This window comes from Paenibacillus sp. FSL R5-0636 (assembly GCF_037974255.1).
Classification (GTDB): Bacteria; Bacillota; Bacilli; order Paenibacillales; family Paenibacillaceae; genus Paenibacillus_AQ; species Paenibacillus_AQ odorifer.
This window is the reverse complement of sequence record NZ_CP150232.1, coordinates 2,364,532-2,422,202: the sequence shown is the minus strand read 5'-3', so window position 1 is coordinate 2,422,202 and position 57,671 is coordinate 2,364,532. Positions and strand designations below refer to the sequence as shown.

Here is a 57,671-nt window from a genome sequence, read left to right as displayed (position 1 = left end):
ACTGATACGAGATTCTGAAGACCCATTACAACATGAAGGGAGGAGATAAATATTAAGGATTTACTTGACCGCAACCTGTTAGATTATCAAGACCGAGCTGCCGTAACAAACGTTGCTTCACTTATTATTAATGCTTTGATGGGCATCGGCAAGTTGATCCTCGGTCTCTATCTCCTTTCCGGATGGTTCATCATAAACGCGTTGTATTACTTAATCCTTTGTGCCGCAAGAGGTCAGGCACTGTATAAATATACAGTGGCCAAGAATACCGAGGACCCCGAACAAAGATATAATATAGAATTTCATGTCTATCAGCGAAGTGGTGCTTTCCTTTGTCTTCTAGGAATCACTTATCTGTTAGTCTGTATGAGGATGTACTTTGTCGGTGATGTGATAATATTCAGAGGTTACATTGTTTATCTGGTAGCAACTATTGCTTTCTCCAAGCTTGGGTTTGCCATTTACGGAACTATGGCTAACCGGCATCTGAAAGGTCCTATTGTCTCTACGCTGAAAATAATTAGCTTTATAGATGCAATGGTTTCCATTGTGGTGACTCAATACACTCTGCTTTTGATGGAAAAATCCGCTAATGCAATCAGCTCCAGCGCATTGTTCGGGATGGGATGCAGTGTTTTATTTTTTCTTCTAGGGATTTACATGCTGCTAAAAAAGAAAAAGATTCCACTTCCAGAGGGTGTACAACAAAGTGAAGTAACGTGAAATTGAAACCCCAAAAATGATCAGTGAGACAATGATTAGTGAGACTGAGCCTCACATGAGGAGTGAATAAGGAATGGTTAGAGAGTTTATTGTCCTGTTTGTTGGCTATCTCATCCTCAGAGAGTACTTTAATCATGCCTAGTGTTTGCAACCTTTGTGATTGCTAATAATTAATATCTGTGTAAGAAAAACAACTCGTTTATTAATGAGTTGTTTATTTGTTTACAGTGAAACGGAAGCCTTCACTAAGTGAGGAGGCCTGCAATTTCTGCTGGGAAATCGAGAAAAAACCGTTCCTTGGTAAAATACCGAGAAACGGCCACAGTTTATAGCTACCTTAAATAGTTCTACTTCGACCTATTCTCAATCAGTTGCTGCAACCGAATACTTGAGCTGTTGATACTGCCGATAAATTCGTAAATGATATCGATATTTTTCTCCTGTTCCTGAGTCGTTGCCAGCATCTCTTCCGTTGCCGCAGCATGCTTTTGGGAGATATCAGAGATATTCTCAACTTGTACGCTCACTTGTGAAAAGATTACACTCACATGATCGGTCATATCCAGTTCGTTTGCTATGAATCGATCAATACGCTCAAATGCAGTCTTAATGCTGTCGAAGCTTTCGAGTACTTGCCCGCTGATCGTCTCTCCTTCTTTAACAGCGATAATACCATTATTCGCCTTCTCAACTACAAGCTGCGTCTTACTTTTGATATTGTTAATAATTCCGTCGATTTGCTTAACTGTATTTAAGCATTGCTGAGCTAGTTTTTGGATTTCTTTGGCTACGACAGCAAACCCCGCACCGGCATCTCCAGCCCTTGCGGCTTCAATATTAGCGTTTAAAGCTAGCAGATTAGTTTGATCAGAAATCTGGTTGATCGCACCCAGGAAAGTATTTACATCATCCATGCTTTGGTTTAATTCCTCGACTGTGGTCAATGAGTCCGTTACCGCTGTGTTGATAATGTTCATTTGTTCGCCCATTTGATGAATCCTGTCTGAGCTTTGGCGGACTACTTGACCAGTAGCTTCCGAGGTGCCGGCCAGACTTTGGGACAACTGGTTGATTTCGGACATCTTCCTATCTGCCTCATGCATCATTCCGCTGATATGAGTGATGCTTTCCGACTGGTCTATAATTCCTTCCGCTACTTCCTGGATATTCGCAGTTATCGTATCGCTGATATCCTTTAAAACTCCGATATCGTTATTGCAATGCGCGATATCGACATTTAACCCGGATGTGTTTTCATGAATAACACTGACCATTTTATCCATCGCCGCCAAAAGCTCTTGGGCTTCGGCCTCTTTGCGAAGAGATAACTGGATCAAATCGGAACTTCGTTTACAAACAAAGTATAAAGCCACAATAGTCAGTTCAATAAAACCTATGGTCATAAAGAAGGTTGTATCGAATTGATGATGTTCTGAATAATAGATTACGAAATACGAAAGATTATACATCCCGCCAAAACCATAAAGCAAAGCTTTGTTTAAATACAAGGAAACCACGCAGAGTACAACCACGATCAACATTCCCGCACCGGGCGATTCTATGTATGGAATGGTACATGTCAAAATGGCAACTACTAAAATGACTGTGGTCTGAAGCTGATATTTCTTTTTGAAAATAAAAAATGTGACAAACAGCAGTTCCAGCAAAAGTGAGAAAACCACCTCCACTCTTACCTGATCGCCACCAAGAAAAAAACAAAATCCGATCAAAGCAAACCATAAAATACTTACAATAATTTTGTTGACTTTTGCTGCGTAGGCCTTCAAAAAACTATCATTCATTAACATTCCTCCAAGCATTCTGTGCTGTAGTCTGTTTATCTGATGCTGCTCTATTATCTTTTACAGATGTTAAATAAATGTTAAACAAGTCGTGGTTATTAGAATTAATATCTCATTAACAAGTGCCTAACAACTCAGCAACATTTTAAGTACACACTGAGGATGTTGCTTGAGAAGTTGCGACACAGAATTGGTGGCGTTATGCCTATAAGAGGACCAGCAACTGATTGTAAATAAAGATTTGAAAGGATGTAGTGGAGTGAGTAGAGAGAGAGAAGTAAACATCAGTACCTTAAGAAAAGGACCCATTTTGTTCGTAATGATTTTCGGCGCCTTTCTTGCGACGTTGAATCAGACGGTAATGGGTGTTGCCATGCCAGAATTAATGAATGATTTCAATATTTCTGCTGCAACCGCTCAGTGGCTAACAACTGGTTACATGCTGGTGAACGGTGTGTTGATCCCGATTACAGCTTATTTAATGCAGCGTTTCACTACCCGCCAGCTTTTCCAGACTTCCATGTTCATTTTCCTGACTGGAACGATCGTTGCGGCCATCGCGGCAAGCTTCCCGGTTCTGTTGACAGGACGTTTGATTCAGGCAACCGGCGCAGGGATTATCATGCCACTGCTCATCAATGTCATTTTAACGCTATTCCCTCCTGAAAAAAGAGGTGCTGCCATGGGCACGGTCGGATTGGCCATCATTTTTGCCCCTGCGATCGGACCTACTCTGGCCGGATATGTTTTGGAACATTACAGTTGGGAAACCATGTTCTATGGAATAATTCCACCCACTGTCGTTGTTATTGTCTGCGGATTTATATATTTGAAAAATGTATCGAAACGCTCCTATCCCAAGCTTGATATGATTAGTGTCGCCCTATCCACTATCGGATTTGGATCTTTGCTTTATGGGTTCAGCCGGGCTGGCAGCGCGGGGTGGACGAGTGCGGAGGTGCTCTTGGCTCTTGGTGCGGGCACCCTATCCCTTGGTTTATTTATTTGGCGGCAGCTGGCTTCTCACAACCCGCTTCTTGATCTCCGGGCCTTCAAATACAATATGTTCTCCTTAACCACCGTTATAAGCATCGCAGTTACAATCGTGATGTATGCAGATATGATTTTGCTTCCTCTGTACCTTCAGAGTGCCCGCGGCTATTCGGCTATGGAGTCGGGCTTGCTTCTGCTTCCCGGCTCGCTTGTGATGGGACTACTCATGCCAGTCACCGGAAAGCTGTTCGACCGGTTCGGGGCAAAATGGCTTGCCATCATCGGTCTGCTAATAACAATCTCCACGACTCTAAGCTTTATTAACTTAACGGACTCAACTAGCTACATCTATCTGGTTTTCATGTCAACAGGCCGGCAGATCGGAATGGCAATGTTCCTTATGCCTATACAAACTGCAGGATTAAATCAATTGCCGGCTAAGCTTAATGCACACGGAACCGCCATTTCCAATACCGTAAAACAAGTCGCCGGCGCTATAGGTACTTCTTTGCTTGTAACTATCATGATGAGCCGTACCGCGACTCATATGCAGCAGCTGATGGCGACAAATGTCGCAAAGAGTGCAACACAGGATCACATGATGATGGAAGCTACCATCCAGGGCATCAATGATGCCTACCTCGTTATTGTAGGAATTGGCATCCTTGGTTTACTACTTTCCTTCTTCATCAAACAAGTTGGACCTTCAACCGGGAAGAAGTCCGAAATAAAGTTAAAAAAAATTATCGCCAAAAAAGCCTGAGTTAAAGTATATTACGTAAAAAAAGCATAAAACGGATTCAAGTCCGCTTTATGCTTTCCTTTTACATTTATTTTACAAATCCTAAAAACTTAAGATAAACAATATTTAACCAGCGCATCTCGCACACCATGCTCGTTGTTTGACCCCGTGACAGCATTCGCTGCCGCTTTGACTTCAACCGGAGAATTATCCATCGCAACGCCCATACCCGCGTATGTAAGCATAGAAATATCATTAAAATAATTACCGATCGAAAGAACTTCCTCTTGCGGAATTCCCAGCTTCACAGCCAGATTCTTTAAGGCGTTGCCCTTGGAGGCTTCCGGATGCATCAAGTCAACGAAAAATTCACCACTCCGCAAAATATTGTACTCATGGGTCCAAGTACGCCATTCACGTTCAGCTTCGTCAAGGATTTCTGGTTGTGTAAATACAGTAAACTTAACAATCGGTTCACGGAAATCTTCCCATGCTGGCAGTGTAGCCGGTGCAATACGGAAGTGTTCATACATATAATTAGCTTCTTTGGTGAGGTTTTCTACATTATCTACATACATATCAAAAGCCGTATTCACATCATAATGAATATCATGCTTTCTACAATAATCAATATAAGGGTCAAGACCACGAGCATCCATACCATATTGATGAAGTACTTCCCGATCTTTCACACGAACTGTAGCAGCTCCGTTATGACCCAGCACATAACCAGACAACCCCATTTCCTCCATAAAAGGAATCGAGTTCTGCGGACTGCGGCCGGTACATAACACGATTTGCCCGCCAAGACGCGTAACCTCAGCAATGGCTTCTTTATTCTCAGTGCTCAAGTGGTGATCATCATTCAACAGTGTACCATCCACATCTAGTGCAATCAGTTTGTATCTCATACTCCCACCATCCTTGTCTTTCTTTTTCTATATATATTGAACCTGGCTATTTGAGTTAAGTTTCAGTCGCAACTGCGGTGAATATTTGGACTTCCAGCCGCTGTTGTTTCCAGATTTCTTGATTTATACCGTTTAATAGTGGTTGAAATCCGGAAACAAAGGCGGTCGCTATCGCTCTTACAGTTCCAAATTTCCCCTCCGTCACTCCATTCCCTTATCCCAAGTTTCCAAATTCAATTTATATACCATTTTTTCTATATATTATTGTTCTGGTGCTTCTGTACTTAAGAGTGCCAGTTCCTCTAGCGTAAGTTCCCGGCTAGCTCCCAGTGGCAGACTTTCGTCCAGCCTCAATTCTCCCATAGATACTCGTTTCAGAAAAGTGACTTTTTTGCCGACAGCTTGGAACATTCGCTTCACCTGGTGAAACTTTCCTTCTGTGATGATCAGCGAAATATGTGAGATTACTTTACTGCCACGTTCTCTTCCCAATATAGTTAGCTGTGCAGGTAAAGTAACATATCCATCTTCCAGCTCGACACCTGCCGCAAAAGCCGCTACATCGTCTGCATCTACGTCTCCCTCAACTGTAGCTTCATACGTCTTAGGGACATGCTTGCGTGGCGATAGTAGCTCGTGGGCAAGCTTTCCATCATTGGTGAGCAGAAGCAGCCCTACTGTGTCCTTATCTAACCTTCCTACAGGAAAAGGTTCAAACTGTACATCTTCCTGCTTTAAAAGATCCAGAACGGTCCGATCCCGCTTGTCCTCTGTTGCCGACAGAACTCCCGGTGGCTTATTCATCATAAGATAAATAAATTCACGATAGGTAACAAGCTCGCCGCCAACCACAATTTTATCGTGATAAGGGTCTACATGAAATCCACTATCCTTGACGACTGCACCATTCACGGTAATTAAACCTTGCTTGGCTTGTTTACGAATATCGCTGCGTGATCCTACCCCCATATGGGACAATACTTTATCTAAACGCTGCTTTTTTGCAGTTTTCCCTGATAGGCTCATTCTTACATCCACCTCCAGCCTGCGGGATATTCATTCTTGAGCACACCGTCCTGCCACTTCCCCCAGCCTGCACTATAACCATCTATGCAGACCAGTACGTATCCTTTTTGGGTAGTTCCTATTTTAATAGAGAGACGTTCTTGACTAATCAACAATGTCTCTCCTTTAAGATAGGAAATAGCTTCATTACTCGTACTGGAAAGTGAGACACTTCGGCAGCTCTCTTCAGGGTGTAACGCGGTAGCCATTGGATGTCCTGGGATAAATCTGCCGTTACGGACATGTCCTACATACCATCCTGGACGAATCGCCTTTAATCCATTTAATCTTTCCTTAGGTAGTGGGGAGATGTACAGATGATCACCGAAGAAAATCGGATACCCTTTTGGCTCCCAGCCAAGCTGATCTTTTATAAAATCTCCATATGCAGCCAATGCTTGCTCTTCTCCTGAACCTTGACGGCCACGTTCAGCGCCAGCAGCAGATTTATTAGAGAACTTACCTTCTTTCCCTCGTCTGGCTTCTGGTTTGTTTGCGGATTTAATATGAGCAGTGCCTTTTTTATTCGTATTCCGTGTAACTGCGCTCAACTTAACTTCGGCTTGATCACGTTCCTCCGCAGATACCTTTGGCCCTACATGCTGCAGCACAGCCATGAAATGTCCTTCACCTTTTACTTTATGCGGCCATAGTCTTGCCGTCCCTGATAATTCTCCAAAACCTGGAGCAAACGAGCCAGTACCTCCAACTGTAATCACCGAAAACTGTGGATGTTCAGAAATAAACTCCGCTATAATTTCCTCATTTTCTTCTGTAGCAAATGTACAGGTGGAATAGACAAGTGTACCTCCCGGTGCCAACGCTGTTGCAGCAGAACGTAAAATATCCCGCTGCATGGCAGCATATTTGGCAGGTGTACCTGAATCCCACTGCTTCACCATGTCTTCGTCTTTACGGAACATCCCTTCACCTGAGCATGGAGCATCAATCAAGATTTTGTCAAAATAAAGCGGGAATGCCGCTGCAATATGATCTGGACTTTCGTTTAATACGATACCGTTGCGCACCCCATACAGCTCTAGATTTTTGGCTAAGGCTTTCGTGCGTTCTGGATGAAGATCATTGGTAACCAACAAGCCTTCTCCTGAGAGCTTGGCAGAAATCTGTGTGGATTTGCCCCCAGGTGCAGCGCATAAATCAAGGACACGATCTCCTGGCTGTACATCAAGCAGTTCCACAGGTGCCATAGCGCTTGGCTCTTGAATGTAATACAATCCCGCGTGATAATGTGGATGTTTACCTGGTCTGGCCCCATCCTCTGTATAGAATCCGGTTGGACACCACGGAATGGGTTCCAGCTCTAAAGTGGAAAGAGCTTGCAATTTCTCCACTGAAATTTTCAATGTATTAACACGAACGCCTCCGTTAGGGGTCTCCTTGTACGAATCCGCAAATTGATTATAATCCGTTCCCAGCAAGTCCATCATACGCTCGCTGAAAGAACTGGGCAGTTGTGCCGCCATGATGCCGTCCTCCTGATAGTACTGCTAAAATTTAGGTGTTTAAAGATTCAAGGAACACCCTTACGGGTGTCCCTTTGGCAATACTCATTTATAGAGGTTCATTATTTACGATGAGAAGAGGTCGGTCTTTGAGGACCTCGTCGTTGAGGATTATTCGGTGTGATCGCCATAGCCGCAGAGTTCACTTCGTCCGCCAGACCTTGATCAATGATTTCTATAGTCAGATCATAATAAGAAAATGGCTGCTGCTCACACGACTCCAAGCGGCGAACATAATCCTTCACTTCCACCACTAGCTTAGCCAAATTAATGCCAAGTGTCACTGCTGAATATTCTTCCAGCTTGGCAGCAGCCCCACTTAGCATAATCGTTGCACCACGCATATTATTATTGCGGCAATGGTACAACCCAACAGCTACTTGGAGAAGTGCTTTGTACAATGGGTCGCGTTGCTTGGCAAGCCATAGCTCTTCGAGCACCTCGTGACATTCGAAATAATCCCGGTCACGATTAAAGTACACTAGATAAGCCAAGTACAACGGATCATAAGCCATCCGGCAAACTATCCTTTTTAGCTGCGGAGAGAAGTCCCCGTACATGATCCAGAAGCTCCTTCATCGCTTCCATGTCCTGAGCCTGCCATATTTCGTTAAATCGAGCCTGAGTATCTATAGCCTCATTCACCAAGTGATAGAAATACAATTGATGAATAGATTTGAGAATTTGAGTCGTCATATTCGAGTTTTCCTCGAAGGTCTTTTGTGCTTCCAGGATTTCATCACGAATACTGGACATTTCGCTGTCCAAGATGGAGGCTGCTTCAGCTGCGGTTTTCAGGCGCACTCGCATTTCATCCGGCAAGCTTTCCCGATATTTATAATTCAGAGAGTGCTCTATGGTTGCCCAGAAATTCATAGCTAGTGTACGAATTTGGATCTCTGCGAGCACTATTTTTTGTCCCAGAGCTGTCTGCACAGGATATTTAATAATCATATGAAAGCTGCGATAGCCGCTCTCTTTATAATTGGTAATGTAATCCTTCTCATACAGGACTTCAAGATCCTTACGAGCCCGGATATATTCGGCCACTCTGCGGATATCCTCCACGAACTGGCACATAATCCGGATCCCGGCTATATCTTCAATGCCTGTCTCCAGATCCTCCATCTTCACATTCAGGCGCTTAGCCTTTTCCAAAATGCTTGACAGCCGCTTTACACGGCCAGTTACGAATTCAATCGGCGTGTATTCCTCTCTTTTCTTCAACTCCGAACGCATTGTTTTGAATTTAACTTTCAATTCTTCCACAGTCTGTTCATATGGAAGCAAAAAAGTTCCCCAGTCCCTGCCGTCCATCGCCTTCGTCCTCCTGTCCTTTCGACTCCTTCAATCAGTGATGATCAGCACCCACTGCTTCAGAGATATGACTGAATCCGTCCCGCCGTAAGAGCTGCCGTAATCCGGCATGCAGCCTGCGGTTAACCTCCGGTCCTTCGTAGATGAGTGCTGTATAAATTTCGACCAGACTTGCGCCTGCTCTTATCTTGTCATACGCATCCTGACTGGTGAATATGCCCCCTGAACCTATGATCGGCATCTTCCCTTCAGTCTGGCGATAAATCCTACGAATGATTTCCGTTGACCGGTCACGAAGTGGCTTACCGCTTAATCCACCTGTCTCATTAGCCTTTTCATGACTAAGTCCATCCCGGTTCAACGTAGTATTCGTAGCAATAATACCATCCATACCAGCTTCTGTCAGTGATTGAACCATATACTCCAATTCAGAGTCACTTACATCTGGAGCAATCTTAACCAACAAGCTCTTATTCATGCCTGTGGCTTTACGCTGAATCTCCATTTCTTCCTTTACTTGTGCTAGCAGGAACGCTAATTCGCTGCCATGCTGGAGACTGCGCAGCCCCGGTGTATTTGGTGAGCTGATATTGACCACAAAAAAATCACCGTACGGATAAAGCGTACGGATACACTGACGATAATCTTCATGAGCCGCTTCATTACTAGTTATTTTATTCCGTCCAATATTTACTGCTATTGGAACTCTGCGATTTTTTAATTTTTTTAGACGCTCTGCCATAGCGTCAGCCCCTTCGTTATTGAAGCCCATACGATTGATCAGAGCTTCATCAGAGGGAAGACGGAACAAACGCGGGCTATCATTACCCGGTTGACCCTTAGGGGTAACCGTCCCCACTTCCATAAATCCGAATCCGATCGAAGAGAATCCAGAAACGGCCTCGGCATTCTTATCCAAGCCTGCTGCCAGTCCAACTGGAGTCGGAAAATGTATGCCAAACAGATCAACTGCTAAATCTGCCGTTTCAGGAACGCCATACATTAAACGCAATGCCGCGCTTCCCCCTGGAACTGATGATGATTTATCCAATCCACCTATGACGAGATGGTGAGCCTTCTCAGGGTCCAGCTTAAAGAAAATTGGTTTACCAAAATTACGATACAACACCGTTCTCGCTCCTTAAGGGGTACTTCACTAATCCACGTGTCTACCCGATTCTGTAGGTTTCTTCTTAATTTTAGCCTTTTCTTGAACAAAAGAAAAGCATTTTACCCTGTAAGTGTGCAGAGAGCTTAACCCAAAGTATAGTAATTTTCTTGTAAACGCATTACAATATAGGGGTAATCAGCGATTAAGAGAGAAAGAAGGTATGCTGGATGTCAACTAAACGTAAACCACCAACTTTGCAGCAAAAGAAAGAAGAAGTTAATCGTAAAGCGCTAATGTGGATCGGCGTAAGCTTAACTTTACTAATTCTTCTCATCATCGTTCTGTTTATAGTTGCCGGGAACTAATTCAGCCAGTGGTACACTTTGTGGGGGTTGGTCTGATCATACGGAGCAGCAGGGTTGAAGCGTTTCGCCGGCAGCAGCTGCTTTTCAGGCAGAACCCCTTTACTGATCACCACTTTTGTTCCTTTTGGAATCATAGCGAATAGTTCTTCCACATCTTCTCGACTCATCCGAATACAGCCAAGGGATTCATCCTTGCCGACACTTTCTGGGTCATTGGTGCCATGAATAGCGTAATTACTATCTGAAAGTTGTAGTCCGCGGCTTCCGAACTCCCCATTATCATGACCATTTGGATTGACCACTTTATCTGTAATGATGAAGTTGCCTTCCGGAGTCTTGTCTCCCCCAAGCCCTACTTCATAATTTCGTAGAATGACAGAGCCGCTGACTACTGCCAAGCGGTGTTTTTGTTTATCCACAATCACTCTAAGCGGCTGGTCAAAAAAGGGAACGCCCTTTCCACTACTTCCACTCTCACTTAACGCTGTCGGTATGACCATTCCCGCCTCAGCAGTTGAGCTTGGAGGTTCCTCCGCAACTTCTGGTATCCCAAGTGCCTTAGCAGTTGCTACTTCCTTTAGAGAATTGAAATCACGCTTCATGACTGGTGTCGTCCCGCCAATCCAATTCTCCGGAAAAGGTCTAGTCAATTCCGCCAAGGAAACCGGAAGCTTGCCTTTATGATTCTGATAAGCCCTCATTGCACTCCATAATGTAGCTAGCTCCTCTTGATCCCCCTGCCACTCAGCTGCATCCTCTGCAACTTCCCCTTGCTCTGGCGGTTCGCATGCACATGCCGCTGAATCATAGGATTGGTATACCAACCGTCCATTCCCATTCTTCTGCAATGTGGAATTCAGCGGAAGCTTCTCTTTCCACAGCAGCCACTTCCCTTCCCGCTCCATGCCCAAAATAGCAGCTTGAAACGGTTCCTTGCGCATTAGCATGGTTGCCATCAGCTTCCCTGACGAAGCCGAAGCTCCACTCTCTTGCGCTGTATACATCATTTTTCGTGCCTCTAGAACGGGTTTCTTCTCAATATCTTTTTGATCAAGCGGATCTTTAACTTCAGAAGTAACCGTGTCTTGGACCGTATCCTGATCTCCCGCAATATCTAGACCCGGAGCCACAGCCGATGGCACCATAACCAGTAATAGAAGCATCAGCCCAAGCATAATGTAGCGGAATCTTTGCTGCCTTCGATCCCGCTGGCGGCTTGCCTGAAGCAGCCCTTCCTCATATTCCCGCAGCGTTTCCGCAGGCACCTTACTATGCTCGAAAGCTTCATATACTTCTCCAGCCTGATTGAAGCAATAGTTAGCTTTCCCCTGTTGACCGTTCTTATAGTATTCCTTACCCAGCAAGTACCATGCCATCTTATTGTCTGGATGCATCTGTACATATGCTTTGAGGTGCTGAGAATTTTTCATCGGAACCTCCGAAATTTTATAATTCCTTCCTACATTAATATCGGTCAGACATCGCAAAAAAGACATCCCTAGCTGAACAAAAGTTCGCAGGAGATGTCTTTATGTTGTGCTGGAAGTTACAAAATCCCGGTTAATTAGCCCTCTTTGTTAAAAGGCTCATCCGCAATTTTAATAGAATCGGTTGGGCATCCATCACAAGAATCCTGGAGATCATCAAACAAATCATCCGGAATCGCTGTGATGCCGTGGTTTCCGTCATTTTCATAAATAACTTCTGCCAAACCTTCATCATCGTAATCAAAAATATCAGGAGCCGTTGCGCCACATGCACCGCAAGCGATACAAGTGTCTTTTTCGACCCAAGTGTACTTAGCCATTTTATCTCTGCCTCCCGTTGAGCAATACAGCGCTGTTGTACCAGCGTCTTATTTTTCTCATATTAATATAAAAAGAATACAATTTCAATCGATTTTCAATACGTTTGCATTTCTGACGCATTCTACGACACCTATTTTGACATGTCATAGAATGTTCTTGTCACTCTTTATCAGACTCGACAGATAGAAGATTATCCTTTTGCAGTGAAGTGCCCCGTTCTTTATGATTGCGGAGCCTTGCAGAGTGAGAATCGCTTAACATCCCGGCAGTTAACACTGCATTTTCACCGAATTTATTACGCAGCATATCCATAGTCTTGTTAAGAGACTCTTTCTTAGGCTGACGTTCGTAATCGAACAAATCAAGCTGAATGGCGGAATCCTCTTTAGCAATCAAGCCCTGCAGGGTCACACCCAGCAACCGCACAGGCTTCTCCCCATTCCAATGACGAACATATAGATCGCAGACGGACTTGTAGATATCCTCCCCACTCTCCGAAGGAGCCTCTAGCTGACGCGAGCGGGTTATAGTCTTCATATCGGGCGTCCGAATGGTCAGCTGTACCCCTGAGGCAACAAGACCTTGCTTACGCAATCGCCGAGCTACCTGATCACTTAAATTCAGCAAAATCGGTCGTACCTCAGCAAGACCTACGACATCCCGCGGCAATGTTGTGGTGTGCCCAATCGACTTACTCTGCTCCCGCTCAGGGTTAACGATCCCATGATCAATACCGTTGCCGGCACGCTTTAGCCATGAGCCCATAACTCCGAAATTCTCAACCAGCATATTTTCATCAGCCGCTGCTAATTGACCAATACTGTAAATGCCCAGTTTGCGGAGCTTTTCTGCTGTCTTCCCACCAATGCCGAACATTTCATTACAGGGCTTGTCCCATAAAATCTTAGGCACATCCCGCAGCCGCAGCACCGAAATGCCGTTTGGCTTTTTTAAATCGGAAGCCATCTTCGCAAGCAGCTTATTGGGAGCGATCCCCACTGAGCATGGCAAGCCCAATTCTTCCATTATACGGCGCTGAATCGTCTCCGCTATTTCCATGGGTGTACCGAATTGTCTGGAGCCAGTTATATCAAGGTAACATTCATCGATGGACACTGCTTCCAGTAACGGAGTATAGCTATATGCAATCTGCATAAAAGCATTAGAATATTTGCGGTATAAATGGAAGTCCGGTTTAATAACGATAAGCGATGGACAAATACGAAGCGCCTTCTGAACTTGCATTCCCGTCGAAATCCCCATTCTGCGGGCGACGTAGGAACAAGTCACTATGATCCCTTTCCGCAATTCAACACTACCCGCAACCGCAGTAGCTTTGCCTCTATATTGGTCAGGGTCCTCTGCCTCATGCACAGAGCAGTAAAAAGCATTCATATCGACATGCAGGATAACCCTGCCGCTCGTTGGATAATACTGATCAACATTCTGCACAATATCTACCTTCTTATCCTCAGGTTTTCTATTGTCCAATTTAGAATAACTCTCCGCTGCGGTTAGGTCAACTTAAGAGGCTGTAAAGTTCTTTGTTACATTCCCGCGTAAAAATGCTATAATATATAAATTCATTTCCCTATAAGGAGGACTCTCATGTCTAAGTCCATCTCCATCTTCGATACTACATTACGCGACGGCACCCAAGGTGAAGGCATCAGTCTGTCGGCTGACGACAAACTGAAGATTGCCAAGAAACTCGATGATCTGGGTGTGCACTATATTGAAGGTGGCATCCCGGGAAGCAACAATAAAGACATTGAATTTTTCAAAAGAGTCAAGGAGCTTCATCTGAACGCCAAAATTACAGCGTTCGGCAGCACTCGGCGTAAGAATTCCTTGGCCGAAAACGATGACAATTTAAAACGTATGATTGACGCAGGGGTTCCTGCTGCTACACTCGTCGGAAAATCTTGGGATTTCCATGTACACACTGCATTACAGACTACGCTTGAGGAGAACCTCGCCATGATCGGCGACTCCATATCCTACTTGAAACGCCAAGGCCTTGAAGTGATTTTTGATGCCGAGCATTTCTTCGACGGATACAAGAATAATCCTGAATATGCAGCAGCTGTTCTGTCCAAAGCCCGGGAAGCCGGAGCAGATTGGCTTGTAATGTGCGATACCAACGGTGGAACCTTACCTTATGAAATTCATGAGATTGTTACCGCTCTAAATCAACAATTACCCGGAGCCAATCTCGGAATTCACACTCATAATGACTGTGAGCTGGCGGTTGCCAATGCACTTAGCGCCATCGGAGCTGGAGCACGGCAAGTACAAGGTACCATTAATGGTTACGGTGAACGGTGTGGCAACGCCAACCTATGTTCTATTATTCCTACACTACAGATCAAAATGGGTTATCACTGTATTCCAGGCGATTCATTATCACAGCTTACCAACACTGCCCGCTATATTAGTGAAGTGGCCAATGTTAATCTGCCGGTAAATCAGCCTTATGTCGGAAATGCAGCTTTTGCCCACAAAGGTGGAATCCATGTCTCCGCCATCATGCGTGATTCACGGACCTATGAGCATATCGCTCCTGAGCTTGTCGGGAACAAGCAGCGTGTGCTGGTCTCCGAACTGGCTGGACAGAGCAATGTACTCTCCAAAGCGCAGGATATGGGTTTAAATCTGGATCCAAGCAGCGAGCAGGCTCGCCGGGTGATCGAGAAGATTAAAACGATGGAACATCAAGGTTATCAATTTGAAGGTGCCGATGCCTCACTGGAGCTACTCCTTCGGGAAGCTACCGGCGAGATGAATGAAACCTTTACCTTTGAATCCTTCAAGATGTTAGTTGAGAAAACCGCAGAACATCCAGTAGTATCTGAAGCGTTCGTTAAACTGAAAGTTGGCAGTGAGAATCTTTATACTGCTGCTGAAGGTAACGGTCCAGTCAACGCACTCGATAACGCGCTTCGTAAAGCATTACAGACCTATTTCCCACAATTAAAGGAAATGCATCTATCCGACTATAAAGTCCGTGTAATAGATGAACAGGATCAGACTGCAGCGAAGGTAAGGGTATTGATTGAATCCAAGAACTTCACAGACACCTGGAGTACGGTTGGTGTCTCCAGTAACGTAATTGAAGCCAGCTGGGAGGCACTTGTTGACAGTATGCGCTACGCGCTTCTCAATGAGCTCTCTTTGGAGAATGAGAAGACAACCAGCAATGAACCTAGAGGCCTGGTCAATCATTAATTGATCACTTATAGACTTTTGTAAGACAAAAAAAGAAGCTTCCCAAAAGTAGAATTCTACTTATAGGGCAGCTTCTTTTTTATTAAATAGGCTATATAACGGACTATTACTTTAGCCCATAGACTATGGGTGGTGGGCAGTGTGCAGTGGGCGTTGAGGGATGTACGGGATGCATGGGGTGCGAGTTCGGGTGCGGGATGTGGGGGATGCAAGTGCGGGTTCGTGGCGAGGTAGAGTAATTGGGGAAAAACTCCCTGAAAATAGCCGATATTTGCTATAAATAAACAGAAACAGGGAATTCCTCCCTAAAAATTAGGGTGATTTCATTATTTTTTACCAAAACAGCTAAATTAGAGGGATATTTTCCCTAATTATTCGTTGAATGACCCGAGATCTCAAATTTATGGGGAGAAATTCCCTAATTGTTCTAACGCGGCTTTCTTCGGGGTTCCAGCCATTTCTGCTCCACGGTATAGTGAAATTAATGCTTGTGGTCCACTAAAGCAAATCGCGTATGACCAAAAACGCAGATCAGCGATCCTCCAATAAGAAGAATCGCTGATCTTTAGACTTTTGCTGTTTGGAGAAAAAAGCAGATCTGTCTCTTATATGGACAGCCCGCTTCATGATTCGGTAAGCTTGATTATTTTCTTTTCCAACTCTTCAGGGCTAAGAATACCTAAAATAATCTCGGAGATCACTCCATTCTTATCTATGAGCACATTGGTGGGAAAAACAGCTCCATTATATTTGCTGTACACCTCATCTTTTACATCAAACATAACCGGAAACACAAGACCGTATTTCTTGATAAAACGTTCAGCATTGGGTTTATAATCCTGACTGCTCACATTAATACCGTAAATATCTAGAACATCCTTATACTTAGTGGCCATGGTATTAAGTTCAGGAGCTTCCTGCTGGCAGGGATCACACCATGAAGCCCAGAAATTAAGGATTACCGCTTTATCTCTGGGGCCATCAACAACATAGGTAGTCCCATCTGTTCCCTGAAGTGAAAACGAAGGTGCACGCAGTCCAGCCTTAGGTCCACTCTTCATCGGCAGCTCATTTTGCTGCGCAAGCACAGCTTCTGCTTTTGGCTCACGATTATGCCACACCGCAAACACAGCAACACATACAACTATGAGCAACACTGTTATATTTAATTTGTTACTTGCTTTCATAGTCATCTGTTCCTTTACAATTGGAATAGTTTTCTACTATTGTACCCTCATTAGGTTAAATTTCAAACCATTCATATTTTACACAATAATATATACTTTTATAATAAAAAAGAGGGTTTCGTCTGCGACGAAACCCTAAAGAAGAGAGAGGGGTGAACAAATGGCAGCATTCCAGGGAAATGTCCAGCCAATAAGACTGAAATATTCCGTACAGCAAGCACTGGGGAAGCACCTGCTGTCCTGTTATCCGCATGAAGCATGCGGAATCCTGCTGGGTGCTGCCGCAGCGGGTGGCATGCTCATTGATACTTACGTACCCTTGCGCAACGTAGCGCCAGACCCGCTGCACACCTTCACTCCCCACCCCGAAGAGTGGATTAATGTTCTTTACAACGAACCGACAATCATCGGTCTATTTCATTCCCACCCACATTCAGCACCTATCCCTTCAGTTGCCGATTATAAAGGATTAACAGCACTAGGACCTGAGTTTGCCCTCTATCTTATAGGTTCTCCCAACACCAAAGACAGCGGCAATCCAATTCTGAACGGATTTTATATTGAGCGTTTGCCTGATGACCACGGTAATTTGTCCCGCGGTTTATCCCAAGCCCCGCTTCACGTTCTACTTAAATAAGCATAGAGATCTCCCAAGGTATCCACTTGGCCGCGCTCCGAAATTTCCCGAAGGTAGATCACCCACAGCTGCGCTGTCATCTTTGCGTCTTCCAAGGCATGATGACGGCCATGAATCGGAATTTCGTGCACATATAGCAGCTCATCCAGCGAATAATTACTTCGTTGTGGCTCAAGCCAACGCGCTAACATCATCGTGTCCAGCACACGGTGTGTAAGCTGAACTTTAGAGGTTTTCCATAAAGCAGCATTAAGAAAAGCCTTATCATGTGAGCTTGCATGTGCCACCAGCACATTCTGACCTACAAAGGACATAAAATTATGAAGACCATCCATTAAGGAGGGAGCGGATTGTGTCATTTCTTCCGTAATCCCAGTCAGCCTTGTAATATCCTCCGGAATAGCCGTCTGACAGTTCACCAGTGTATAAAAGCATTCTTCTTCTTTAATCTGCTCTCCAACAACCTTGACGGCTCCAAAAGACATAATCTCATCCCCATGCTGATGGGAAAAGCCTGTCGTCTCTAAATCAAATATCACTGTCTCTAGCTCAGACAATGGGGTATGCAGGACCTCAGGACGCCGCTTCTCTCGCATCAAAGATCGAATAAAGGCCATTTGCTGCGCAGTCTGTTGCGCAGTTTCCCCACCTCTCATCGAAGCGATAGCCGAGGGCATTCCACCTTGTCTTAGATTACTCCAGAATCCTCCGCTTTTGTTCGGCTCCCTCATGACCGCCACCTTTCCGCTGAGCGGAGCTGACGCTGCAGCGCCCGGTGAAGGCGTCTGACAAGCAGCAGGCTTTCACGCAGCTCAGACAGCAGCTGCTTATTCTTCAATTCACTCTCAGCTACATAATCACTGCTGATTAACAATCCATTCTGAACACTATATGGCGTGTTCACTCGCAACCGCATTGCTAACAAGAAAGCTCTGCGAATATCCTCTAAATGTTGATATTTCCCAAGCCTATCAAGCGCTTCAATCCGCTCTAATGTCGAGCCAGCTCTAATGCCATGTAGTAAGGACAACCGTCTAACAATGTTCACTAACGGAATATAGACCCCATACTTAACATCAAATCCGCCTGCATAATCACCAAACCGTTCTGTTAACACCTGTCCCAGTAAATTCAAAGTCGCTTTATGGCGTACTGTATTGCGAAGAACAGCATTAGACAGCTGCTCATTGTCCGCAAAGCCTTCATAGAAAGCTTCTTGCCACTTCGCTGATAACTCCACGCTTCCTGCCACATGACGCATATCAGAAGAGATAATAAGATACCGGATCGGCTCCCATTCCAACTGATTTCTCCAGCTATCAAGCTGCTCTATCCATTCAGATAATGTCTTACGCCACATAACTTGGGAGCACATCACCTTCCCCGCACATTTCTCATACCCTACTTCTTCAAGCATATCGGATAACAAAGTTCCGAAAAATTCGAAATAGCGATTTTTTTCCCCATCAGGCTCTCCTTCGACTATCAGGCCATTATCCTGATCGCTCCAAAGCGTTGCCTCCTGTCTCCCACTGCTGCCAAACACAATAAAGGAATAAGCACAGGGAGGCGGGCCATAGCCCGCCTCTTTCATCTGCGCCTCACATATGAGTACTGCGGTTTGGGCAATAAGATCATGCATAGTATTCACACGGAACATCCATTCCTCTATAGGAATAACATTCAACTTTTCGAGAAGTACTTTTTGACAGGCAACACGCCTCTCCCTAAGCTCCTCTGACGAACCGGCCAATACGATGGTCCTAAAGCTTTCTTCATTATACCCATCTGTTAACTCCATCGATGCCACACGGTCCGCCTCCCTGTCCGAGGTGAAATATTATTGTTTAAGGGTTTTGGATTCCGAATCTGCGATCAATTTCATTTGTTCAGGGTATCCGTAAGTACCATGCTCACTGATATCCAGACCCATCAATTCTTCTTCTTCTGTAACACGAAGTCCGATAGTTACCTTCATTACATATAAGATGATGAAAGAAAGAACGGCTACGAAAACAAATGTTCCTACCACACCCAGCACTTGAACCCCTAGTTGATGGAAACCGCCACCGTAGAACAACCCAGCTTCACCTACCAAGCCGCCTTTAGTAATAAGCTCAGGTACAGCGAACAGACCCGTTGAAACTGCACCCCACATCCCCGCAATACCATGCACCGAGAAAGCATAGATTGGATCATCAAGCCCTGCACGTTCCAGCCATTGGGAAGTCATGAATGTAAAAGCACCGGCTACAAAGCCAATAATGATTGCTGCCCATGGATCAACGAAAGCACATGCTCCTGTGATTGCAACCAATGCAGCTAGAACACCATTCAGCATCGCTGGAATATCAGATTTACCAAAATACAACCAAGATGCAATTAGAGCTGCCAAACCACCTGCTGCTGCTGCAATGTTCGTAGTTAGGGCTACGTGACCGAAGAAACCGCCCATTGGGGACAAAGCACTACCTGGATTGAATCCGAACCAACCAAACCAGAGGATAATAACACCGAGTACAGTAAATACTTGGTTATGACCTGGAATAATCACTGGTTTTCCTTCTTTATTAAACTTACCAAGCCGAGGCTTAAGCAATATGGTTGCTACCACTGCTGCCGTTGCACCTGTAAGATGGACAACTGTGGAACCTGCATAATCTTGCATTCCCAGCTCAGCCAACCAGCCACCGCCCCATACCCAGTGAGCTACAACTGGATAAATTACGACGGAGAACAAAATTCCGAAAATGATATACACGCTTAGCTTCGCACGTTCTGCCATACCACCAGATACGATAGCCAAGGAAACTGCTGCAAAGGCCATTTGGAATAAGAATTTAACATTTAAAGTAACATCAGAAAATGCAAGTGATTCAAAAGAAGCTGCGGTTGAATCTCCTCCGTACAAGAAGCCTGTAGTACCGAAGAAGCCATTGCCGTTACCGAAACCAAGTCCAAAGCCGATAGCCCAGAAGCAAAGACTTGCGATAGCCAGGGTGAGTACTGTCTTACCTGCTACGTGCCCTGCATTCTTCATCCGAACCGAACCCGCTTCGAGCATTGCAAACCCTGCTTGCATAAAGAATACTAAAATGAATGCCAGGAAGGTAAACGCTGTGTCCAATCCGACTTGTAAGTCAACGTTCGTCGGACCGTCCGCTGCAAAAGCACTTACCGGATAAATCATCAGTGTAATCATGGCCAGTAACATCATCAACCATTTCTTTTTCATTTTTACCCCACTCCCCAATGTTATATTTTCTAACAAAGCGTGAAACTCTTAATGTCATTATAATCAGAAGTCAGGTAAATTGACAAGACTATTTTGGGAATGTTTTTATTTTATTTTATTTGAGCACACGAAATTTTCACAGTACTAATGGACTAGAGGTCCTAAAGGCCTGATTCTAGCTGCATTTTCATTAAAATAACTACGTGTACAATCTCATTTATATTACCTAATTGTTGAACGCATCTTTTACCAAAATCACAAAATACATAACATTTAATGTTATGTATTGGGGTAACTTATAGTTTTCATCCCCAATCATTCTTCAAATTTGATATCCCTTTGAGTTTGAGTGTATTGTATAGAAACTACAGATCACCGTTCATGAATTACCTTCTTTACTGCATATACTTTATGAAAGTATGACGTTTGACTGTATGGTTTCCAGTTTGTTATCATTACAGATAGCATAAGAAACCATCAATTTAGAAGATGACCGCCACTTATCGGCAGTCGTATTCAATTAGTGAGGCGAGATTAAATGGGGATATGATTTTGTATCGAATTGGAGAATTAGCTAAGGCTGCTCACATTAGTGAACGAACTATTGATTATTACACGAAACTGGGATTAATCTCCCCGGAATCTAGAAGCACCAAAAATTATCGGCTATACAGCCATGAAACCTTGGCTGCTTTAGAACGTATTACTCAATTAAAGCATGACAAGTATTCATTGGAAGAAATCAAATCTATGCTAGGCAAATGGAATGAGGCAACACCAGAAACCGACGTCTCTGATAAATTAGTCGAGTTAGAGCAGCAAATGCAGCGGCTAGAACGGGAAGTAAAAGCCCTTGAACCTCTTATAAGTGGTTTGAAGCCAGGACAGGCCAGTCGCGTACTTTCAAATCTGCTCCCTCAGGGATTAGCCTGCATGGAAGCGATCCGGCTATTGCTTACGCAAGGACCGCCAATGTAAATACCATATTTACAATACAGTGGAGGAATGCACCTATGTTTATGTACCTGTTAGTAATTATTGCCTTTCTTTTCTCATTGTGGGCACAGTTTAGAGTTAAAGGAACCTTCAGCAAATGGTCGAAGGTAGCTAATTCGAACGGCCTGACTGGATATGAAGCAGCTAGACGTATGCTCGACGCCAATGGCTTACACGATGTTCCGATTGAACCTGTAAGAGGCACACTTTCAGACCATTATGACCCCATCCACAGGGTTGTACGCTTATCAGAGCCTGTGTATTATGAAAGCTCCATCTCTGCAATCTCTGTCGCTTGTCACGAAGTAGGCCACGCGATTCAGCATAAAGTAAGTTACCCTATGTTGACACTTCGTCACCGGATGTTCCCGGTAGTTAATTTCGCATCAGGTGTCGCGCCTTTCATGCTGATGGCAGGTTTCATCTTCGGTTACTTTAATCTTATAGGCTTGGGTATCATTTTCTTCTCAGCTGCTGTTGCATTCCAGCTCGTAACCCTGCCTGTAGAATTCAACGCCAGTAACCGGGCTCGTCAGGTCATGGTAGAACAAGGTTTCATCCGTAACGAAGAAGAACGCGGAGTAGCAAAGGTTCTCAACGCCGCTGCATTAACTTACGTTGCCGCTGCTCTAGTATCCTTGCTTGAACTGCTTCGCTTAATCACCGTCTTTTTAGGCAACCGCGACTAATATCGCATACCTCTAAACAACAAAAACCCCGGAAGGCTAAGAGCCGACCGGGGTATTATTTTGTCTAGCTTTAAAGTAGGAGATTAAAAAAGTCCGAAAGGAACGTGCCACCAGCGGCAATTTACTATCTGTACGGTAGATCAAGCCAACCGTTCTCGTCACCGCAGGCTCCACAACCCTCACCTGAGCTGGTTGAAGAGGATTCGTCTGATAGAACGCCATCTCCGGAAGCAGGCTTACACCCATCCCTGCGGCCACCAAACCACGAATGGTATCGGTCTCTCCGCCTTCAAATGCAATCTGCGGTTGAAATCCCGCCTGCAAGCAAGCTTGCCAAACGATAGGTCTTAACGAATAGCCTTGGCTGAATAGAACAAACTTCTCTTTTTGCAGCTGTTCCAACCGGATCTCAGACTCTCCTGCCAACCTGTGATTCTGCGGAAGAATCGCAAACAACTCTTCAGTCATTACAATATCCCCCGAGACATGCTCATCATTCTCCGGAAAAGGCGAAATGAAAGTTAAATCCACTTCTCCAGACAATACGTCTTTTATCAAAGAAGGGTAAGATCCTTGTTTAAAACGAAATTTGACATGAGGATAATATTTACGAAAATCTGCAACGATAGTCGGGATGAGATGTGTGCCAAGACTATGCGGGAATCCGATCCGAATCTCTCCACGCTCAGGATCCAGAAATTCATGCACCTCATTTACCGAATGCTCCAACTCTTTAAGGATACTCTCAACCTTCTTGCAAAAGAGCTGTCCAACAGGCGTAAGCTGCAGATTGCGCCCTTTTTGCATGAATAGATCAACCCCAAGCTCTTGCTCCAGCTGATGAATCTGACGGCTTACCGCAGACTGCGCTACATGAAGCTCTTCTGCCGCTCTTGTTACGTGTTCTTTTTGAGCTACCTTTAAAAAATATTGCAGCTGTCTTAGCTCCACTCCATCATCGCCCCTGTCTTAGGCTTTTTTTGAATATACGAATAATTAGCCCATATACGAAAAAGCCAGAAACCAAACCTCCGAGATGCGCAACCCAATTCACATTTGGTGTAGCAAACGACATAATGATCCCGATTATTAACAATCCATATAAAGTTTTACGCGAGCCCTCATCCATCATGGCCCGTTGAATAACTGCAATGTATAAAAATGCACCATAAATGGCGTAGATTGCTCCAGAAGCACCAACCGAGACCGTACCAAACTCTACTACTGAGCGAGCACTAATCGCAATTGTAAGCACATTTGCCAGAAATCCGCCCACCAGATAGAGCAGCGCATAACGCCACCAGCCCAGCAATCGCTCCAGAGGCGGTGCAAACACCAGGAGAGCGAAGCAATTAAAGAACAGATGGGAAAACCCATTATGTAAAAAAATAGCGGCCAGATAGCGCCACAGTTCCTCTTTGTACGGACTCACATCAACTATAGCACCAAAATCAACAAGCGTTTGAATATTTGTTGATCCTCCGTTAACTGCCATCAGGATAAACATGATCACATTGGCCAATATGAGCAGACAGGTTACCGGATAATACCGGACATAACTTTTCCAATTTTCGTACCGAATAAATATCATAACACCCATCCCTTTACATATATATCTTGTCCGGTTGGACATCTTCCTGCTATTAAGATTATAATTTATTGTGGCAGTAAGAATCCAATATTATAATTCGAGGAGGAAAACAAGGATATGACGCAAGAAAAAACAGGCGTAGCTACTTTTAAAGGCAACCCCATCACTCTCGTAGGACCTAAGCTAACAACTGGTGATCCTGCACCCGATTTTGTTCTGAGCAAGAATCTCCTGGAAGACGTGTCTCTAAGTGATTATGCCGGTAAAATCAAGCTGATCAGTGTTGTCCCTTCTCTAGATACCGGGGTATGTGACGCACAGACCCGCCGGTTCAACAGTGAAGCCGCAGAGCTTGGTGACGATGTGGTAATTCTCACTGTAAGCACGGACCTGCCGTTTGCCCAAGCTCGCTGGTGCGGTGCTGCCGGCATCGATCGAGTTATTACTCTATCCGATCACAAAGCAACCTCATTCGGACAAGCCTATGGTGTGCTGATTAAAGAATTCCGCTTAGATATGCGCTCCATTTTTGTTCTGGATAAGAACGACAAGATCGTATATGTTGAATATTTGAGTGAAATGACCGAGCACCCTAACTATGAAGATGCTATTGCTGCTGTGAAGAAGCTGCTCTAATTCTCCAATCAGTAGCGGTTATTACAACAATACTTAATAATCTCTGTTAAAAAAGCGGCAGAAGGTCCATCCTTCTCCCGCTTTTTTTGTAATAGAAAGATTTATCGATAACACACTGAGCAGCTCACCGTTTACGTAAACGCATTCATACTATCCCTAAGCAAGAAGGGTTTGACGGGCCTCTAAAAATCAGTCTGCTTTGTATTTTCCTAATTTTTTGTCCAAAGATGCATACAAGCGTTGAATCACACGGTAATTCGCCCCGAGATCACCAAGTGAACCTCTAGATGCAGAATACATATCTACACCACAACGAACAGGCGTCGTATTAAGCACCGATACCGTAATGTCCAGCGTACGGCCAAATGCCGTTCTCTTCTCAAGAGTAATCTCACCTACAGACTCCACTTCGTGAAGCACCTTAAATCCAGGAACTTTCTTTAAAGTCGATGAAACTTCTTCCCATGCTTTGTCTTTAGTTAGATTGTAATAACGCGTTTTTAATGTCGGATCTTTGGCGCGGTCGCTTGTTCCATCATGACTGCGGAATAAGCCAACCAAGGTTCTTTTTAACGACAAAATTCTTCCCCCTCTACAAATCCCAAGTTCATTATTCTAAGTGTAACACTCTTGTCTCAGGAACAAAAGGGTATAACTCACTTTCCCTTTATTCCAGACATACAAAAAAGCGCCCGCTCCCATTATTCACGGGAAACAGGGCGCCTTGGCTTAAACAAGAGAAAACCCGCTTATGCCGTCCGGCTACAGTGTCTTCTGAACCTGCTAGAGCAGGTGGGTGATCGCAGAAAACGTTTTTGAATTCCCCAAGTCATATAGACAGGGCGGTTCAGCTGCGCTTCGTGTAGATCTCCCAAGACATTATCATTGGTTCAAAACAACGAGTAACCGTAACGTACATCGCAGGATTTGTTATTATTATATTGCGTTTTAACGAAAAAGTAAACCTGTATGCGCTTTATTTTTACACAGGAATTAATTACCTGGAAATATCCAACGCTAATCCAGTTTTTTGTTAAATGCGTTTGGTGTCCTTTTCATCAATTTCATCCTCGTAGTCATCATCATCGTCGTCATCGTCGTCATATTCATTCCGATTGTTCAATGCTGCTGCTTCTGCTTCTTCCTGCTCTTTCAGCTTCTTCTTTTCTACTTGCAGCTGTAGCTTATTATAAGTAGCGTAGAAGTTAAAGAAGGCCGCCATTGCAATCAACGTTGGAATACAAATGAAATAAAGAGCCGGATATCTAAGACCGATATAAACAAGAACTGCGGCTGCAATCAATGTAGAGAACACACGAATTGGGCGTGCTATAGTCAGCAATATAGAATTGGTCATCACTTGCTTGAAGCCCATTTGGTAATGAACCACAATGGAAAAGAAGTTAAACATGGATACCGACAAAAGTATCATCAGCACCAACATCAAAATACCAACAATTCTGAAGTTAGGCATTTGTGTCATGTAAACTGTTACATCAACGTACATAACAACGAACATCAATGTATAGATAACTCCTCCGAGCATACTTTTTACATAGTTCTCTTTATACCCCTGAAAAAATGTACGAAAAGTTCCTACATCCGTATTCCCCATTACCCATTTACGCACTACGGTAAATAAAGCGGCTGAAGCTGGAAACACCGTAAAGGGCGCTAAAATCCCCATTGCCCAGTTCAATGTAATTTGCTCGTTCGCTCCACCTGCGCCTGTCCCTAACATAATCATCTTTAAAACACCAAAAAACAAAAACGGGGCGGAACATAGTGCCCATAAGATATTACTGCCTGCGATACGTGAAATCCATTCTGTCACGCGGTATAAGCCGCCCATTGCTCCTTTAAACTCCAATTCCCTTCCTCCTCTGTCTCTTACATACTACATATCTTAACTATACCTCATTTGACCTCCTCATTTCCATAGCCCAACTTTCTGAATTATAGACTATCGTCTATACGTAAAGCCTTTATAGTCCATATATTAGGATTGTAACCATAAGAAATACCAAAATCCCCACATTCTAAAGGAGGTTATCTCATGTCTACACCTGTTGGCTTCGGCGGTTGGACTTCTACAGGCACGATCCTCGTATTGTTTATCTTGCTCGTTATCATCACTCGTACATTCGGATACTAATATCACACAAAACAAATTCGCGCCCTACTAAGGACATAACAATTCACCAAACATCCTTATATTTCAGCAAAAAGAAGACGAGAACCGCAATGCGGCATCTCGTCTTCTTTGGTATCTTGACGAAGTATTAATTATCGAAATCTTCACGTTTTGCAGGACGAGTGCTCGTGCTGCTTGGACGAGTGTATGGTTTACGCTCTGCGCTGCGGTTTGCACCACCGTCACGAGCTGGTGCGCCATCACGGTTGCCTTTATAGCCACCGCCATAGCCGCCACTGCCGCTACCGTAGTTGCTGCCACCGCTGCTATAGCCACCACGACTACCGCCACCGTTATTATCACGGTTACCACGGTATCCGCCACCGCTACCGCTGCCACCGGAAGTACCACGGTTTCCGCCATAACCACCATTAGGTTTACGGCCACTGCGGATATCGTTTTTGCCACCACGACGTTTAGCACGAATTGGATCTTCAGGAGTCAATTCAATTGCGGAATCCTTCTTGTCGCCAGTGAGAAGCTTCATAGCTGCGGACAACAATTGTACGGAATCATATTGCTCAAGCAATTGAATAGAAATTCCTTTGTACTCGTTCAACTCTCCACTTTCTACCACTTCAAGCAAACGCTCAGCAGTAACGCGTTGTTTACCTTCAATAGCTTCAGCCATTGTTGGCAAAGGTTTACGAGTAATCCGGTGACGAGTAACACGTTCGATCAAATGCAGGTGATCAATTTCGCGTGGAGTAACGAATGACCAAGCCGTACCTTCTTTACCTGCGCGTCCTGTACGACCAATACGGTGTACATAGCTTTCAGGATCTTGTGGCAAGTCAAAGTTAATTACGTGAGTTACGCCGGATACGTCCAGACCACGTGCCGCTACGTCAGTAGCTACCAGCACGTCAATGCTGCCATCACGGAATTTACGCATTACAGCATCACGTTGGTTCTGTGACAAATCACCATGCAATCCATCAGCAGAATATCCGCGTTTTTGCAAAGCTTCAGCAAGCTCATCAACCCGGCGCTTAGTACGTCCGAATACGATAGCTAATTCAGGTGATTCCATATCAATCAAACGACTAAGAGCTTCAAACTTTTGACGCTCAGGCACTTCCACATAAGCTTGATCAATCAGTGGGGCACTGATTTGTTTCGGAATAACGGAGACATGTTGCGGGTTGTTAAGAAATTGTTGAGCTAGGCGTTGAATGTTTGGTGGCATTGTAGCAGAGAACAACATGGTTTGACGTTCTACAGGAACGAGCTTCAGGATAGTCTGAATATCTTCCATAAAGCCCATATCCAGCATTTCATCTGCTTCATCCAATACAACGGTTTGAACATCATCCAAACGGATCGTTTTACGGTTGATGTGATCGAGCAAACGACCAGGTGTACCAATAATGATTTGTGGTTTCTTTTTCAATCCACGGATTTGACGTCCAATATCCTGTCCGCCATAAATCGCCAACGAGCGAAGACCTTTGAAACGGCTTAGTTTGCCAATTTCTTCTGACACTTGGATGGCCAACTCACGTGTTGGTGCCATAATAAGGGCCAAGATTTTTTCGTCTTCACGGTTAATCTTCGAAATGAGGGGGATACCAAAAGCAGCAGTCTTACCTGTACCAGTCTGAGCTTGACCGATCAGATCCGACCCAGTCAATGCTAATGGGATCGACTGTTCCTGTATCGGTGTTGCCTCCTCAAATCCTAACTCTGTGATTGCTTGTAGCACTTTTGGCTCCAAGCCAAATTCTGCGAATGTTTTCAAATTATTCATGCTCCTTCTATACAGTGGACATTCCACATGCTTGTCTGTATTCTTAAGTAGCGGTAAACACATTTATAGGCTGTCCAATCATGCTCTATTTTCTGCATGATATAGCGCTTTTGGGACGAAAAGCCTCCCTAATCATCAGGTACCTTGTTGTACCTGAGCAACTGTAGCTTTACATCCGATGCAATGCAAAAATACCATTGTAACGTTCTACTCAAGAATATCCTATACATTATATCACAAACACATGTGAGAATACCAGTGGGTTCCTTTCTTTTCATTGCTTTCATGTTTTATTTTTTTAAATATATATATAAGGGTGGATTTACTTGTTAAGACAGATTTTGAATTGTTTGGTTGTTTTTTTAGGGGCAGCACTGATCGCCAGTGGATTTAATCTATTTTTAATTCCACACCGTTTACTAAGTGGTGGTGTATCTGGGCTTTCCATGTTAGTGGGTTATTTCACTCCATTAAACATAAGCCTCCTATACTTGCTCTTTAATATTCCTCTGCTGGCTGCAGGCTGGTTCCAGTTAGGCCGGAGATTTATTATTATGAGCATGTTGTCCGTTGTGTTTACAACCTGGTTCTTAACAGTGATTCCCGAGCATCTGGTGGCTACAGATATGCTGCTGTCCTCTGTGTTTGGCGGAGTTCTCGTTGGGATTGGCTGTGGTATCTCCTTCCGTGCAGGAGGTTCTTCCGGAGGTTTTGACATCTTGGGTTCAATTATCACTAAATACCGAGATTTCCCGGTCGGCAATGTAGTAGTAAGTTTAAATGGACTTGTTATCCTGGCGGCCGCTTATCTTGACCAGAACTGGAATTTAGCACTTTCATCAATGGTATCTATATATGTAACAGGTAAAGTGTTGGATATGATTCATATCAGCCACTTAAAGGTGACTGTATATATTGTAACAAACCGTACAGATGAATTACTGCAACATCTAATAGGCCTTCAACGAGGTGTCACAAAGATTAAAACAGAAGGTGCTTATTCTCACGTTGAAAAGGACATGCTAATGACGGTAACAACCCGCTACGAACTTGCAGAGCTGCAACGTATCATCCGCACGACAGATCCTCAAGCTTTTGTAAATATTGTTGAAACAGTTGGTGTTATGGGTTCCTTCCGGAAAGACAAAATGAGGAAATAAAAATTCCTAGTATTGGAAAATGCACCAACCTCAGAATTATGATATATTATACACACGCAGAACCCTAACAATTTCATAAAGATTGAGATTTACCCCTCTTTTTTCCAAAGCACTTCGTTTTCCGATGAACACTGAATCTATTCAGAACTATCGAAAAAGGAAAGGGTGATTTTTGTGGAAATGGAAACGGTAAAACTGTCAGCAATCGTCATGAGGTGGTATCCTGATATGATGCCGTTTCTCAAACAGGACGAATTAAATTCAGTAATCGTTCTGCGAGACGGGCTAAGTATTCTGGAACCTGCAGATGCCATGGATATTATCCATTACAGCATCTGTGAACATCAGAATTCTGCGTATCTTCAATGAGCAAGCCGCAAGAGAAGTCTTGATAGTTGCCGCCTTGGGTTCGGCCCTGTTGCCGATTTAAGGCGGCATTTACTTTTTTCATACCGTTTCGAATCCATACATCTCGTTTATAAACAACAAAGGCGGTTTTTTATTCCCAATCTGAGCTAATATTGTTACAACACTGTTCTTTTTGGGAGCAACCGTTCCTATATAATTTAGGGGAAAGTACATAAAGGGAGAGAAAAACGAATGAACATCACCTGGGCTCTACTGATGATGGCCTTGGGAAGCGTAGGCGTACAACAGAACCAACATGACGCTGAAGTGGCGATCGCTTTGAAGTCCGCCATAAATCCCCCCATCATTGCACAACAAAACAACAATTCGAATGTAGCAACTCCAGCTCCAAGCGCTTCACCTGAAGCAACAAACTCAGAAAGTATGTTACACACCGATCCACAACCAGACGCACCCAAAGTAAAAGGCATTTATGTTACCGCCTACAGTGCTGGTGGGGAACGAATGGAAAAGCTGCTTACATTGCTTGACCAAACCGAACTTAACTCAATGGTAATAGACATTAAGGACGATGCGGGTTATATCACGTATAAGACCGATAATACCGACCTCCAGAAGCTCGGTAACCCTCAGCCTTTTATTGGAGATATCAATAAGTTAATGGAACGTTTGAAGAAACATGATGTCTATCCTATCGCCCGGATTGTTGTTTTTAAAGACTCCATTCTTGCCAAAAAGAACCCGCAGATGTCTTTTGTTAATACTGACGGCACTGTATGGAAGAATAAGGGCGGCGACAGCTTTGTTAATCCTTATAATGAAGATGTGTGGAAATACAATGTGGATATCGCCAAGGAAGCTGTTAAGCTCGGCTTCAAAGAAATTCAGTTCGACTATGTTCGTTTTCCGGAAGGATTCGAAAAACGTGCTGATACCCTTAAATACACTAAAACCACTGACTCACGCGTAGAAATCGTATCTAATTTTGTTAAATATGCCAAAGCAGAGCTAGCTCCACTTGGTGTCCGTGTGTCCGTAGATATTTTTGGATATGCCGCATCTGCCCCTGCTGAGGGTATCGGCCAGGACTTTGTTAAAATATCCAAGAATGTGGATGTTATCAGTCCAATGGTTTATCCAAGCCACTATTCAACGGGATGGTTTGGCGTGAAAGAGCCCGACTTAGATCCTTACGCTACAATCAAAGGTTCCATGGTTGATACACATAAGAAGCTTGATCCACTGGGCAGCTATAAACCCGTTATTCGACCTTGGATTCAAGACTTTACAGCAAGCTGGCTCGGAAGTGGTCATTATGTGAAATATGGTAAAAAACAGGTGGAAGATCAAATCCGCGCTTTAAAAGATGAGAACGTGGATGAGTTCCTTCTCTGGAACGCCAACAATCGCTATACTGCCGATGTTGATTACGAAAAACAATGAATACAGCCCTTATTATTTATAGCTGATCTGATATATGTATGCTAAAGACCCGGCGTCTGCCGGGTCTTTTAACGGAAACTTATTGAACTATTTAACCTATTCCTTGAAAAATCATAAAGAATGAGGCACAGAATTATGATACAGACCACCTCTTTAAAACAAAAGGCAGGACAATTTTTTCATATTTTATTCCCAATCCTTGTTACACAAATTGCTTTATCCGCGATCACCTTCTTTGATACTAATATGTCCGGTAAATTCGGAACCGTCGATCTGGCAGGAGTTGCGATAGGAACTAGTCTTTGGATTCCAATCCAAACCGGTCTCAGCGGTATTCTTATGGGGATCACACCTATTGTTTCACAGCTCATCGGGAGCAAAAAGGATAAGGATGTTGCCTTTCAAGTCACACAAGGTATTTGGCTGTCACTGATTGTTTCGATCATCGTCTTGCTGATTGGCAGCTTTGCCTTGTCACCTATTCTTAATTTTATGAACTTGGAGTCTGGTGTAAGAGATGTTGCTTTCCGCTTTCTCAGTGCTATTTCGTTCGGAATTATCCCCCTGTTTGGATATACGGTACTTCGTAGCTGTATAGACGCTTTAGGGCAAACACGCGTATCCATGTGTATTACACTAATAGCTTTGCCTGTAAATGTAGGTTTGAACTATTTGCTCATCTTCGGGAACTTCGGATTCCCTCGTCTCGGGGGCGTTGGTGCTGGGGTCGCTTCAGCTATTACCTATTGGGTTATATTTGCCGTTGCTCTACTGTTCATATATCGTTCTCAGGCCTTTGTAAATCTCAGATTATTCCGTAAGTTCTATTTTATATCGTTAAACAGCATTAAAGATTTGCTCAAAATCGGAGTACCCATCGGTTTCTCAATTTTTTTCGAAACAGCTGTCTTTTCCGCTGTAACCTTGTTAATGAGCCGATTTGATACCGTAACAATTGCCGCGCATCAGGCAGCAATCAATTTTGCAACAACACTTTATATGATTCCGCTCAGTATTTGCATCAGCCTTACCATCCTCGTCGGCTTCGAGACCGGGTCTGGCAGACAAAAGGATGCACGCCAATATGCCATAATGGGTATCGGACTGGCGGCAATCCTTTCACTGGCCACAGCTTTATTACTCTTGTTTGCCGGAAATCATGTAGCTGGTCTATATTCAGATGAACCCGATGTCATCTCGTTAATTCAGCATTTCCTGATCTATGCAATCTTTTTTCAAATCTCAGATGCGATTGCTACACCTACTCAAGGTACGCTTCGCGGATATAAGGATGTTAACCCAGCCTTTATCATTTGTTTTATTGCCTATTGGGTAATTGGCTTACCTACAGGTTATGTACTTGCAACTTACACAGATCTAGGAGCATTCGGCTACTGGATTGGTCTTATCACCGGTCTTGCCATCGGTGCGACCCTGCTATTGTCTCGGCTTATCAAAGTTCAACGGCGTTATGCCGCACAATACACACAGGAACAACCACAGAGTTAACGATCCATATTACACAAAAAAGGAACAGTGCGAATCTCGCAGCTGTTCCTTTTTATATATAGGGTCGCTAATTATTGGGAAAGACGGGAAGCCAGCTCGTACAGCTCCAGGTCAAAGCCCTTTTTCGTATTTACAACGAGATCAATATCCGTAAGGGTTAATTCACCTTTGATGATACCACAAGCCTTGTCGGATTCACCTTCGATTAGCTTACGTACGGCAAAATCGCCAAGACGGCTAGCCAAATTCCGGTCTCCAGGAGTTGGTGTTCCACCACGTTGGATATGTCCGAGTACAGTAACACGTGCATCCAGAGAAGCATGACGGTCTTTCAGAGCTTGAGCCACATCTTCACCTTTGCCAACGCCTTCGGCAACAATTACGATACTGTGACGTTTACCTCTGATAAAATTATCGCGCATCCGGTCAGCAACTTCATTCAAATCATACGGCATTTCCGGCACAAGAATTGTTTCTGCTCCGGAAGCCAGTCCAGCATGCAGCGCGATATCGCCACAGTGGCGTCCCATAACCTCTACAATCGAAGAACGTTCATGGGAGGACATAGTGTCACGCAACTTGTTAATAGCGTCTACAACAACGCCAACCGCTGTATCAAACCCGATAGTGTAGTCTGTGAAGGAGATATCGTTATCAATCGTACCTGGCAAAGCCATAGTCTTGATACCGAGTTTACTTAATTTGTTAGCTCCTTTATAGGAACCATCTCCACCGATAACTACTAGACCATCGATACCCAGTTCATTAAGGATATCCGCGCCTTTTTGCTGTCCCTCCGGTTTCGTGAACTCCAGACATCTTGCAGACTGCAGAACAGTACCGCCACGTTGAATAATATCTCCTACACTGCGAAGATCCATTGGGAAGATATCGCGATTCAGCAGACCTTGATAACCACGTTGCACCCCAAATACCTCAATACCGAAATAAAGTGCGCTTCTTACAACCGCACGAACAGCGGCGTTCATTCCCTGTGAATCTCCACCACTAGTCAATACTGCGATTTTTTGAATTTTAGACATTCTGTTGTTCCTCCTTAAAATTGTGCGAAGCCTGATACTTCTTATAAAAATAACTTCGCGACATGGTTACAAAAAGCGTTTGCGTATCCAACGGCTGTTAGCGAAGAAGAACAGTCTTGTAAGCGGACTGCCTTTCATCAGGCTTTTAGATACAGAGCGAACTTCCCGCTGTTCGCTAACTTTCGGATCAGATAAATAAAGTGCCAGCAATCCCTCAATCACCATACGATGCATCGAAGACTCTGGAAGATTACGAACATCCTTACGGGCCCACTCAACCATTGCAGCGATCCGACTCAGCATGGTATCCGTGTCATCATAATAATTGCAGAAATTAAGATCACCGCCTGCTCGGTCCTCTTCCTGATCAATCAGATAATCCAGCATAATGTGCAGACCACATACATGCGGAAAATACGCGGCTCGAATCGAAGCCGCAGAAGCTTGGTTCAGCTTCGGATCACATGCGGATAGAAATAACATAAATACACCTAGCGTTGATCCCGTTGCAGCCGAAAATTCATTCCATTGCAGATGTGGTGCTCGACTGCCCTGTTCCTCCCACCACTCCTTCAGGGCTGTTTCCCTGAGTTCCGGGCGGATGTGCTTATACACTTGTAAATCTGTATAGAGCACAGCCAGTTCTCGAATCTCCGCTGCAGCAGCGGAATAACCTGGCAACAAAGAAATCATCTCTTGGCATTTGCGAACCAGCCTGTACAAATATCCGCCGTCATTCTGTTCACTTCGAAGCGCATAATAATTACCTGGCTCAGCATTTGGATCAATAGCATCCAGCATAGATTGATGCAGCAGCCTGAAATCTGCAGGATCAAGCGAAGTACTGCGATCACATAAGTTGTCCAGATAATCACTGATAGTTTGATAAGCAACAATTAGCGGAATCAGTATATGTTTCATCGATAAATTGCCGGCGGCATAAATACCACCGCCTATGCAATGAAACTCTTTAGTTTCAATGCTGGCAAGTGCTTGCTTCCGGAGCTCGGGATCGGGAATCCCGTTCGCATCTTGGCGCCAGAAATGGAGACATTCTCTCACTTCCGGCAGCACGTACTTATAGACCCTGTTCATAAGTCCCAGTGGACCACGCGGGCTAAGGTAACGGCCTTGCTCTAATTCACTCAATGACAGTGCCTCCACATTGTTGTCTCCTTATCCAAATCACCACTTATTATAATATGATCAGGCGTATTTGTACAAACAACAAAATCACTTTCGTAAAATCATGAAAGATTCAGAAATACAGCAGTTTTTAAAAACATCTCCTCATTGCTTTATGCTATACTAGGCATATTTCAATTTCGGAGGAGTGCAATCCATGTTTTCAAAACGGACCGGCAGCCTTTACAGCGATCAAAACTGGCTGCGTTCCTTTCTCTTTACCATATATGGTACCAGCGTCCTTGTAGTATCATACTTTCCTTTATTCTACACACATTTAGGGTTTAGCAGTTCTCAGATAGGCTACTTGTATTCCCTCGGCCCCCTTATCTCCATCCTATCCAATCTATTCTGGAGTATGATAAGCGATAATTTAGGCACCATTCGAAAGATCATGTTCATATTACTTGCGGGTCAATTAGTAACTGGTCTTCTATTAGCCAGAGCGACGGAATTTTCATCTGTCATGCTTATTTTGTCCTTCTTCTACTTCTTCTATTACCCAGTTTTTCCGCTTGCCGATACAATGGCTATCAAAGTTGCCGAAAGACACGGACGGAACTTCATTACCATTCGCGTTTTTGGCTCCTTAGGCTATTCTTTCTTTGCTCTAACCGTTGGCTATGCATTAAGAGCATTGGGCTCTACTTGGAGCTTGACCCTATGTATCATCATCATTATTGCTGCACTTTTAATTACCCTAGGACTTAAGGATGTTAAAAAACCTGCTGTTATAGAAACAACGAATCAAGATAAGGACACAGCTGAAGCTGATAATAGCAAAAATGGACTTAAAGATATATTGTTGCAAAAAGAGGTGCTGTGGTTCTTCGGCTGTGTGTTTGTACTCGCGTTAGGCCATAGAATGAACGAAGCCTTTCTGACGATCAGTCTAAAACAACTAGGCGCTGGTGAGGAAATCATTGGCTGGGCACTGCTCGCGTCAGCTCTTAGTGAGATCCCTGTATTATTTATCCTCAGCAGATACGGCGACAAATTCAAAGAATTGCCCTTGCTGGCCTTGGGGAGTCTGATGTATGCTCTGCGTTTTCTTTTGATGTCCCTAGCGGATCATCCGGGCTCAATGATTGCCATTCAAGCCATGCACAGTATATCATTTGGTGTTTTTTATGTAACATCTGTCCGTTATATCACCCGGATTATTCCGGATCGCCTTCGGGCAACAGGTCTTGCCATTTTCACCGTCGTTTGGTCAAGTGCGTCTGGGCTGCTTAGCGGTACCTTTGGCGGCATTATTTATCAAGAGGCGGGGCGTTATATTTTTTATATAGTGGCTACGGGTTTCAGCTTACTCGCTTTTGCAGGGTTTCTGGGACAGCATTTATTGAAATCCAACCTGGATCCGATCAATCATTTCAGAAAAAAGAACAAAAAAGCCTCCCTATAATTAGGGTTGGTATTATTTCATAATACAAAAAGGTCGTTGCACTCCCCTTCACTGGAGTGCAACGACCTTTTTCATTTTGGATAACTTCTATAGTGGGCGTAAAAAAACACAGTTCCCGAAAGAACTGTGTTCTGTAAGTTGGTAACCACTCTTGCAAGGGCTTGCCAAGTAAATTATATATTTGTAGCAGACAGCTTAACTGTCCTGCTGTTTCTTATAATTTTACTACGTTTTCAGCTTGCGGTCCGCGACTACCATCAGTGATGTCGAATTCTACTTCTTGACCTTCGTCCAAAGTCTTGAATCCTTCACCTTGAATTGCTGAGAAGTGTACGAATACATCTTCGCCGCCTTCTACTTGAAGAAAACCATAACCTTTTTCTGCGTTAAACCATTTTACTGTACCTTTCAATTGAACAACCTCCTAAAAATAACCGCCATATATGGCGTATAACTATAGTATACTGCAATCTTCTGTTCAAATCAATCAAACCCAACCCTTAATATATGATTTAATTTGCTTTTCCCTTCTCCAGTGCGTTATCATTGAGCCAAAAGCCAAAAATCGCCAGGGTGGTAATGATAATGATCAAAAAACATGAAATATACAAAACAGACAAATGGAATATGATGACGGTAGAAGTTCAAGGCCGCTACATTGTACTCCGCGAAATTTCCGATCAATGGGGAGAAGAAACACATACCTTCCTGAGTCGTCCAGCGATGATGCAATGGGTGAATAACCGCTTCAACAAAGAATCTTATAAAGACAATGAAGAAGAGTACAAAAACATCATTGCAGCTTTCAAACAGGTATAACAGGAAATGAATAACGAAAATCTCACGATTTATGTTGTCCTAGTCCTCTGTCTAGGCGCAGTATTAATTATGACCAAGGATCGTGTCCCGCCGAAATTAAAGCGGGGCATGGCCATGGCTGCGGTCGTAATGATTCTGTTTGCTTTCATCTTTGTTATTTATAGCTTGTTGGCATAACTACCATATAAAGAAGACTAAATATTAATAATCAGGACTTAGCAGGACATAATAAGCTGACTCTACTTTTCAAAGAGGAGGACGTCATGCCTATTACACTCAAGTCCATCCCTCTTCTACTTGTGCTCAGCTTGCTACCGGGTGAAATATCATCCACAGTATTGCCGAGGGAGATTATGCCTACTACATCTCATCATTCTAGGAGGGTTTCTATGGAACAATTATTGAAGAGAAGTGAAGTACCTGCTGAGAATCGTTGGAAGCTTGAAGATATATTTGCCTCTCAGAAGGATTGGGATGCAGAATATGCTGAAGCTAAATCACTGATCAAAAAAGCTGCTGATTTCCAAGGTAAACTTGATTCCGCAGAAGCTGTGAAACAATGTTTTGAGCTGGATGACAAGCTGTCCGTCTCCACTGAGCGACTCTTTGTCTATGCTCATATGCGTCAGGATGAAGACACTGCTAATCCTGAATATCAAGCTTTGTCCTCCAAAGCGAAGAAGCTTGGGATCGAAGCAGGCGAAGCCTTTTCTTTTGTAACCCCAGAAATCTTGGCACTGCCTATTGAGAAGCTGGATCAATTTATTGCTGATCCTGAACTGTCCGCTTACACCTTCACTTTAAAAGAGATGAAACGTGAGAAAGCGCATGTATTGTCCAAGGCTGAGGAAGCTCTGCTTGCCCAAGTTGGAAACCTAGCACAAGCGCCTCAGAACATTTTTAGTATGCTGAACAACGCAGATCTGAAATTCCCTAAGATTAAAGATGAAGATGGCAAAGAGGTCGAGCTGACTCACGGCAACTATATCAAGTTCTTGGAAAGCTCCGATCGCGAGGTTCGCCGAAATGCTTTTAAAGCAGTCTATGACACCTATCGTAAGCAAAAAAACACCATCGCAGCAACGCTTAGCGCCAATGTGAACAAAAACGTCTTTTTCTCACACGTCCGCAAGTATCCATCTGTAATGGAAATGTCTCTTTACGGTGATAACATTCCAAAAGAGGTATATACCAACCTGATCGATACGATTCATGAGAGTCTTCCTTTAATGCACCGTTACATGAAGTTGCGTCAAAAGCTGCTTGGTGTGGATGAGTTACATATGTATGACCTATTTGCACCACTAGTAGATGAATATAAGCTAGATATCACGTACGAAGAAGCGAAGAAAATTACCAAAGAAGGCCTCAAACCGCTGGGTGAAGATTATCTGAATGTGCTGCAAAAAGGCTACGACAATGGCTGGATTGATGTCTATGAGAACGAGAATAAACGCTCTGGAGCTTACAGCTGGGGCCCTTATGGCACACACCCATACGTCCTGCTGAACCATAACGATAATCTGAACAGTATGTTTACTCTGGCACATGAGATGGGTCATGCTCTACACTCTTATTTTTCAGACAACGCTCTGAACTATCGGGATGCACAGTATACCATTTTCCTTGCAGAGGTTGCCTCGACTACCAATGAAGCTTTGCTTATGGATTATCTACTCAAAAAGTCTACAGATCCTAAGGAAAAAATGTATCTGCTCACCTACTATGCCGATCAGTTCCGGACAACGATTTTCCGGCAAACGATGTTCGCAGAATTCGAAAAGATCATTCATCAGCGTGTTGAAGAGGGCGATTCGCTTACCCCACAAGATCTTTCGAGTATCTACTACGACCTGAATGTCAAATACTACGGCAAAGAAATGGTTGTAGATCAGGATATCGAGATGGAATGGGCACGAATTCCGCATTTCTATAACAGCTTCTATGTTTACAAATATGCAACAGGCTTCTCGGCAGCGACTAGCTTTGCCAAACAAATCCTTGAAGAAGGCAAACCGGCGGTAGATCGTTACCTCGGCTTCCTGAAGAGCGGTGGCAGTGATTACTCCATCAATATTTTGTCAAAAGCAGGCGTTGACATGTCGTCTCCTGAGCCGATTCGCGAAGCGATGAGTGTGTTCGAAAGTGTTATCGCGCAAATGGAACAGTTGACCAAATAAGGCAGAGAGCTTAGTATTACATTAATCCCTTGCCCTATCTGGGCAGGGGATTTTATATTGTTATATCCCCCTGAGGAGGAAGAATTCAATGAGAATTCAATGGTCACTAATTGCGGGTCTAATCTTCGCGCTGCTAACCGCCATATTCGCAGTCATCAACGTTGATCCCGTTCAAGTCAATTTCGGTTTTGATGTGGTTAATATACCACTTATACTCGTTATTCTTGGCTGCGCGTTAATTGGCGGAATCATCGTGGGCTCTTACGGCATTTTTCGTCAATACAAACTACAAAAGCAAATTAAAAGCTTAACTGCTGAGCTTACCAAGCTTCGTGATGCCGACACTTCACTGGATTCTTTTAACACAGACAATGATGGCTTAACAGGAGGGCTTAACTAATGATTACCATTCAACCTAATGAAGACTACATACTTTCCATCCTAAAAAAATTACTCGATACCCCCAGCCCAAGCGGTTTCACTGCACAGGTAATGACACTAGTTGCTGAAGAAGCAGCTGCGCTGAACATACCTTTAAGCTGGAATGAAAAAGGCGGCGTAATTCTTAACGTCCCGGGCCTAGATCCCTCTCGTACTATTGGCATCAGCGCTCACGTGGATACACTTGGTGCCATGGTACGCTCGATTAAAGCTAACGGTACACTGCGACTGACCTCAGTAGGCGGCTTCGCCATGCACAGCATTGAGAATGAATATTGCACGATCCATACCCGCAGCGGCAAAACTTATACAGGAACCATCTTAACCAGCCATCCATCTGTTCACGTATATCCAGACGCTCGTGACTTCAAACGATCAGAGGAGAACATGGAAGTACGTATTGATGAGCTGGTATCTTCTAAAGAAGACGTACTCAAGCTTGGCATTTCCGTCGGAGATTTCATTTCTTTCGATGCACGTGCAGTGATTACGCCTAGCGGCTACATTAAATCCCGTCATTTAGACGACAAGGCAAGCGTGGCTGCCCTTCTTGGATTACTGGAAAGTATTAAACGTGAAGGCTGGAAACCTCTCCACAACCTTTCTTTCCTCATCTCTAACTACGAGGAAGTGGGACATGGTACAGCTTGGATTCCTGGTGAAATCAATGAAATGATTGCCGTCGATATGGGCGCCATGGGTGATGATCTCAGCTGTAAAGAAACCGATGTATCCATCTGTGCAAAAGACTCTTCCGGCCCTTACGATTATGTTATGACAGGCCGTTTGATTGAACTGGCAGAGGCACTCGCAATTCCTTATGCCGTTGATATTTATCCTATGTACGGCTCCGATGCTTCCGCAGCGCTCAGAGGCGGAAACAATATCCGTGCAGCATTGATTGGCCCAGGTGTACATGCCTCCCACTCCATGGAACGTACGCATAAGCAAGCTGTAGTGAACACTGCTAAGCTTCTCGCTGCTTATGTGGGTACAAACTGAGGCTAGCTCTGGCAAGCTAAAACAGCTCTGGAGGCGCAGACAGAGACTTATCGTCTCACTCCTGGTGTTATTGATAGCGGGGTTAGCGCTATCGTTGTTTCTGGTATTTAGAAATCACAAGGAAGATCCCTTTAAAGGTCTTCCTCACGCCTATAGCTTTTTGGAAACAGTGAGTGCAGATAATGTGCAGCTCTATATGATGTCACTTTCACCTGAAGATATTAAGCTCAGGGCCGCGGGTGTCCCTTTACGGCAAGTTAATGCATATGGGATTAACGGTGGTTTTTTCTATCAAGATGCGCTTTTATCCATGGCTATCATGAATGATACTCCAGTCAACGGGGCCCAGAAGGGTTATGGGTCTGGCTGGTTCAATGCTAAATACGCACGTGGAACTCTTGTCTGGGATGGTGCCAGCCGTAGCTTCTCCGTACAGGTTGTCTCTTCTGGAGAAGAATTGAAGATTACTGATCGCCAGCATTATTTTGCGCAAGGTGGCATTAGTATGAATCTGGGACACGAAGACTTATGGGAAGCGGCAGTAGCTGAAGAGCATCTTCCTTACGCTGATGAGAAACGCCTGCGTTCAGGCATGGTGTATGACAACACAGCAAAGCTCTGGCTGATTGTTACCCCAACGCTCTCAACAGCGGCAGATTTCCGCTCAGCGATCCTCCAGACAGTTCCTGCCAAGGGTCTGGAGGGTATCTTCTTGGACGGAGATGGCTCTTCCCAGATGAATGCGAAGGAAATCATTGTACCCGGCGATTCTCGGTCTGTAGTGCAAATGATTGCTGTGGACGGAACGAAATAAAAGAGTAGAAAAATAAAAGAGTAGAATTCTCCAATTAATGGAGGACCCTACTCTTTTTTTTGTTTATTGGTGGTTCGCTTGTTCTTCAACAGACACTGCCGGAATTTTCGGGGGTCAACCCCTTCGGTGGGTGCTTATGGACCCAGATGACGTTATTCGCAAATTATTAGCCTTTGGAGCATTGTTTCGGACCCAAGCGACGTTATTCACGCTAAAAAGGAACGTATTGGGCGCTTTTAGAGTCAATAGCGACTGTGGTGTCCGTTAACATTCCAAATGTGCAATAATGCTGCGTTTAAGGTCAGTGGTGTCCGGATAGTACTTCGTAAGTATTAATGTGATCTAAAAGCTAGCATCAATCCCAGACTTGCTCCAGCTTATCTGAATAATAAGAAATGGCCTTACTGTAACTTCTTATCCCTTCATCCGCAGAGGTTTCTGCCAACAGCTTAAGCAGCAGCTCCATCGCTTGACTATGCTCTCCAAGATTGTGCAAGGTCATGGCTAGGAACGCCGGAAATTCCTTATTCTCCGGGTACTCCTGAACAGCCTGCATCAGAAGACCTTTTGACTTCTCGTATTCTCCGAGTGTCCGGTAGGTGCTGCCCAGTCCCAATAGAGCGCCAACTCTCTGCTCAGAGGGTAACCCTAACGCCAAGCTTTTCTCATAAAAGGGTACTGCCGCCCGCTCCAAACCCAGCACATCATGCGTCCAGGCCAATTGATATAGAAGTTCAGCGTCCCCAGCATTCTGCTCATATAGCTCAAACAGCATCATTTTGGCTTCTTCCGCTTTACCAGCGTTGCGTAGGGCTACGGCAGCTTTAAGTTTATCTTCCACACAGAGCCCTCCCCTATTTTCTTTCAAAGCCATCCAACGGGTTTAAGCCTTACCAGCGATTTTCTCCGCAAGCTCGTTCAGATAGGTCCAGCGTTCCATAAGACGCTCCAGCTCTGCTTCGGCTAGGCGTTGCTCCTCTACTAGCTCCTGCAGCCTTCCAGAGTCAGCAAAAGCCGCCTCCATCTGTACACTAATATCCGTCAAACGTTGCTCTGCAAGCTCAATTTGCTCATCAATGCCCTCATATTCACGCTGTTCCTTGAAGCTGAATTTGAGTTTTGTTTTGGGAGCCGTTGAAGCAGCAGAGTTGCTGCCAGTGTCCGCGGCCTCTTTTCGCTTTGAGCTTCCATCTTCTTTGTTCGATTCTCCAATGCGTGGCGGTACATTTTTGGCCAGCCATTCTTCATATTCCGTATAATCGCCCACATGAATCCGGATATCGCCATTTTCAAAAGCAATCAGCTTATCTATCGTACGGTCCAAGAAATAACGGTCATGGGATACGGTAAAGACGACACCCGGAAATTCATCCAGATAATCTTCCAATACAGCCAATGTGCCGATATCCAAATCGTTCGTAGGTTCATCCAAAAGCAATACGTTAGGTGCTCCCATCAATACACGAAGCAGATACAAGCGTCTTTTTTCGCCACCGGACAGCTTCGAGATCGGTGTCCACTGCATCGCAGGAGGGAACAAGAAGCGTTCCAGCATTTGACCAGCCGTAATCACACTACCGTCTGCTGTCCGTATCACTTCTGCTTCTTCCTTCACGTATTCAATGGCACGCATACTGTCATCCATATCCTGATGCTCTTGTGTAAAGTAACCAAGCTTAACCGTAGCGCCAAGCTGAACTTCACCTTTATCGGGTTGCAGCTGACCTGCAATCATATTTAAGAGTGTTGATTTGCCGCTGCCGTTCGGGCCGACGATGCCCACTCTATCCTGGGGTACAGCGATATAGCTGAGATCTTTGATTAGCTGACGACCATCCAACGCTTTCGACAGGTCATTAATTTCAATGATCTTGCGACCTAAACGTGTAGAAGCCACAGAAATATCCAATGAACCGTTCGAGCTGCTTCCTGTACTCTCTTTCAGCTTTTCGAAGCGGTCGATTCTTGCCTTCTGTTTTGTTGAACGGGCTTTGGCACCGCGACGAATCCAAGCCAGCTCTGTACGCAGCAGGTTCTTACGCTTCTGTTCGGCAGAGGCTTCTCGTTCTTCGCGATCGGCTTTAAGCTCTAGAAACCGTGAATAGTTAGCTTCATAACGATAAAGCTGGCCACCATCTAGCTCTAGCATGACACTAGCCACACGCTCCAGGAAGTAACGATCATGCGTCACCATCAAAAGAGCGCCGCGCCGTTTCTGCAAATATTGCTCCAGCCAAGCCACGGAATCCGTATCAATATGGTTGGTAGGCTCATCAAGAATCAGCAGTTCAGAGGGGGTAATCAGTGCAGCTGCCAGAGCCACACGTTTACGTTGTCCACCAGAAAGTGTGTCCATTAGCGCATCAAACTTTAAGATGCCTAGCTTGGTAAGCACGCTTTTGGCTTCACTCTCCAAATGCCATGTTCCCGCAGCGTCGATCGCCTGCCCAATCTTTACTAGTTTTCCTTCCAGTTCAGCATTACCAGGCTGCTGTTCAAGCAGAGACATAGTCTCCATATACTCACGCATGGTAGCAAGGTCTGGATCATCCCCGGCGAACACTTGCTGCAAAACTGTATTCATAGGATCGTAAGGAGGATTCTGCGCCAAATATTGTACTCTTACATTATTCCCGATGGCAATTTGCCCACCATCCGGAGTATCCAGACCGGCAATAATCCGTAAAAATGTTGATTTACCCGTTCCATTCACACCGATCAAGCCAATTTTATCCCGATCGTCCATACCAAATGAAGCGTCGCTAAAGAGTACTTTCTCGCCATAACTCTTGGAAAGATGTTCCACGGTCATAATATTCATGCTATTTCCTCGCTTGCCTTATATTTTCATAAAACCGGCCGCATCTAACCTATGCTATTTATCCGGTCTATCATCCTATCCAAAATTCAGGTGATCATGGCCCCTCTAATAAAAAGACCAGCAGCGAAATCAGCGCGTTTATACGCGTCCTCCTCCGTAAAAGACGGATCAAATAAGATATCCATCTTCAAACGATCCAACATCCCTATGTAGGACTGTGCCATAAGCTCAGGCTCGGATGCTCCACCTTCTAATAATACCTTGACCACATCTTGCATGTATTGCTCCATAAATTGTGTCATATACGCCACTAATTCAGGATTATTGTTAGGGGCACGGAAAAAGAGCTTCGTATGCCGCTTGCGTTCATAATAATAATTCAGGTGATGTTTAGCAATGATCGACAGTTTACCGGCCAAAGCATCACTAGCCTTCAGCCTTTCCTGTAATTGCAGGAGAAATCCCTCACAATCGCGGCGCGTCACTGCCATGAATAAATCTTCCTTGCTCTTGAAGTATAAATAAACGGTGCCCTTTGCTATCCCGGCTTGCTCCGCCACTTCCGACATCTTCGTTTCGTAAAATCCACCTGAACCGAAGAGCTCGTATGCGGCATCCAGAATAGCAGTATGTTTTTGATTGGATGCGCTACTCATCGGTCCCTCCCTAAACTGTGCCGTTCAAAGCTTAAATTCAAATGCTAAATGATCATGCTCAGCAGTAAGGCAGCTGCACCGCCGAGGATAGAGCTGATGGCATTGACTGCATCATTGCTCATCCACTTCCAGCCTCTTGCGTGTACAGCTGGAGCCCCACAATGCTGTGAGCCTTCCACTTCGCGGCCGCATACGGTACAGCGGTTCATCTGCTGCACGGTTGCACCAAGGATAGAGTCGGCAAAGGCGCCGACTAGTCCTCCGGCAAGTCCTGCTAGGGTAAGCAGCACGAAAGAGTGATCCGGCATGCCGGATATCATTCGCAGCAGCCAAGCTGACGCACCGATGAGTGCGCCTCCTGCTGCTGCCGCCAGCGTACCCAAGCTGGATACACCTCCCGAAGCTCCGGCAGCAAGAACTTTACCCGTAAGGACAGAACGAGGCGGTTTCTTGCTCAGTGTTCCGATCTCCGTAGCCCATGTATCCGAGGTTACTGTAGCCATTACACCAATAAATAGGAACCCCCACAGCTCATGCGGGAAGATCGCATTCAGGAGAACCAGAACCATGCCAAGTCCACCGTTAGCAAAGACCTGCCCGGCATCGCGGCGGCCCGTCTTAGCATACGTCAGCTCTAATTCTGCTTTATTATCATGATGAAGTTTGGACAGCAGGCTTGAAGTGATGAAGAAGATCAGCAATATCCCAAACCAAAAAGCATTTCCGGCACCAAAATAAATAGTGCCCATCACTACCGCGGCAATCATGCCAGAGAGACTTAAAGACTGCTTCCAATATGCCGCTCCCGCAACAATCAAAGCGCCTAAAGCGCCAATAACCCACTGCATAGATTCATCTCCAACAGATCTATTAACCGATCAGGCAAGTCCCCATCAGCTTGTCGCCCCAGTACAGCTCGAAAGCGTCTCCAGCTACAGTAGGACCCACGCCTGCCGGAGTACCTGTAAATATCACATCGTCTTTCCCTAACCCGTAGCGCTCGGCGATAAAATCAACAATTTTTTGAAGTGAAAAAATCATGTTTTTAACATTGCCGCGTTGTACTTCCACCCCATTTTTCACCACTGTAAAATCAGTTCCCTCCAGCTCTTCCTTATCTGGAAACGCTATGTAAGGGGTGAGTGGTGCGGCATTTTTAAAGCCTTTAGCTGGCGTCCATGGCAAACCTTTCTTCTGCAGATCATTATGCACATCACGCAGCGTGAAATCCAGTCCCAGTGCCATTACATCTACCAGATCCTCCACGCTCATGCCTGGTGTATAATCACGTGCAATACGCAGTACAAGTTCCCCTTCATAATGAATCTGACCCGCATCCTTTGGCAGCTTAATTACTGCTTTATCGAGGGAAACAGCCGCATGTGAGGGCTTCATGAAAATGAGCGGCTCCACTGGCACATTGTTACCCAATTCCTCCGCGTGTAGCTTGTAGTTGCGTCCAACACAATAAAGATTATTAACAGCAGCGCACATAAACAGTCAGCTCTCTTTCCCATCGATTTGGATTATTTATACCTTCAGAAAGGTGTCGCCCCATATATCCGGGCGGTTTGTACAGATCATTATATCAGAATGCATGTCGGCTAAGCGACGCATCTCTTTCGCTTTGTTCACAGTCCAAGCCATAATTTCCACCCCTCGCTCGGACAAAAGCTTGGCCAGTCTAGGATTCAGACGCGAGAAGCTAATCGAAAGTAAAGAGCAATCCAGTTCATGCAGCCTGCGTGCAGGATTGCCAAATCTGGAATCAAAGATCAATCCGGTGCGAAAACGGGGATCAATTTCCTTGACTTTTTTTAATGCTCCAGTATCAAAAGAGGTCAAGATCACGTCGTCCCGCATACCTTTTGCAGAAATAAGATCCGTCACCGTCTTCTCAATGCCAGGATACATATCTCCCACTGTTTTCAGTTCAATATTCAGACGCAATCTTCCGGAGGCTAGTGACAGCACCTCTTCCAAAGAAGGCACCCGCTCGCCCTGAAAAGAACGCCCTTTCCAGCTCCCCGCATCCAGACGCCGGATATATTCCCAGTCCATGTTCTTCACCTTGCCATGACCATTGGTCGTCCGGTCCAACGTATAATCATGAATGACAACAGGAACGCCGTCTTTGGAGAGCTGGACATCAATTTCCATCCAGTGCACATAGGGCATGGCAATCGCCATCCGAATGGCTGCCAATGTATTCTCTGGAGCTTTACCGGAAAACCCTCGATGGGCTACACACAAATTGTTCATCATAAGGACCTCCCAGGAACCCTATTTGGTAACTTGAGTGACTTTACCGTCGCTGCCGATCTTTACCCGTCCTGCGGATAGAGCTTCTACTCTTTTTAACAAAAGTTGTCCATCCACTGCGTTCATCGGCACAGGCTGTGCTAGCTCGGCTTTCATAGGCTTCAGCTTTAGGGAACATTGACCTTTTACACTACATTCCGCCTGAAAAACCGCAGTTTCCCAAGTGGCAGGCACTGTAGATCTCGTAAAAATAAAATTCCCGGTGCTGTAGGCAATCCATTTGCCCTTATATGGCTCCACGCCTTGTAGCACGTGTGGATGGCCGCCAATGACAAGATCGGCTCCTGCATCGATAAAGCTATGGCCCAGCGACTGTTGCGTTTTATCATATTGTTCTACCCGTTCTTTACCCCAATGGACAACTACGACCACCAAATCGGCTTTCTTTTTGGCTGCAGCAATAGCCTTCAGTCCTTCTGCACTATCGTATACGGAGGCAAGTCCCGGCTTATTTTTCCCTGCCATCCAATCCGACGCAGGAATCACCCGGGTGAATCCCAGCAAAGCGATCATAATGCCCTTACGTTCAAAATATTGCGCCGAATATGCTTCTTTACTGTTAAGCCCCGCACCCACATAAGGAATTCCTCTTTCAGCAAGGTGGTTAAGGGTATCCCGCAAGCCTTGCTCTCCTTGATCAAGCGTGTGATTATTCGCCATATTTACTGCGTCCACACCAGCTGACTTAAGCGCATCCAGAGCGAGTGGTGATCCTTTGAATACAAATTGCTTATTAGTGGCACTTACGCCCCCTGTGGTCACTGGAGTTTCCAGATTCAAGATCGTAAGATCATCTTTCTTGAACAGACCCTCCAATGCGGCATACGAATAATCATAACCTTTCTTCTCCAGCAGTTCTCCAGCTTTCCCGGAAAATATAACATCTCCACCAAAATTCAAAGTCACCGTCTTACCAGACGCGTCATCATCTGACGGCAGACCAGACACTGGATCATTATTTGCTGCTTCCGAGCTGTCCTCATCCTTCGCAGGGGTTGCTGTCGCTTCAGGAGCTTGTGTTTCAATGATCTCTTCGGGCTCCTCCTGCGGTGTAGGCGTTGGCTCTGGAGTTGCCGTAGGAGAAGGGCTTGGCGTCTCTGTAGCTTCAGGCGTTGCAACTGCAACCACCGGAGGTGCTGTCTGAGGCTGATCACTACTCTCCGGTATAGGCGTAGCTGTCGCTTCTGCAACCGGAGGCGGTGAGGCGCTTTTCTTGTCAGGGTCATTCGTAAAGCTATAAGTCAATAACACGGTAATCATCAGAAGAAGACCTGCATTGATCCAAGCCCAGGCCGTTCTGCGCTTGCGTTTGCTCTTATGTTTGTTCTTTTGTCTAGAACGCGATCGCGGCGGATACATGGTTTCTGTGATCTCCTCTACTCTCAAATTGTTTTTATTATAGCATATCTATCACAGCACCCTACAAATAAGAGAGTCGATAGAAATAGAAAATTTTACTAACTAAAGAAAAACAGTGAAGCGCCTCATGCTTCGCTTCACTGTTTTATTTAGTCATCGTACTCACATTTCATTCATTAGCTGTTTAGCAACGCTTTCCGCAATAAGCTTGGACTGCTTGATGCAATCCGGCATTGCTATGCCATTAAATCCGGCGCCAATGACATACACACCAGGAAGCGAAGCTGCTAATTCTTTGCGGAATTCGGTAATATTATCAAGATGTCCTATAGGATACTGCGGCATGGAATGCTCTAAGCGGGTGATTTCCGTAAATATTGGATTCGCAGTAATGCCCATGATCTCTCGCAAATCTTTAAGTACAAGCTCCGTCAAAGCCTCATCAGGCAGCTGAACATTCTGTTCATCATCAGAACGACCCACATAACAGCGTAAGAGCACCTTATCATCAGGAGCCGTATGCGGCCATTTCGTAGATGTCCATGTGCAGGCAGTAATATTTCGCCCTTCTTTACGAGGCACAAAAAAACCCGATCCATCATATTCGTTAACAATATCCTTTTTGTTAAAAGCCATGACTAGATTCGCTACTGAAACATAATCCACCGCTTCCAGCGCTGTAACATCCATATGGGGACGAAGTAAGTCAGCAGCCGAAAAATTAGGTGCAGTGATATATACATCATCCGCAAGCAACCGTTCACCATTCTCCAGCGCTACCTCATAACGAGAAGAGCTCCCCGCAGTCTGTATAGAAACTACGTTAGACTCCGTCCGTTGTTCTACATCATGCAGCTCATAAATCAGACTATGCACGAGACTTTGCAGCCCTTTGCGGAACGTGAGGAAGGTACTCTGTGTAGTACCTTCCTGTGCCTTTTTATTCTTTCGCCCTGTGCGCATTCCACGAATAAGGCTCCCATACTGCTGCTCTAATTCTCCAAATTGCGGAAATGTAGCTTGCAGGCTAATCTTTTGTATATCTCCGCCGTACATGCCAGAAAGGAGCGGCTCAGTTAAATTCTCCAGCACTTCAGATCCTAGACGTCGCGCAATAAGCTCACCAAGCGATTCGTCCTCATCATTACGCCGCGGAGGAAGAATAAAATCCATCATCGCACGTATTTTGCCCCCAAACGAAACTAACCCACTTGATAAAAAAGGTTTCAGTTCGGTAGGGATACCGAGTACAAGACCGGTTGGCAGAGGATTAAGCTTGTCCCGCTGCAAGATATATCGCTTCTTAGCAAGAGGGTTGGAGGATACCAGCTCGTGATCCAATTCCAATTCCTTAGCCAGCTCGCACATCTCCGCCCTTTCCGCTAGAAATGAATCTGGGCCCTTTTCAATCACAAAACCATCGCGATGTAAGGTTTCAATCTTTCCACCGAGGTTTTTCTCTTTCTCAAGCAAGACTATATCAGGCTTAATACCCGCTTCTTTATAAAATTTACGAATATAAAAGGCGGCGCTGAGTCCGCTCAGCCCTCCGCCTATGATAACAATTTTTCTTGTGGGGCCAATCATGATTGAGCGGCCTTCATCTGCTCCAGTCGTTTACGAATTACATCGCTCAATACAGACATATATGCGGGATCACTATTCAGTGAGTCAATCCGCATAAGACGCATATCAAGCTCCGAAGCTACGGCTGTTGCCTCAATATCAAGATCGTACAGTACCTCTAAATGATCGGATACGAATCCGATAGGGGCCACCAATACGTATTCCACCTGTTCTTTACTAAGCTGTTGCAGCGTGTCCAGAATATCCGGACCGAGCCACGGTTCAGCTGTGCGACCAGCACTTTGCCAAGTAAACTGCCAGTTGGTTACGCCTGCCTGAGCTGCAATTGCTTGCGAAGTTTCCAGCAGTTGATCCCGATATGGATCACCCATAGCCAGAATACGTTCTGGAAGACTATGAGCGCTGAATAATACGCGAATCTCATCACGGGTCGCGCCTGCTTCAATATATTGATCCAGCTTCGCCGACACTCTTTGGCTTAACACATCGATCAATTCAGGATGCATATGGTAACTCTCTACAAAACCCATGTCAATCTTGCATGCATCAGCCTTTTCCTGTGCACGCTTGATGTAGCTCCCCACACTCATACTGGAATAGTGTGGCGCCAAAACAATACCCACTGCTTGAGTAATGCCATCCTTCGCCATAGCCTCCACGCCGTCCTCAATAAAGGGACTGGCATGCTTCAAGCCTTGATAGCAGACAAATTCAACATCTGCTCCCGCTTTATCCGCATTTAATGCTGCTTGTAAAGCTTCTACTTGCCGGTCTGTATTCTCCCGCAGTGGGAATACCCCCCCGACAATTGCTTCATAACGGTCGGTTAACTCTTTAAGCTGCTCCGCTGATGGCGGATTCCCCCGTCTAATATGCGTGTAATAAGCCTTAACATCTTCTAGGCTCTTAGGAGTGCCATACGACATGACGAGAACACCTATTTTTACTGTCACGGATTCCGTCCCCTTTACAATTTAATAGCGTGGAACATATAAATTCTTATATTTTTACGAACGTTGCTTAGCCGTTTTTTGTAATACTTCCTGAGAATAAGTGTGAATATACTCCGTCAATTCTCTAAGTTTATCTAATGAAGCCTCCGGGAATAATCCATGGCCCAGATTGAAGATATAACCTGGCTCAAGCACACCTTCATCGATCAGTGCTTTCGCGCGTTCCTTCAAGAGGTCCATCGGAGCTGTAAGCAAATATGGATCAAGATTTCCTTGAATCGCAAATTTATTGCCTGTTCTGCGTCGGCCTTCAGTCAAGCTAACACGCCAATCCAGCCCGATTACGTCTGCTTGAAGCTTCGTAAGACTTGGCAGCAATTCTCCAGAGCTCACACCAGGAAAGTATATTTTCGGTACATCAAGATCAGATAATTCGGAAAAAATACGAGAAACCGTCGGCAGCACATACGTTTCAAAATCGCGTGGAGCAAGCGCACCAACCCAACTGTCGAACAATTGGAAGGCTTTGCCTCCACTCCGTACATGGCTTCGGAGGTAAGTGATAATCATATCGCCCAGCTTGTCCATCAGCATTTCCCAGACACGGGGTTCACTGTACATTAGCTCTTTCGTACGGATATACCCCTTGGAAGGTCTACCTTCGATCAAATAGCTGGCAATTGTAAACGGCGCGCCTGCAAAAGTAATCAAAGGAACGTCCAGTTCCTTATCCAAAATAGCAATCGTTTCCAAAATGTGGCTAAGATCACCCTCTACATCAATCGGTTTTAGTCTCTCCACATCAGCTGCACTACGGATCGGATTCTCAATTACTGGACCGATATCCTTAACGATATCGAATTTCACTCCGATTGAAGCAACTGGATTCATAATGTCGGAATACAAAATGGCCGCATCCACACCCAGCTTGCGAACGGGCATCATGGTTATTTCCGCTGCCAGCTCAGGCTGCTTGCAGATTTCAAGCAATGAATACTTTTCCTTGATTTTACGGTACTCGGGATCATAACGGCCGGCCTGCCGCATGTACCATACGGGAACGTGCTCCGTGTCCTGCTTTCTACAGGCGCGGATAAAAGTGTCATTGTAGGTCATGATAAGATCTCCATTATATTTTATTAGATTTTTTTAATCGGCATATCTACTATTATGCCCTTTTTAAAAGCTTGTAACAACTAATACGAAGAGTTTGGAATGACAATCCTATGACATTACTATGACATGTGTTGCACACATTAAGCTGCAAAAAATGATATACTGATAAAATGGCATTTTTTCCGTGAATCATATATTCTCTGAAATTCTTTGAAAGGATGTGAAAGCACTATGAAGAAATGGGAGACCTGGAAGGTCAACCTCTTAGTGCTTTGGTTCGGGCAATTTTTGGTGAATGCTGGAATGACAATGATTACACCCTTCCTGACCTTGTACCTTGCGAAGGATCTTGGTGTCCAGGGTGAACATGAAATTGGAATCTGGGCGGGACTTATTTTTGCCGCAAACTTCTTAACCTCTTTCATATTCCAGCCATTATGGGGCAAGCTTGCAGACAAGTATGGCCGTAAGATCATGTTGCTGCGTTCCAGCTTTGGGATGGCTATTGTCATGGTATTAATGGGCTTCGCACAATCCCCTTTACAGCTGCTCCTGCTCCGTCTCTTAAACGGTACAATCTCTGGCTTCAATCCCGCCTCCATCGCACTGGTGTCAGGTACTACCCCCAAAGAACGTATGGGCTTCTCCATGGGATTAATGCAATCAGGATCTGTAGCAGGAACAATTCTAGGGCCACTGATTGGTGGCTTACTTGCCGATTTAATCGGATTTCGGCCGATTTTTTATGTCGTTGGGGCCTTGCTCTTTATCGCCTCTCTCCTGGCATTATTTCTTGTTAAGGAAAAATTCGACCGCGCCGAAGCTGCACAGGAACCGCAGGTTTCTGTACTCGCAGGTTTGAAGGAATTAATCAAAATCCCTCAGCTGCCAGCTCTATTCGGTGTAACCTTTCTGCTGCAATTTGCAATGATTAGTCCTATGGCCTTGTTGCCACTTTATGTAGAAAAATTAAATGGACCCGCCGAGAATATAGCCTTCTTGGCCGGAATGGTCAGTGCCGTTACAGGGATCTCCAATATGCTGGCTTCTCCCTTGCTTGGTAAGCTAAGTGACAAAGTCGGCGCACATCGTATTCTGACCTATGCGTTAATTGGCGCTTCACTATTCCTAATTCCGCAGGCATTCGTAACTAGTGTCTGGCAGCTGATTATAGTCCGTTTCCTAATGGGAGTCTTCATGGGTGGACTGTTGCCCAGCGTTAATGCGCTTATCCGCTCCTATACCCCTGACGGAAAAGAAAGCCGCGCATTCGGCTTCAACAGCAGTACATTGGCGCTAGGCAATATGCTGGGAGCTATCTTGGGCGGCTTTCTATCAGGTTACATCGGAATTGAGGGGCTTTTCATTATATCCGGCTGCTTGCTGCTGGTTAATACGATTTGGGTTCGATTGAAGCTGTACAAAGTAACAACACCGCGGTTATTTCGCTAATCAGCTATTTCACCATCGCTAGCGCCAATCCATCATAGGCAGGCAGACATGTACTGATAAGACGTTCATCCGTGGCGATCATCTCATTGAAGTGGCGCACAGCCAGGATGGCAGGACCATTTCTATCTGTATTTAAGGTCCGTCCACGGAGAAAAATATTATCACCCGCAATGATCGCTCCTGGATTGGCCAGCTTGATGGCATATTCCAAGTAGTTAGTGTAGTTCAACTTATCTGCGTCAATGAAAAAGAAATCGAACCTAGCGCCCTCTGCTTCCAGTGCCTTCAGGCTGTCCATTGCGGGTCCTATTCTATACTCCGTAGTATCGCTGAAGCCTGCCAGCTCTAAATTACGTCGGGCAAGCTCGGCATAGTCGGCTCTCAGCTCTAGCGAAGTCAGTGTGCCACCTTCAGAGAAACCGCGGGACAAGCAAATTCCGCTGTAACCGCCAAGTGCGCCAATTTCCAAAATACGCTTAGAGCGAGACAGTCTAACTAGCATGGTGAGCAGTCTTCCGTACCCCGGCTCGACAGACACCGGCGGCATGCCTGCTTGGACGATTGCTTCTTTTACTTGAAGCAGAATTTCGTCCTCTGTATAAAGTTGTTCACTGTATTCTTCTTGCGTAAGCATAAAGATTCTCCTTTGAGGATCCCCCGTTTGCTCATAGTAAGGGATGACGGGGAACATTTTATGATTTATGGAATGCCGGGCATTGTGAAGTGTCCCACATTCCCCTATACTTGTATGGATGCTTTAAAGGACGACAATGTCGTCTCTTCTTATTGTACTGGCTTTTTGTATTTATCTACAAGTTAAACGGAGTTGAGAGTATTTGAGCAAATTACAATTAATCGCTACTGCCCCTATGGGTTTAGAAGCTGTGGTAGCGCGCGAATTAAACGAACTGGGTTATGAGACCAAGGTCGAGAACGGACGAGTATTATTCAGCGGTGATTACATCGATATCTGTCGCTGTAACTTGTGGCTGCGTACATCTGACCGCGTATTGGTTAAAATGGGCCAATTCCCTGCTAAAACCTTTGACGAGTTATTCGAAGGGGTTAAAGCTTTGCCTTGGGAAGACTGGATTCCAGAGAATGGAGAATTCCCGGTTGAAGGACGGTCCCATAAATCACAACTAACGAGTGTACCCGCTTGCCAAGGGATTGTCAAAAAAGCCATCGTCGAGAAGCTGAAGCTTTCGTATCATACAGACTGGTTCCCGGAGAACGGTCCTCGATATGTGATCGAAGTGATTTTATTAAATGACATCGCTTTGATCACATTAGATACCACAGGACCCGCACTTCACAAACGTGGTTACCGCAGACATGCAACAGAGGCTCCACTGAAGGAAACAATGGCTGCTGCACTAATCCAGCTTAGCCGCTGGAATGGCCATCGGCCGCTGTTCGATCCATGTTGTGGTTCGGGAACACTGTTAATTGAAGCCGCCATGATCGCTTGGAATATTGCACCAGGACTACGCCGCTCATTTCCATCTGAACATTGGCCAGTCATTCCGAAACATCTTTGGGAAGAGGCTCGCGAAGAAGCTTTCGATGCTGTGCGCGACGATTATCCTTTGCAATTAACGGGTACGGACATCGATCCAGAAGCAATTGAAATTGCTGAAGCCGCCGCCAAGAGTGCTGGACTGTCCGGAGAAATCACCTTCAAAGTGATGGCTGCCGCCAAAGCAAGACCTGAAGGAGAATATGGTTGTATCATCACCAACCCTCCGTATGGTGAACGGATCAGTAATGACAAAGAAGTGGAGAAGCTCACCCGCCAGTTTGGTGAAATGATGATATATCTGCCAACATGGTCATTTTTTGCGATTAGCCCTTACAAGGAATTCGAACAATTTTACGGTCGTAAGGCAGACAAACGCCGCAAACTGTATAACGGACGTATCGAGTGTCAATATTATCAATACTTGGGTCCACTTCCACCTAGAAATCCGAAATAATTAGGATCACCATTGGTTTGAATGCAGAACGGACATCTACCTCGTATCGTATGAGGAGGGTGTCCGTTTTTCTCCGAGTATAAGACAGTTTTAGTTTAGCACCCATCCTTTACGCTCTTATATTTCTAAGAGAAACGTTTGTCATCTAAAAAAGACAACAACGTTGTTTCTTCTCGTTTTGTTTATTTTCTGTGCTAGGAGGCTTCAAAATGTCAGATTTTCCATCGAATCGGAGCATTACAACTGTAACAGGTACAATAGCTACTGTGATTCGCTCCCGATATATCGGTTATCTCTTTTTTCTTGGCATCATGCTGGCCAAGTTATTATTTCTGCATAGTGGGCTGCATGCTCCCAATATAGATATGAACCGGCAGGACAAATGGATTGCTGTAGGTTCAGTCATGTTATTGTCTTTTTGGACCCTGTGGCTTCCCCGCCGGGGACAGACGATAACGTTGTTAAGTATAAACTTGCTTCTGACGCTGCTTATTTATTCGGATATCGTCTACTATCGTTACTTTAAGGATTTTATCACGGTACCCGTATTGTTTCAGGCTGGACAGATGGATGCGCTTGGTGGAAGTATCTTCGCCCTACTGCGTCCTTCAGATCTTTATTTGTTCGCTGACTGGCTATTTCTTATTGCATACGGAATCGGCGTAGAATTATACCGCCGCAAATCCCATACATACTTGTCTAATGCCGTCCCTCGCCGTTATGGGCAATCTCACTCTTATTCTCAAACCGGTTATTCCCGCCGCTCTTCACGCCTAAGCAGGACGCTAAAAAGAAGCGTGAATGGGATCGTTGCTCTGGTGCTAGGTTGCGTGCTGACCTTTGGCCCTATCCACACCTACGCGACTACCTGGGCTAAAGATCTATTCACTGGCAACTGGTGGAGTCTCGCCATGTATAACGTAACCGGACTAATCGGTTTTCACGGTTATGATATTTACTTATATGCTAAAGATCATCTAGGTCCGCAGTCCGAGCTTTCACAAGAAGAAGCCACCTCGATGCAGCTCTGGTTCAATGAACAAAACACTGAGCAAAGTGCCAATAATGACAGCTTTGGAAAATACAGCGGAAGCAACATTGTTGTTATTCAAGCTGAAGCTTTTATGAACTTTGTAGTTGGACGCTCAATATCCGGCCAGGAGATCACACCTAATCTGAACGCTCTAATCAAAGAAAACACCTATTTCAGCAATTACTACCATCAGACCTCACAAGGCCGAACTTCCGATGCGGATTTCACGTCCAACGCTTCCCTGTACCCGCTGGTCTCCGGCTCGGTATTTGTCCGTTACCCGGATCATCAGTTTGACACGCTGCCTGCTATTTTGAAATCAAAGGGCTACAGTACCAATGCTTTTCATGCGTACGAAGGTAGCTTCTGGAATCGGCAGATTATGTATAACGCGATGGGTTATGACCATTTTTATAACAAAAAAGACTATACAATAGACGAACCTCTAGGCTGGTCTCTGGGTGACAAATCCTTTTTACGGCAATCCCTCGATATTATGAACACTTCAGAAACGATACAG

At 44.8% G+C, this 57,671-nt stretch carries 56 protein-coding genes and 1 other RNA gene (1 of these 57 running past the window's edge); 23 read left to right on the top strand and 34 right to left on the bottom strand.

Features of this window, described 5'->3' with window-relative positions:
* Window positions 1-366 precede the first annotated feature (366 nt).
* Window positions 367-723 (top strand): hypothetical protein, encoded by a 357-nt coding sequence (locus MKX34_RS10645; RefSeq protein WP_339204937.1) that lies wholly within the window; start codon window positions 367-369, stop codon window positions 721-723.
* A gap of 347 nt (window positions 724-1,070) precedes the next feature.
* Here MKX34_RS10645 and MKX34_RS10640 read toward each other — a convergent pair whose 3' ends face one another.
* Window positions 1,071-2,525 (bottom strand): methyl-accepting chemotaxis protein, encoded by a 1,455-nt coding sequence (locus tag MKX34_RS10640; RefSeq protein WP_038569844.1) that lies wholly within the window; start codon window positions 2,523-2,525, stop codon window positions 1,071-1,073.
* A gap of 319 nt (window positions 2,526-2,844) precedes the next feature.
* On the opposite strand from MKX34_RS10640, the gene MKX34_RS10635 reads away from it, so the two are divergent.
* On the top strand, window positions 2,845-4,281 hold the full coding sequence (locus MKX34_RS10635; protein ID WP_143763719.1) for a DHA2 family efflux MFS transporter permease subunit: 1,437 nt from the start codon (window positions 2,845-2,847) through the stop codon (window positions 4,279-4,281).
* A gap of 89 nt (window positions 4,282-4,370) precedes the next feature.
* Here MKX34_RS10635 and MKX34_RS10630 read toward each other — a convergent pair whose 3' ends face one another.
* The 6 genes from MKX34_RS10630 to MKX34_RS10605 all read right to left on the bottom strand — a co-directional run bounded on the left by MKX34_RS10630 (window position 4,371) and on the right by MKX34_RS10605 (window position 10,205).
* Entirely contained in the window at window positions 4,371-5,171 is an 801-nt protein-coding gene (locus MKX34_RS10630; RefSeq protein WP_076296402.1) for a Cof-type HAD-IIB family hydrolase, read from the bottom strand.
* A gap of 261 nt (window positions 5,172-5,432) precedes the next feature.
* Window positions 5,433-6,197 carry a pseudouridine synthase gene (locus tag MKX34_RS10625; protein WP_076272653.1) on the bottom strand — a complete coding sequence of 255 codons (765 nt, stop codon included), beginning with the start codon at window positions 6,195-6,197 and terminating at the stop codon, window positions 5,433-5,435.
* A 2-nt stretch (window positions 6,198-6,199) separates the two neighbouring features.
* Window positions 6,200-7,720 (bottom strand): RsmB/NOP family class I SAM-dependent RNA methyltransferase, encoded by a 1,521-nt coding sequence (locus tag MKX34_RS10620; RefSeq protein ID WP_076140926.1) that lies wholly within the window; start codon window positions 7,718-7,720, stop codon window positions 6,200-6,202.
* 101 nt (window positions 7,721-7,821) lie between these two features.
* Window positions 7,822-8,274: a DUF309 domain-containing protein gene (locus MKX34_RS10615; RefSeq protein ID WP_036689328.1), complete on the bottom strand. Its 453-nt coding sequence runs from the start codon at window positions 8,272-8,274 to the stop codon at window positions 7,822-7,824.
* Window positions 8,264-9,076: a GTP pyrophosphokinase family protein gene (locus tag MKX34_RS10610; RefSeq protein ID WP_036689325.1), complete on the bottom strand. Its 813-nt coding sequence runs from the start codon at window positions 9,074-9,076 to the stop codon at window positions 8,264-8,266. The genes MKX34_RS10615 and MKX34_RS10610 overlap by 11 nt, the downstream gene beginning before the upstream one ends.
* Before the next feature lie 34 nt (window positions 9,077-9,110).
* Window positions 9,111-10,205: a quinone-dependent dihydroorotate dehydrogenase gene (locus tag MKX34_RS10605; protein WP_036689322.1), complete on the bottom strand. Its 1,095-nt coding sequence runs from the start codon at window positions 10,203-10,205 to the stop codon at window positions 9,111-9,113.
* Window positions 10,206-10,414: 209 nt separating this feature from the next.
* On the opposite strand from MKX34_RS10605, the gene MKX34_RS10600 reads away from it, so the two are divergent.
* Window positions 10,415-10,552, top strand: coding sequence for a hypothetical protein (locus MKX34_RS10600; RefSeq protein WP_167348489.1), 138 nt, complete (start codon window positions 10,415-10,417; stop codon window positions 10,550-10,552).
* Here MKX34_RS10600 and MKX34_RS10595 read toward each other — a convergent pair.
* The 3 genes from MKX34_RS10595 to MKX34_RS10585 all read right to left on the bottom strand — a co-directional run bounded on the left by MKX34_RS10595 (window position 10,549) and on the right by MKX34_RS10585 (window position 13,812).
* Window positions 10,549-11,982 carry a L,D-transpeptidase gene (locus MKX34_RS10595; protein ID WP_076296403.1) on the bottom strand — a complete coding sequence of 478 codons (1,434 nt, stop codon included), beginning with the start codon at window positions 11,980-11,982 and terminating at the stop codon, window positions 10,549-10,551. The genes MKX34_RS10600 and MKX34_RS10595 overlap by 4 nt on opposite strands.
* A 134-nt stretch (window positions 11,983-12,116) precedes the next feature.
* Complete coding sequence (locus MKX34_RS10590; RefSeq protein ID WP_036689316.1) at window positions 12,117-12,359, bottom strand: ferredoxin; 243 nt, start codon at window positions 12,357-12,359, stop codon at window positions 12,117-12,119.
* Between the two features lie 160 nt (window positions 12,360-12,519).
* Entirely contained in the window at window positions 12,520-13,812 is a 1,293-nt protein-coding gene (locus tag MKX34_RS10585; RefSeq protein ID WP_036689656.1) for a DNA polymerase IV, read from the bottom strand.
* Window positions 13,813-13,968: 156 nt separating this feature from the next.
* Between MKX34_RS10585 and cimA the strand changes: the two genes are divergently transcribed.
* Window positions 13,969-15,588, top strand: a complete 1,620-nt coding sequence (gene cimA, locus MKX34_RS10580) for a citramalate synthase (protein ID WP_036689313.1) — start codon at window positions 13,969-13,971, stop codon at window positions 15,586-15,588.
* A 623-nt stretch (window positions 15,589-16,211) separates the two neighbouring features.
* Here the strand turns inward: cimA and MKX34_RS10575 are convergent.
* Window positions 16,212-16,775 carry a TlpA disulfide reductase family protein gene (locus MKX34_RS10575; protein WP_076100887.1) on the bottom strand — a complete coding sequence of 188 codons (564 nt, stop codon included), beginning with the start codon at window positions 16,773-16,775 and terminating at the stop codon, window positions 16,212-16,214.
* 160 nt (window positions 16,776-16,935) lie between these two features.
* Between MKX34_RS10575 and MKX34_RS10570 the strand changes: the two genes are divergently transcribed.
* Complete coding sequence (locus MKX34_RS10570) at window positions 16,936-17,412, top strand: M67 family metallopeptidase (protein ID WP_076140922.1); 477 nt, start codon at window positions 16,936-16,938, stop codon at window positions 17,410-17,412.
* Here the strand turns inward: MKX34_RS10570 and MKX34_RS10565 are convergent.
* From MKX34_RS10565 to MKX34_RS10555, 3 genes are read right to left on the bottom strand one after another with little or no spacing between them, the layout of a single operon-like run.
* The gene (locus MKX34_RS10565) at window positions 17,394-18,143 is read right to left on the bottom strand and encodes an exonuclease domain-containing protein (protein ID WP_038569828.1); all 750 of its coding nucleotides are present in this window, start codon (window positions 18,141-18,143) and stop codon (window positions 17,394-17,396) included. The two genes, MKX34_RS10570 and MKX34_RS10565, sit on opposite strands and share 19 nt — an antisense overlap.
* Window positions 18,140-19,213: a DUF294 nucleotidyltransferase-like domain-containing protein gene (locus tag MKX34_RS10560; protein ID WP_076140979.1), complete on the bottom strand. Its 1,074-nt coding sequence runs from the start codon at window positions 19,211-19,213 to the stop codon at window positions 18,140-18,142. The genes MKX34_RS10565 and MKX34_RS10560 overlap by 4 nt, the downstream gene beginning before the upstream one ends.
* 39 nt (window positions 19,214-19,252) lie before the next feature.
* Window positions 19,253-20,647, bottom strand: a complete 1,395-nt coding sequence (locus MKX34_RS10555; protein ID WP_036689307.1) for an ammonium transporter — start codon at window positions 20,645-20,647, stop codon at window positions 19,253-19,255.
* 546 nt (window positions 20,648-21,193) lie between these two features.
* Here MKX34_RS10555 and MKX34_RS10550 point away from each other — a divergent pair.
* Both MKX34_RS10550 and MKX34_RS10545 read left to right on the top strand, forming a co-directional pair.
* Window positions 21,194-21,625, top strand: coding sequence for a MerR family transcriptional regulator (locus tag MKX34_RS10550; RefSeq protein ID WP_036689305.1), 432 nt, complete (start codon window positions 21,194-21,196; stop codon window positions 21,623-21,625).
* Between the two features lie 35 nt (window positions 21,626-21,660).
* A complete protein-coding gene (locus MKX34_RS10545) occupies window positions 21,661-22,332 on the top strand; it encodes a zinc metallopeptidase (RefSeq protein WP_036689302.1) in 672 nt (223 codons plus the stop codon).
* 36 nt (window positions 22,333-22,368) lie between these two features.
* Here the strand turns inward: MKX34_RS10545 and MKX34_RS10540 are convergent, their stop codons facing one another.
* On the bottom strand, window positions 22,369-23,283 hold the full coding sequence (locus tag MKX34_RS10540) for a LysR family transcriptional regulator (RefSeq protein ID WP_036689300.1): 915 nt from the start codon (window positions 23,281-23,283) through the stop codon (window positions 22,369-22,371).
* A 4-nt stretch (window positions 23,284-23,287) separates the two neighbouring features.
* Window positions 23,288-23,923 carry a rhomboid family intramembrane serine protease gene (locus MKX34_RS10535; RefSeq protein WP_076223329.1) on the bottom strand — a complete coding sequence of 212 codons (636 nt, stop codon included), beginning with the start codon at window positions 23,921-23,923 and terminating at the stop codon, window positions 23,288-23,290.
* 117 nt (window positions 23,924-24,040) lie between these two features.
* On the opposite strand from MKX34_RS10535, the gene tpx reads away from it, so the two are divergent.
* Entirely contained in the window at window positions 24,041-24,559 is a 519-nt protein-coding gene (gene tpx / locus MKX34_RS10530; protein ID WP_038569826.1) for a thiol peroxidase, read from the top strand.
* 189 nt (window positions 24,560-24,748) lie between these two features.
* Here the strand turns inward: tpx and MKX34_RS10525 are convergent, their stop codons facing one another.
* The 3 genes from MKX34_RS10525 to MKX34_RS10515 form a co-directional block, all read right to left on the bottom strand.
* Entirely contained in the window at window positions 24,749-25,138 is a 390-nt protein-coding gene (locus MKX34_RS10525; protein WP_036689295.1) for a DUF1499 domain-containing protein, read from the bottom strand.
* Window positions 25,139-25,297: 159 nt separating this feature from the next.
* A non-coding RNA gene (ssrS, locus tag MKX34_RS10520) (6S RNA) lies at window positions 25,298-25,489 on the bottom strand.
* Between the two features lie 103 nt (window positions 25,490-25,592).
* Window positions 25,593-26,429, bottom strand: coding sequence for a DUF624 domain-containing protein (locus MKX34_RS10515; protein WP_036689293.1), 837 nt, complete (start codon window positions 26,427-26,429; stop codon window positions 25,593-25,595).
* Between the two features lie 186 nt (window positions 26,430-26,615).
* On the opposite strand from MKX34_RS10515, the gene MKX34_RS10510 reads away from it, so the two are divergent.
* Window positions 26,616-26,714 carry a hypothetical protein gene (locus MKX34_RS10510; RefSeq protein WP_036689290.1) on the top strand — a complete coding sequence of 33 codons (99 nt, stop codon included), beginning with the start codon at window positions 26,616-26,618 and terminating at the stop codon, window positions 26,712-26,714.
* 127 nt (window positions 26,715-26,841) lie between these two features.
* Here MKX34_RS10510 and MKX34_RS10505 read toward each other — a convergent pair whose 3' ends face one another.
* The gene (locus MKX34_RS10505; RefSeq protein ID WP_036689288.1) at window positions 26,842-28,494 is read right to left on the bottom strand and encodes a DEAD/DEAH box helicase; all 1,653 of its coding nucleotides are present in this window, start codon (window positions 28,492-28,494) and stop codon (window positions 26,842-26,844) included.
* Window positions 28,495-28,829: 335 nt separating this feature from the next.
* Between MKX34_RS10505 and MKX34_RS10500 the strand changes: the two genes are divergently transcribed.
* From MKX34_RS10500 to MKX34_RS10485, 4 genes are all read left to right on the top strand, one after another.
* On the top strand, window positions 28,830-29,663 hold the full coding sequence (locus MKX34_RS10500; RefSeq protein WP_036689285.1) for a YitT family protein: 834 nt from the start codon (window positions 28,830-28,832) through the stop codon (window positions 29,661-29,663).
* Between the two features lie 180 nt (window positions 29,664-29,843).
* A complete protein-coding gene (locus MKX34_RS10495; RefSeq protein WP_036689649.1) occupies window positions 29,844-30,032 on the top strand; it encodes a hypothetical protein in 189 nt (62 codons plus the stop codon).
* Between the two features lie 231 nt (window positions 30,033-30,263).
* Complete coding sequence (locus MKX34_RS10490; RefSeq protein ID WP_038569821.1) at window positions 30,264-31,475, top strand: putative glycoside hydrolase; 1,212 nt, start codon at window positions 30,264-30,266, stop codon at window positions 31,473-31,475.
* 135 nt (window positions 31,476-31,610) lie between these two features.
* Window positions 31,611-32,984, top strand: a complete 1,374-nt coding sequence (locus MKX34_RS10485; protein ID WP_076296404.1) for an MATE family efflux transporter — start codon at window positions 31,611-31,613, stop codon at window positions 32,982-32,984.
* A gap of 71 nt (window positions 32,985-33,055) precedes the next feature.
* Here MKX34_RS10485 and pfkA read toward each other — a convergent pair whose 3' ends face one another.
* Together pfkA and MKX34_RS10475 are read right to left on the bottom strand one after the other, a co-directional pair.
* Complete coding sequence (gene pfkA, locus MKX34_RS10480) at window positions 33,056-34,027, bottom strand: 6-phosphofructokinase (protein ID WP_036689277.1); 972 nt, start codon at window positions 34,025-34,027, stop codon at window positions 33,056-33,058.
* Between the two features lie 66 nt (window positions 34,028-34,093).
* Window positions 34,094-35,176 (bottom strand): tetraprenyl-beta-curcumene synthase family protein, encoded by a 1,083-nt coding sequence (locus tag MKX34_RS10475; RefSeq protein ID WP_036689648.1) that lies wholly within the window; start codon window positions 35,174-35,176, stop codon window positions 34,094-34,096.
* 193 nt (window positions 35,177-35,369) lie between these two features.
* Here MKX34_RS10475 and MKX34_RS10470 point away from each other — a divergent pair, with 193 nt between their 5' ends.
* On the top strand, window positions 35,370-36,620 hold the full coding sequence (locus MKX34_RS10470; RefSeq protein ID WP_076296405.1) for an MFS transporter: 1,251 nt from the start codon (window positions 35,370-35,372) through the stop codon (window positions 36,618-36,620).
* 214 nt (window positions 36,621-36,834) lie between these two features.
* Here the strand turns inward: MKX34_RS10470 and MKX34_RS10465 are convergent, their stop codons facing one another.
* Window positions 36,835-37,032, bottom strand: coding sequence for a cold shock domain-containing protein (locus MKX34_RS10465; RefSeq protein WP_036689272.1), 198 nt, complete (start codon window positions 37,030-37,032; stop codon window positions 36,835-36,837).
* Between the two features lie 173 nt (window positions 37,033-37,205).
* Here MKX34_RS10465 and MKX34_RS10460 point away from each other — a divergent pair, with 173 nt between their 5' ends.
* The 6 genes from MKX34_RS10460 to MKX34_RS10435 all read left to right on the top strand — a co-directional run bounded on the left by MKX34_RS10460 (window position 37,206) and on the right by MKX34_RS10435 (window position 41,876).
* The gene (locus tag MKX34_RS10460; RefSeq protein ID WP_036689271.1) at window positions 37,206-37,439 is read left to right on the top strand and encodes a hypothetical protein; all 234 of its coding nucleotides are present in this window, start codon (window positions 37,206-37,208) and stop codon (window positions 37,437-37,439) included.
* Between the two features lie 6 nt (window positions 37,440-37,445).
* Window positions 37,446-37,616 (top strand): hypothetical protein, encoded by a 171-nt coding sequence (locus MKX34_RS10455; RefSeq protein ID WP_036689267.1) that lies wholly within the window; start codon window positions 37,446-37,448, stop codon window positions 37,614-37,616.
* Window positions 37,617-37,828: 212 nt separating this feature from the next.
* On the top strand, window positions 37,829-39,619 hold the full coding sequence (gene pepF / locus MKX34_RS10450) for an oligoendopeptidase F (protein ID WP_036689265.1): 1,791 nt from the start codon (window positions 37,829-37,831) through the stop codon (window positions 39,617-39,619).
* 88 nt (window positions 39,620-39,707) lie between these two features.
* On the top strand, window positions 39,708-40,019 hold the full coding sequence (locus MKX34_RS10445; protein WP_042126298.1) for a lipopolysaccharide assembly protein LapA domain-containing protein: 312 nt from the start codon (window positions 39,708-39,710) through the stop codon (window positions 40,017-40,019).
* A gap of 2 nt (window positions 40,020-40,021) precedes the next feature.
* Entirely contained in the window at window positions 40,022-41,062 is a 1,041-nt protein-coding gene (locus tag MKX34_RS10440; RefSeq protein WP_036689645.1) for a M42 family metallopeptidase, read from the top strand.
* Window positions 41,046-41,876: a hypothetical protein gene (locus MKX34_RS10435; protein ID WP_076296406.1), complete on the top strand. Its 831-nt coding sequence runs from the start codon at window positions 41,046-41,048 to the stop codon at window positions 41,874-41,876. Before MKX34_RS10440 ends, MKX34_RS10435 begins: the two co-directional genes overlap by 17 nt.
* Before the next feature lie 355 nt (window positions 41,877-42,231).
* On the opposite strand, the gene MKX34_RS10430 is transcribed toward MKX34_RS10435, so the two are convergent.
* The 10 genes from MKX34_RS10430 to hemE form a co-directional block, all read right to left on the bottom strand.
* A complete protein-coding gene (locus MKX34_RS10430) occupies window positions 42,232-42,717 on the bottom strand; it encodes a tetratricopeptide repeat protein (RefSeq protein WP_249267663.1) in 486 nt (161 codons plus the stop codon).
* Window positions 42,718-42,759: 42 nt separating this feature from the next.
* Window positions 42,760-44,697, bottom strand: a complete 1,938-nt coding sequence (locus MKX34_RS10425) for an ABC-F family ATP-binding cassette domain-containing protein (protein WP_076296408.1) — start codon at window positions 44,695-44,697, stop codon at window positions 42,760-42,762.
* Window positions 44,698-44,783: 86 nt separating this feature from the next.
* Window positions 44,784-45,353 (bottom strand): TetR/AcrR family transcriptional regulator, encoded by a 570-nt coding sequence (locus tag MKX34_RS10420; protein WP_076296409.1) that lies wholly within the window; start codon window positions 45,351-45,353, stop codon window positions 44,784-44,786.
* Window positions 45,354-45,397: 44 nt separating this feature from the next.
* A complete protein-coding gene (locus MKX34_RS10415; protein WP_076140916.1) occupies window positions 45,398-46,201 on the bottom strand; it encodes a DUF92 domain-containing protein in 804 nt (267 codons plus the stop codon).
* A gap of 22 nt (window positions 46,202-46,223) precedes the next feature.
* Complete coding sequence (locus MKX34_RS10410; RefSeq protein WP_036689251.1) at window positions 46,224-46,847, bottom strand: fumarylacetoacetate hydrolase family protein; 624 nt, start codon at window positions 46,845-46,847, stop codon at window positions 46,224-46,226.
* Between the two features lie 36 nt (window positions 46,848-46,883).
* A complete protein-coding gene (locus MKX34_RS10405) occupies window positions 46,884-47,618 on the bottom strand; it encodes a glycerophosphodiester phosphodiesterase family protein (RefSeq protein ID WP_254924574.1) in 735 nt (244 codons plus the stop codon).
* A gap of 18 nt (window positions 47,619-47,636) precedes the next feature.
* Window positions 47,637-49,034, bottom strand: a complete 1,398-nt coding sequence (locus MKX34_RS10400; RefSeq protein WP_076296410.1) for a CapA family protein — start codon at window positions 49,032-49,034, stop codon at window positions 47,637-47,639.
* 162 nt (window positions 49,035-49,196) lie between these two features.
* Window positions 49,197-50,621: a protoporphyrinogen oxidase gene (gene hemG, locus MKX34_RS10395; RefSeq protein WP_076296411.1), complete on the bottom strand. Its 1,425-nt coding sequence runs from the start codon at window positions 50,619-50,621 to the stop codon at window positions 49,197-49,199.
* Window positions 50,618-51,574: a ferrochelatase gene (gene hemH / locus MKX34_RS10390; protein ID WP_076296412.1), complete on the bottom strand. Its 957-nt coding sequence runs from the start codon at window positions 51,572-51,574 to the stop codon at window positions 50,618-50,620. Before hemH ends, hemG begins: the two co-directional genes overlap by 4 nt.
* Window positions 51,575-51,628: 54 nt before the next feature.
* Window positions 51,629-52,690, bottom strand: a complete 1,062-nt coding sequence (hemE, locus tag MKX34_RS10385; RefSeq protein WP_076107462.1) for a uroporphyrinogen decarboxylase — start codon at window positions 52,688-52,690, stop codon at window positions 51,629-51,631.
* 231 nt (window positions 52,691-52,921) lie between these two features.
* Here hemE and MKX34_RS10380 point away from each other — a divergent pair, with 231 nt between their 5' ends.
* Complete coding sequence (locus tag MKX34_RS10380; RefSeq protein WP_038569803.1) at window positions 52,922-54,142, top strand: MFS transporter; 1,221 nt, start codon at window positions 52,922-52,924, stop codon at window positions 54,140-54,142.
* A gap of 4 nt (window positions 54,143-54,146) precedes the next feature.
* Here MKX34_RS10380 and MKX34_RS10375 read toward each other — a convergent pair whose 3' ends face one another.
* Window positions 54,147-54,776, bottom strand: coding sequence for an O-methyltransferase (locus MKX34_RS10375; protein ID WP_076296413.1), 630 nt, complete (start codon window positions 54,774-54,776; stop codon window positions 54,147-54,149).
* A gap of 202 nt (window positions 54,777-54,978) precedes the next feature.
* Here MKX34_RS10375 and MKX34_RS10370 point away from each other — a divergent pair, with 202 nt between their 5' ends.
* Together MKX34_RS10370 and MKX34_RS10365 are read left to right on the top strand one after the other, a co-directional pair.
* Complete coding sequence (locus MKX34_RS10370) at window positions 54,979-56,118, top strand: class I SAM-dependent RNA methyltransferase (RefSeq protein ID WP_036689227.1); 1,140 nt, start codon at window positions 54,979-54,981, stop codon at window positions 56,116-56,118.
* 209 nt (window positions 56,119-56,327) lie between these two features.
* Window positions 56,328-57,671: the 5' portion of an LTA synthase family protein gene (locus tag MKX34_RS10365; RefSeq protein WP_076296414.1), read on the top strand. The gene runs 696 nt beyond the window's last position; the window shows 1,344 of its 2,040 coding nt (coding positions 1-1,344); it begins with the start codon at window positions 56,328-56,330; the stop codon falls past the right edge of the window.

What these genes read in the sequence shown, in the direction of transcription:
- MKX34_RS10645 (WP_339204937.1), top strand. Translation starts at nt 367, where the DNA reads ATGAGGATGTACTTTGTCGGTGATGTGATAATATTCAGAGGTTACATT.
- MKX34_RS10640 (WP_038569844.1), bottom strand. Translation starts at nt 2,525, where the DNA reads ATGAATGATAGTTTTTTGAAGGCCTACGCAGCAAAAGTCAACAAAATT.
- MKX34_RS10635 (WP_143763719.1), top strand. Translation starts at nt 2,845, where the DNA reads ATGATTTTCGGCGCCTTTCTTGCGACGTTGAATCAGACGGTAATGGGT.
- MKX34_RS10630 (WP_076296402.1), bottom strand. Translation starts at nt 5,171, where the DNA reads ATGAGATACAAACTGATTGCACTAGATGTGGATGGTACACTGTTGAAT.
- MKX34_RS10625 (WP_076272653.1), bottom strand. Translation starts at nt 6,197, where the DNA reads ATGAGCCTATCAGGGAAAACTGCAAAAAAGCAGCGTTTAGATAAAGTA.
- MKX34_RS10620 (WP_076140926.1), bottom strand. Translation starts at nt 7,720, where the DNA reads ATGGCGGCACAACTGCCCAGTTCTTTCAGCGAGCGTATGATGGACTTG.
- MKX34_RS10615 (WP_036689328.1), bottom strand. Translation starts at nt 8,274, where the DNA reads ATGGCTTATGATCCGTTGTACTTGGCTTATCTAGTGTACTTTAATCGT.
- MKX34_RS10610 (WP_036689325.1), bottom strand. Translation starts at nt 9,076, where the DNA reads ATGGACGGCAGGGACTGGGGAACTTTTTTGCTTCCATATGAACAGACT.
- MKX34_RS10600 (WP_167348489.1), top strand. Translation starts at nt 10,415, where the DNA reads ATGTCAACTAAACGTAAACCACCAACTTTGCAGCAAAAGAAAGAAGAA.
- MKX34_RS10595 (WP_076296403.1), bottom strand. Translation starts at nt 11,982, where the DNA reads ATGAAAAATTCTCAGCACCTCAAAGCATATGTACAGATGCATCCAGAC.
- MKX34_RS10590 (WP_036689316.1), bottom strand. Translation starts at nt 12,359, where the DNA reads ATGGCTAAGTACACTTGGGTCGAAAAAGACACTTGTATCGCTTGCGGT.
- cimA (WP_036689313.1), top strand. Translation starts at nt 13,969, where the DNA reads ATGTCTAAGTCCATCTCCATCTTCGATACTACATTACGCGACGGCACC.
- MKX34_RS10575 (WP_076100887.1), bottom strand. Translation starts at nt 16,775, where the DNA reads ATGAAAGCAAGTAACAAATTAAATATAACAGTGTTGCTCATAGTTGTA.
- MKX34_RS10570 (WP_076140922.1), top strand. Translation starts at nt 16,936, where the DNA reads ATGGCAGCATTCCAGGGAAATGTCCAGCCAATAAGACTGAAATATTCC.
- MKX34_RS10565 (WP_038569828.1), bottom strand. Translation starts at nt 18,143, where the DNA reads ATGAGGGAGCCGAACAAAAGCGGAGGATTCTGGAGTAATCTAAGACAA.
- MKX34_RS10560 (WP_076140979.1), bottom strand. Translation starts at nt 19,213, where the DNA reads ATGGAGTTAACAGATGGGTATAATGAAGAAAGCTTTAGGACCATCGTA.
- MKX34_RS10555 (WP_036689307.1), bottom strand. Translation starts at nt 20,647, where the DNA reads ATGAAAAAGAAATGGTTGATGATGTTACTGGCCATGATTACACTGATG.
- MKX34_RS10550 (WP_036689305.1), top strand. Translation starts at nt 21,194, where the DNA reads ATGATTTTGTATCGAATTGGAGAATTAGCTAAGGCTGCTCACATTAGT.
- MKX34_RS10545 (WP_036689302.1), top strand. Translation starts at nt 21,661, where the DNA reads ATGTTTATGTACCTGTTAGTAATTATTGCCTTTCTTTTCTCATTGTGG.
- MKX34_RS10535 (WP_076223329.1), bottom strand. Translation starts at nt 23,923, where the DNA reads ATGATATTTATTCGGTACGAAAATTGGAAAAGTTATGTCCGGTATTAT.
- tpx (WP_038569826.1), top strand. Translation starts at nt 24,041, where the DNA reads ATGACGCAAGAAAAAACAGGCGTAGCTACTTTTAAAGGCAACCCCATC.
- MKX34_RS10510 (WP_036689290.1), top strand. Translation starts at nt 26,616, where the DNA reads ATGTCTACACCTGTTGGCTTCGGCGGTTGGACTTCTACAGGCACGATC.
- MKX34_RS10495 (WP_036689649.1), top strand. Translation starts at nt 29,844, where the DNA reads ATGGAAACGGTAAAACTGTCAGCAATCGTCATGAGGTGGTATCCTGAT.
- MKX34_RS10490 (WP_038569821.1), top strand. Translation starts at nt 30,264, where the DNA reads ATGAACATCACCTGGGCTCTACTGATGATGGCCTTGGGAAGCGTAGGC.
- MKX34_RS10485 (WP_076296404.1), top strand. Translation starts at nt 31,611, where the DNA reads ATGATACAGACCACCTCTTTAAAACAAAAGGCAGGACAATTTTTTCAT.
- pfkA (WP_036689277.1), bottom strand. Translation starts at nt 34,027, where the DNA reads ATGTCTAAAATTCAAAAAATCGCAGTATTGACTAGTGGTGGAGATTCA.
- MKX34_RS10470 (WP_076296405.1), top strand. Translation starts at nt 35,370, where the DNA reads ATGTTTTCAAAACGGACCGGCAGCCTTTACAGCGATCAAAACTGGCTG.
- MKX34_RS10460 (WP_036689271.1), top strand. Translation starts at nt 37,206, where the DNA reads ATGATCAAAAAACATGAAATATACAAAACAGACAAATGGAATATGATG.
- MKX34_RS10455 (WP_036689267.1), top strand. Translation starts at nt 37,446, where the DNA reads ATGAATAACGAAAATCTCACGATTTATGTTGTCCTAGTCCTCTGTCTA.
- pepF (WP_036689265.1), top strand. Translation starts at nt 37,829, where the DNA reads ATGGAACAATTATTGAAGAGAAGTGAAGTACCTGCTGAGAATCGTTGG.
- MKX34_RS10445 (WP_042126298.1), top strand. Translation starts at nt 39,708, where the DNA reads ATGAGAATTCAATGGTCACTAATTGCGGGTCTAATCTTCGCGCTGCTA.
- MKX34_RS10435 (WP_076296406.1), top strand. Translation starts at nt 41,046, where the DNA reads ATGTGGGTACAAACTGAGGCTAGCTCTGGCAAGCTAAAACAGCTCTGG.
- MKX34_RS10425 (WP_076296408.1), bottom strand. Translation starts at nt 44,697, where the DNA reads ATGAATATTATGACCGTGGAACATCTTTCCAAGAGTTATGGCGAGAAA.
- MKX34_RS10420 (WP_076296409.1), bottom strand. Translation starts at nt 45,353, where the DNA reads ATGAGTAGCGCATCCAATCAAAAACATACTGCTATTCTGGATGCCGCA.
- MKX34_RS10415 (WP_076140916.1), bottom strand. Translation starts at nt 46,201, where the DNA reads ATGCAGTGGGTTATTGGCGCTTTAGGCGCTTTGATTGTTGCGGGAGCG.
- MKX34_RS10410 (WP_036689251.1), bottom strand. Translation starts at nt 46,847, where the DNA reads ATGTGCGCTGCTGTTAATAATCTTTATTGTGTTGGACGCAACTACAAG.
- MKX34_RS10405 (WP_254924574.1), bottom strand. Translation starts at nt 47,618, where the DNA reads ATGATGAACAATTTGTGTGTAGCCCATCGAGGGTTTTCCGGTAAAGCT.
- MKX34_RS10400 (WP_076296410.1), bottom strand. Translation starts at nt 49,034, where the DNA reads ATGTATCCGCCGCGATCGCGTTCTAGACAAAAGAACAAACATAAGAGC.
- hemG (WP_076296411.1), bottom strand. Translation starts at nt 50,621, where the DNA reads ATGATTGGCCCCACAAGAAAAATTGTTATCATAGGCGGAGGGCTGAGC.
- hemE (WP_076107462.1), bottom strand. Translation starts at nt 52,690, where the DNA reads ATGACCTACAATGACACTTTTATCCGCGCCTGTAGAAAGCAGGACACG.
- MKX34_RS10380 (WP_038569803.1), top strand. Translation starts at nt 52,922, where the DNA reads ATGAAGAAATGGGAGACCTGGAAGGTCAACCTCTTAGTGCTTTGGTTC.
- MKX34_RS10375 (WP_076296413.1), bottom strand. Translation starts at nt 54,776, where the DNA reads ATGCTTACGCAAGAAGAATACAGTGAACAACTTTATACAGAGGACGAA.